This window comes from Geomonas subterranea, from assembly GCF_019063845.1.
Taxonomy (GTDB): Bacteria; Desulfobacterota; Desulfuromonadia; order Geobacterales; family Geobacteraceae; genus Geomonas; species Geomonas subterranea.
Window position 1 is genome coordinate 2840172 of record NZ_CP077683.1, and the last position, 57671, is coordinate 2897842.

51 protein-coding genes and 1 pseudogene (2 of these 52 cut by a window edge) are annotated in these 57671 nt (G+C 61.8%); 18 read left to right on the forward strand and 34 right to left on the reverse strand.

The features are described from left to right. From KP001_RS12340 to miaB, 6 genes are all read right to left on the reverse strand, one after another. Nucleotides 1–648, reverse strand: partial view of an HAD family hydrolase gene (locus KP001_RS12340; protein ID WP_217285939.1) — the 5' portion only. Its footprint begins 33 nt before the window's first position; the window shows 648 of its 681 coding nt (coding positions 1–648); it begins with the start codon at nucleotides 646–648; its stop codon lies beyond the left edge, outside the window. Nucleotides 649–814: 166 nt separating this feature from the next. Beyond that, complete coding sequence (gene guaA, locus KP001_RS12345; RefSeq protein ID WP_217285940.1) at nucleotides 815–2365, reverse strand: glutamine-hydrolyzing GMP synthase; 1551 nt, start codon at nucleotides 2363–2365, stop codon at nucleotides 815–817. A gap of 146 nt (nucleotides 2366–2511) precedes the next feature. Beyond that, the gene (gene guaB / locus KP001_RS12350) at nucleotides 2512–3981 is read right to left on the reverse strand and encodes an IMP dehydrogenase (RefSeq protein WP_217285941.1); all 1470 of its coding nucleotides are present in this window, start codon (nucleotides 3979–3981) and stop codon (nucleotides 2512–2514) included. 333 nt (nucleotides 3982–4314) lie between these two features. Beyond that, complete coding sequence (locus KP001_RS12355) at nucleotides 4315–5385, reverse strand: M42 family metallopeptidase (RefSeq protein ID WP_217285942.1); 1071 nt, start codon at nucleotides 5383–5385, stop codon at nucleotides 4315–4317. A gap of 190 nt (nucleotides 5386–5575) precedes the next feature. After that, nucleotides 5576–6079, reverse strand: a complete 504-nt coding sequence (locus KP001_RS12360; protein ID WP_239027769.1) for a bifunctional nuclease family protein — start codon at nucleotides 6077–6079, stop codon at nucleotides 5576–5578. A gap of 22 nt (nucleotides 6080–6101) precedes the next feature. Continuing rightward, nucleotides 6102–7427 carry a tRNA (N6-isopentenyl adenosine(37)-C2)-methylthiotransferase MiaB gene (gene miaB, locus KP001_RS12365; protein WP_217285944.1) on the reverse strand — a complete coding sequence of 442 codons (1326 nt, stop codon included), beginning with the start codon at nucleotides 7425–7427 and terminating at the stop codon, nucleotides 6102–6104. Between the two features lie 455 nt (nucleotides 7428–7882). Between miaB and KP001_RS12370 the strand changes: the two genes are divergently transcribed. The 4 genes from KP001_RS12370 (at nucleotide 7883) to KP001_RS12385 (ending at nucleotide 13327) form a co-directional block, all read left to right on the forward strand. Next, nucleotides 7883–9661 carry a DUF3373 family protein gene (locus KP001_RS12370; RefSeq protein ID WP_217285945.1) on the forward strand — a complete coding sequence of 593 codons (1779 nt, stop codon included), beginning with the start codon at nucleotides 7883–7885 and terminating at the stop codon, nucleotides 9659–9661. Between the two features lie 79 nt (nucleotides 9662–9740). After that, a complete protein-coding gene (locus tag KP001_RS12375; protein ID WP_217285946.1) occupies nucleotides 9741–10070 on the forward strand; it encodes a hypothetical protein in 330 nt (109 codons plus the stop codon). A 143-nt stretch (nucleotides 10071–10213) separates the two neighbouring features. Further along, nucleotides 10214–11671: a tetrathionate reductase family octaheme c-type cytochrome gene (locus KP001_RS12380; RefSeq protein ID WP_217285947.1), complete on the forward strand. Its 1458-nt coding sequence runs from the start codon at nucleotides 10214–10216 to the stop codon at nucleotides 11669–11671. A gap of 264 nt (nucleotides 11672–11935) precedes the next feature. Next, nucleotides 11936–13327 carry a cytochrome C gene (locus KP001_RS12385; protein ID WP_217285948.1) on the forward strand — a complete coding sequence of 464 codons (1392 nt, stop codon included), beginning with the start codon at nucleotides 11936–11938 and terminating at the stop codon, nucleotides 13325–13327. A 123-nt stretch (nucleotides 13328–13450) separates the two neighbouring features. Here the strand turns inward: KP001_RS12385 and KP001_RS12390 are convergent, their stop codons facing one another. Then, nucleotides 13451–14080 (reverse strand): class I SAM-dependent DNA methyltransferase, encoded by a 630-nt coding sequence (locus KP001_RS12390; protein WP_217285949.1) that lies wholly within the window; start codon nucleotides 14078–14080, stop codon nucleotides 13451–13453. Between the two features lie 381 nt (nucleotides 14081–14461). On the opposite strand from KP001_RS12390, the gene rpsT reads away from it, so the two are divergent. Next, the gene (gene rpsT, locus KP001_RS12395) at nucleotides 14462–14725 is read left to right on the forward strand and encodes a 30S ribosomal protein S20 (RefSeq protein WP_136523476.1); all 264 of its coding nucleotides are present in this window, start codon (nucleotides 14462–14464) and stop codon (nucleotides 14723–14725) included. Between the two features lie 227 nt (nucleotides 14726–14952). On the opposite strand, the gene holA is transcribed toward rpsT, so the two are convergent. The 17 genes from holA to der form a co-directional block, all read right to left on the reverse strand. Further along, nucleotides 14953–15948, reverse strand: a complete 996-nt coding sequence (gene holA, locus KP001_RS12400) for a DNA polymerase III subunit delta (RefSeq protein WP_217285950.1) — start codon at nucleotides 15946–15948, stop codon at nucleotides 14953–14955. 81 nt (nucleotides 15949–16029) lie between these two features. Continuing rightward, on the reverse strand, nucleotides 16030–16554 hold the full coding sequence (gene lptE / locus KP001_RS12405) for an LPS assembly lipoprotein LptE (protein ID WP_217285951.1): 525 nt from the start codon (nucleotides 16552–16554) through the stop codon (nucleotides 16030–16032). A gap of 14 nt (nucleotides 16555–16568) precedes the next feature. Continuing rightward, on the reverse strand, nucleotides 16569–19043 hold the full coding sequence (leuS, locus tag KP001_RS12410; protein ID WP_217285952.1) for a leucine--tRNA ligase: 2475 nt from the start codon (nucleotides 19041–19043) through the stop codon (nucleotides 16569–16571). Between the two features lie 274 nt (nucleotides 19044–19317). After that, nucleotides 19318–19695, reverse strand: a complete 378-nt coding sequence (locus KP001_RS12415; protein ID WP_216497222.1) for a response regulator — start codon at nucleotides 19693–19695, stop codon at nucleotides 19318–19320. Nucleotides 19696–19725: 30 nt separating this feature from the next. Then, nucleotides 19726–20544 carry a GAF domain-containing protein gene (locus KP001_RS12420; protein WP_217285953.1) on the reverse strand — a complete coding sequence of 273 codons (819 nt, stop codon included), beginning with the start codon at nucleotides 20542–20544 and terminating at the stop codon, nucleotides 19726–19728. A 27-nt stretch (nucleotides 20545–20571) separates the two neighbouring features. Next, nucleotides 20572–21639 (reverse strand): protein-glutamate methylesterase/protein-glutamine glutaminase, encoded by a 1068-nt coding sequence (locus tag KP001_RS12425; protein WP_217285954.1) that lies wholly within the window; start codon nucleotides 21637–21639, stop codon nucleotides 20572–20574. Further along, entirely contained in the window at nucleotides 21636–22505 is an 870-nt protein-coding gene (locus tag KP001_RS12430; RefSeq protein ID WP_217285955.1) for a CheR family methyltransferase, read from the reverse strand. Before KP001_RS12430 ends, KP001_RS12425 begins: the two co-directional genes overlap by 4 nt. Then, nucleotides 22505–24514, reverse strand: coding sequence for a HEAT repeat domain-containing protein (locus KP001_RS12435; RefSeq protein ID WP_367620612.1), 2010 nt, complete (start codon nucleotides 24512–24514; stop codon nucleotides 22505–22507). Before KP001_RS12435 ends, KP001_RS12430 begins: the two co-directional genes overlap by 1 nt. 10 nt (nucleotides 24515–24524) lie before the next feature. Beyond that, nucleotides 24525–25736 carry a response regulator gene (locus KP001_RS12440; protein ID WP_217285957.1) on the reverse strand — a complete coding sequence of 404 codons (1212 nt, stop codon included), beginning with the start codon at nucleotides 25734–25736 and terminating at the stop codon, nucleotides 24525–24527. After that, the gene (locus tag KP001_RS12445; protein WP_217285958.1) at nucleotides 25730–26239 is read right to left on the reverse strand and encodes a chemotaxis protein CheW; all 510 of its coding nucleotides are present in this window, start codon (nucleotides 26237–26239) and stop codon (nucleotides 25730–25732) included. The genes KP001_RS12440 and KP001_RS12445 overlap by 7 nt, the downstream gene beginning before the upstream one ends. Beyond that, nucleotides 26239–26637: a response regulator transcription factor gene (locus KP001_RS12450; RefSeq protein WP_217285959.1), complete on the reverse strand. Its 399-nt coding sequence runs from the start codon at nucleotides 26635–26637 to the stop codon at nucleotides 26239–26241. The genes KP001_RS12445 and KP001_RS12450 overlap by 1 nt, the downstream gene beginning before the upstream one ends. Before the next feature lie 24 nt (nucleotides 26638–26661). After that, entirely contained in the window at nucleotides 26662–27495 is an 834-nt protein-coding gene (locus tag KP001_RS12455; protein WP_217285960.1) for a chemotaxis protein CheW, read from the reverse strand. A 152-nt stretch (nucleotides 27496–27647) separates the two neighbouring features. Further along, the gene (locus KP001_RS12460) at nucleotides 27648–28448 is read right to left on the reverse strand and encodes an ExeA family protein (protein ID WP_217285961.1); all 801 of its coding nucleotides are present in this window, start codon (nucleotides 28446–28448) and stop codon (nucleotides 27648–27650) included. Continuing rightward, nucleotides 28448–30502: a chemotaxis protein CheA gene (locus KP001_RS12465; RefSeq protein ID WP_217285962.1), complete on the reverse strand. Its 2055-nt coding sequence runs from the start codon at nucleotides 30500–30502 to the stop codon at nucleotides 28448–28450. The genes KP001_RS12460 and KP001_RS12465 overlap by 1 nt, the downstream gene beginning before the upstream one ends. 140 nt (nucleotides 30503–30642) lie before the next feature. Beyond that, a complete protein-coding gene (locus KP001_RS12470; RefSeq protein WP_199389425.1) occupies nucleotides 30643–31011 on the reverse strand; it encodes a response regulator in 369 nt (122 codons plus the stop codon). 1 nt (nucleotide 31012) lies between these two features. Further along, complete coding sequence (locus KP001_RS12475; RefSeq protein WP_217285963.1) at nucleotides 31013–32764, reverse strand: response regulator; 1752 nt, start codon at nucleotides 32762–32764, stop codon at nucleotides 31013–31015. A gap of 81 nt (nucleotides 32765–32845) precedes the next feature. Continuing rightward, nucleotides 32846–34168 carry a ribosome biogenesis GTPase Der gene (gene der, locus KP001_RS12480; protein WP_217285964.1) on the reverse strand — a complete coding sequence of 441 codons (1323 nt, stop codon included), beginning with the start codon at nucleotides 34166–34168 and terminating at the stop codon, nucleotides 32846–32848. 305 nt (nucleotides 34169–34473) lie between these two features. Here der and KP001_RS12485 point away from each other — a divergent pair, with 305 nt between their 5' ends. From KP001_RS12485 to KP001_RS12495, 3 genes are all read left to right on the forward strand, one after another. Continuing rightward, nucleotides 34474–34737: a type II toxin-antitoxin system Phd/YefM family antitoxin gene (locus KP001_RS12485; RefSeq protein WP_302466933.1), complete on the forward strand. Its 264-nt coding sequence runs from the start codon at nucleotides 34474–34476 to the stop codon at nucleotides 34735–34737. Between the two features lies 1 nt (nucleotide 34738). Next, nucleotides 34739–35041 (forward strand): type II toxin-antitoxin system RelE/ParE family toxin, encoded by a 303-nt coding sequence (locus tag KP001_RS12490; RefSeq protein WP_217285966.1) that lies wholly within the window; start codon nucleotides 34739–34741, stop codon nucleotides 35039–35041. Between the two features lie 207 nt (nucleotides 35042–35248). Next, nucleotides 35249–36319: a pyridoxal-phosphate-dependent aminotransferase family protein gene (locus KP001_RS12495; protein WP_217285967.1), complete on the forward strand. Its 1071-nt coding sequence runs from the start codon at nucleotides 35249–35251 to the stop codon at nucleotides 36317–36319. A gap of 68 nt (nucleotides 36320–36387) precedes the next feature. On the opposite strand, the pseudogene KP001_RS12500 reads toward KP001_RS12495, so the two are convergent. Continuing rightward, nucleotides 36388–36521 (reverse strand): annotated as a pseudogene (locus KP001_RS12500) (rubredoxin); the annotation flags it as partial. A gap of 553 nt (nucleotides 36522–37074) precedes the next feature. Between KP001_RS12500 and KP001_RS12505 the strand changes: the two are divergent. The 6 genes from KP001_RS12505 (at nucleotide 37075) to KP001_RS12530 (ending at nucleotide 42695) form a co-directional block, all read left to right on the forward strand. After that, nucleotides 37075–38961, forward strand: a complete 1887-nt coding sequence (locus tag KP001_RS12505; protein ID WP_217285968.1) for a phosphoenolpyruvate carboxykinase (GTP) — start codon at nucleotides 37075–37077, stop codon at nucleotides 38959–38961. Between the two features lie 146 nt (nucleotides 38962–39107). Beyond that, a complete protein-coding gene (gene pckA, locus KP001_RS12510; RefSeq protein WP_217285969.1) occupies nucleotides 39108–40697 on the forward strand; it encodes a phosphoenolpyruvate carboxykinase (ATP) in 1590 nt (529 codons plus the stop codon). Between the two features lie 52 nt (nucleotides 40698–40749). Continuing rightward, the gene (locus KP001_RS12515; RefSeq protein ID WP_217285970.1) at nucleotides 40750–40941 is read left to right on the forward strand and encodes a hypothetical protein; all 192 of its coding nucleotides are present in this window, start codon (nucleotides 40750–40752) and stop codon (nucleotides 40939–40941) included. 186 nt (nucleotides 40942–41127) lie between these two features. Then, nucleotides 41128–41376: a type II toxin-antitoxin system CcdA family antitoxin gene (locus KP001_RS12520; RefSeq protein WP_217285971.1), complete on the forward strand. Its 249-nt coding sequence runs from the start codon at nucleotides 41128–41130 to the stop codon at nucleotides 41374–41376. Beyond that, nucleotides 41376–41690: a CcdB family protein gene (locus tag KP001_RS12525; RefSeq protein WP_217285972.1), complete on the forward strand. Its 315-nt coding sequence runs from the start codon at nucleotides 41376–41378 to the stop codon at nucleotides 41688–41690. Before KP001_RS12520 ends, KP001_RS12525 begins: the two co-directional genes overlap by 1 nt. A 27-nt stretch (nucleotides 41691–41717) precedes the next feature. After that, nucleotides 41718–42695, forward strand: a complete 978-nt coding sequence (locus KP001_RS12530; RefSeq protein WP_217285973.1) for a quinone oxidoreductase family protein — start codon at nucleotides 41718–41720, stop codon at nucleotides 42693–42695. Nucleotides 42696–43888: 1193 nt separating this feature from the next. Here the strand turns inward: KP001_RS12530 and hisG are convergent. The 5 genes from hisG to KP001_RS12555 all read right to left on the reverse strand — a co-directional run bounded on the left by hisG (nucleotide 43889) and on the right by KP001_RS12555 (nucleotide 48524). Continuing rightward, complete coding sequence (gene hisG, locus KP001_RS12535) at nucleotides 43889–44761, reverse strand: ATP phosphoribosyltransferase (RefSeq protein ID WP_217285974.1); 873 nt, start codon at nucleotides 44759–44761, stop codon at nucleotides 43889–43891. A 207-nt stretch (nucleotides 44762–44968) separates the two neighbouring features. Next, entirely contained in the window at nucleotides 44969–45346 is a 378-nt protein-coding gene (gene hisI, locus KP001_RS12540; RefSeq protein ID WP_216497245.1) for a phosphoribosyl-AMP cyclohydrolase, read from the reverse strand. Nucleotides 45347–45665: 319 nt separating this feature from the next. Further along, complete coding sequence (locus KP001_RS12545; RefSeq protein WP_217285975.1) at nucleotides 45666–46463, reverse strand: ABC transporter ATP-binding protein; 798 nt, start codon at nucleotides 46461–46463, stop codon at nucleotides 45666–45668. Next, the gene (locus KP001_RS12550) at nucleotides 46460–47359 is read right to left on the reverse strand and encodes an ABC transporter permease (RefSeq protein WP_217285976.1); all 900 of its coding nucleotides are present in this window, start codon (nucleotides 47357–47359) and stop codon (nucleotides 46460–46462) included. Before KP001_RS12550 ends, KP001_RS12545 begins: the two co-directional genes overlap by 4 nt. Before the next feature lie 169 nt (nucleotides 47360–47528). Then, nucleotides 47529–48524 carry an ABC transporter substrate-binding protein gene (locus KP001_RS12555; protein WP_217285977.1) on the reverse strand — a complete coding sequence of 332 codons (996 nt, stop codon included), beginning with the start codon at nucleotides 48522–48524 and terminating at the stop codon, nucleotides 47529–47531. A 469-nt stretch (nucleotides 48525–48993) separates the two neighbouring features. Here KP001_RS12555 and KP001_RS12560 point away from each other — a divergent pair, with 469 nt between their 5' ends. Then, the gene (locus tag KP001_RS12560; protein ID WP_404813575.1) at nucleotides 48994–50133 is read left to right on the forward strand and encodes a hypothetical protein; all 1140 of its coding nucleotides are present in this window, start codon (nucleotides 48994–48996) and stop codon (nucleotides 50131–50133) included. A 469-nt stretch (nucleotides 50134–50602) separates the two neighbouring features. Here KP001_RS12560 and KP001_RS12565 read toward each other — a convergent pair whose 3' ends face one another. The 4 genes from KP001_RS12565 to KP001_RS12580 form a co-directional block, all read right to left on the reverse strand. Next, a complete protein-coding gene (locus tag KP001_RS12565) occupies nucleotides 50603–51361 on the reverse strand; it encodes an NRDE family protein (RefSeq protein ID WP_217285978.1) in 759 nt (252 codons plus the stop codon). Nucleotides 51362–51377: 16 nt separating this feature from the next. Next, nucleotides 51378–52067: a PilZ domain-containing protein gene (locus tag KP001_RS12570; protein WP_217285979.1), complete on the reverse strand. Its 690-nt coding sequence runs from the start codon at nucleotides 52065–52067 to the stop codon at nucleotides 51378–51380. Between the two features lie 124 nt (nucleotides 52068–52191). Next, nucleotides 52192–52665 carry a GreA/GreB family elongation factor gene (locus KP001_RS12575; protein WP_217285980.1) on the reverse strand — a complete coding sequence of 158 codons (474 nt, stop codon included), beginning with the start codon at nucleotides 52663–52665 and terminating at the stop codon, nucleotides 52192–52194. Nucleotides 52666–52772: 107 nt separating this feature from the next. Continuing rightward, nucleotides 52773–53786 carry a PilZ-like domain-containing protein gene (locus KP001_RS12580; protein ID WP_217285981.1) on the reverse strand — a complete coding sequence of 338 codons (1014 nt, stop codon included), beginning with the start codon at nucleotides 53784–53786 and terminating at the stop codon, nucleotides 52773–52775. A 217-nt stretch (nucleotides 53787–54003) separates the two neighbouring features. On the opposite strand from KP001_RS12580, the gene KP001_RS12585 reads away from it, so the two are divergent. From KP001_RS12585 to KP001_RS12595, 3 genes are all read left to right on the forward strand, one after another. After that, on the forward strand, nucleotides 54004–54312 hold the full coding sequence (locus tag KP001_RS12585) for a cytochrome c3 family protein (RefSeq protein ID WP_217285982.1): 309 nt from the start codon (nucleotides 54004–54006) through the stop codon (nucleotides 54310–54312). Between the two features lie 156 nt (nucleotides 54313–54468). Beyond that, complete coding sequence (locus KP001_RS12590) at nucleotides 54469–56475, forward strand: molybdopterin oxidoreductase family protein (protein WP_217285983.1); 2007 nt, start codon at nucleotides 54469–54471, stop codon at nucleotides 56473–56475. A 368-nt stretch (nucleotides 56476–56843) separates the two neighbouring features. Then, nucleotides 56844–57671, forward strand: partial view of a chemotaxis protein CheV gene (locus tag KP001_RS12595; RefSeq protein WP_217285984.1) — the 5' portion only. It continues 114 nt past the right edge of the window; the window shows 828 of its 942 coding nt (coding positions 1–828); the start codon lies at nucleotides 56844–56846; the stop codon falls past the right edge of the window.

Consider the following 57671-nt stretch of genomic DNA (forward strand, 5'->3'; position numbering starts at 1 on the left):
TTGCGCAAACGGAAGATCAAGCAGGGAGGGGAAGTCGGGGACCCGGTAGTGGGCCTCTTCGAGCTCGCTTGCATCGCCGTAACCGTAGCTGCAGCCAACGGTCCAGACTCCCGCCCCGCCCCCGGCGGCGATGTCGTTCACGCTGTCGCCTACCATGACGCATTGCCCCGCGGCGACGCCGAACTCGCTCAGTACGGCGAGAACGGGCTCGGGGGAGGGTTTCCGGTACGGAAAGGAATCGGCTCCGAAGATGTCGGTAAAATGCCGCTCAAGCCCCAGCTTACCGAGCACCTCCCGGCACAGGGCGACGTTCTTGTTGGAAAGGACCACCATCGGGATCCCCAGACCGGAAAGCTCTATCAGGGTCTCGGGAACGCCGGGGTAGGGATGGGTCTTGTCGGCTATGTGGGCCAGGTTGTAGGCCAGGAACTCTTCCAGCGCCTGCTCGACCTCGGGGTCGCCCACGCCGGGGAGCGCGCGCTCCACCAGCGAGCGCGCCCCCTGCCCCACCAGCTTGCGCACGTCGCTTACGCCGATGCGCGGCAGCCCGTTGCGCTCACGGATCAGGTTGGTGGCGTCGGTCAGGTCGGGCAGGGAATCGATCAGTGTGCCGTCCAGGTCGAAGATGAGCAGGCGGATGGGATCCATTATCTCTCCACGGTTGAGGGGACACAGTATCGGGGACAGGCACCTGCGGAGCAACTCCCCTTGAGTGAGTCCCCTAGATACGAAAGAACCGCGGCAACCGGCTTGCGCGCCGGTCACCGCGGTGTTTTTTGCAATAAACGAACCTTCTAGAAATGAGGCGCGGGGATTACTCCCACTCGATGGTCGCGGGGGGCTTCTGGCTGATGTCGTACACCACGCGGTTGACACCCTTGACTTCGTTGATGATTCGCGAGGATATGCTCCCCAGGAGCTCGTAGGGAAGCTTGACCCAGTCGGCGGTCATGCCGTCCAGGGAGTTCACGGCGCGCAGGGCGACGGTCCACTCGTAGGTGCGGGCGTCACCCATGACGCCGACGGTTTTCACCGGGAGCAGCACGGCAAAGGACTGCCAGATGTCGCGATATAACCCAGCCTTGCGGATTTCCTCGATGACGATGGCGTCGGCCTCGCGCAGGATGTCGAGCTTTTCCACGGAGAGTTCGCCGATGCAGCGGATGGCGAGCCCCGGCCCCGGGAACGGCTGGCGATATACCACCTCGTCGGGCATGCCCAGTTCCTTGCCCAGTAGCCTGACCTCGTCCTTGAAGAGCTCGCGCACCGGCTCGAGGAGCTTCAGGTTCATCTTATCGGGGAGGCCGCCCACGTTGTGGTGGCTCTTGATGACGGCGGAGGGGCCCTTGGTGGAGACGGACTCGATCACGTCGGGGTAGAGGGTACCCTGCGCCAGGTAGTCGACCTGGCCCAGCTTCTTGGCCTCCTCCTCGAAGAGGTAGATGAACTCGTTGCCGATGATCTTGCGCTTCTGCTCGGGGTCCGAGACGCCGTCCAGCATCCCGAGGAAGCGGTCGGTGGCGTCGACGTAGTCGAGGTTGATCTTGAAGTGCTTGGTGAAGAGGTTCACCACTTTTTCAGCCTCCCCCTTGCGCAGCAGGCCGTTGTTCACGAAGACGCACTGGAGCTGGTCGCCGATGGCCTTGTGGATCAACACGGCGACGACGGAGGAGTCAACCCCGCCGGAGAGGGCGCAGAGCACCTTGCCGGTGCCGACTTTCCTGCGTATCTCCTCGATCTCGGTCTCGATGAAGTTGGCCATGGTCCAGGTCGGCTTGGAGCCGCAGACGTTGAACAGGAAGTTGCCGAGCATCTCGTCGCCGCGGGGGGTGTGCACCACTTCGGGATGGAACTGCACGCCGTAGAAGTTGCGCTTCTCGTCCTTCATGGCGGCCACCGGGCAGCCGGTGGTGTGGGCCATCAGCTTGAAGCCGGCCGGCATCTGCTCGATGCGGTCGCCGTGGGACATCCAGACTTCGGCGCCCCCCTCGAAGCCGGAGAAGATCTCGCTCTCGCCGTCGAGGACCAGGGTGGCGCGGCCGAACTCGCGCTTGTCGCAACGCTCCACGCGCCCGCCCAGCTGCTGGGTCATGAGCTGCATGCCGTAGCAGATGCCGAGGACCGGGATGCCGAGGTCGTAGATGCCGAGGTCGGAGTGCGGGGCGTCCTTGTCGTAGACGCTGGAGGGGCCGCCGGAGAGGATGATCCCTTTCGGGGCGAAGGCCTTGATCTTCTCGAGCGCCATGTTGTAGGGGTGGATCTCGCAGTACACGCTCTGCTCTCTCACCCGGCGCGCGATGAGCTGGGTCACCTGGGAGCCGAAGTCGAGGATCAGCACCTTTTCGGAGTGGATATCTACGGTCATTGTCTGGTTCCTTATCTATTGAAAGTCGAAAGGCTGTAACGCAAAGGCGCAAAGTCGCAAAGCCGCGGAGAGGAGCGAGAAGCCGGGAAGTACTCTTCCCTGGCGTCTCCGCGCCTCCGCGGCTTTGCGTTATAGGTGTGTTGCCGTTACTTCTCCACCCGGTAGTTCGGGGCTTCCTTGGTGATCATGACGTCGTGAACGTGGGATTCCTTCAGGCCCGCGCCGGTGATCCTGACGAAGCGCCCGTTTTGCTGCAGGTCGACGATGGTGCGGCTGCCGGTGTACCCCATGCCGGCCCTCAAGCCACCCATCAACTGGTGCACGTTGGCGGAGAGCGGTCCCCTGAGAGGCACCATCCCCTCGATCCCTTCCGGGACCAGCTTCACGTCGGCATCGACGTCGCTTTGGAAGTAGCGGTCCTTGCTCCCTTCTTTCATGGCGCCGATGGAGCCCATGCCGCGGTAGCTCTTGTAGGCGCGCCCCTGGTACAGGATGGTGTCGCCCGGGGATTCCTCGGTGCCGGCGAACAGGGAGCCGATCATGATGACGTCCGCGCCGGCCGCGACGGCCTTGGTGAGGTCGCCGGAGTACTTGATGCCGCCGTCGGCGATGAGCGGGATGTTGTGCTTCTTGGCGATCTTGGAGCACTCGGCGATGGCGGTGATCTGCGGGACGCCGATACCGGCGACCACGCGGGTGGTGCAGATGGAGCCCGGCCCGATGCCGACCTTGATGGCGTCGACGCCGGCCTTGATCAGGGCCTCGGCGGCAGCGGCGGTGGCGATGTTGCCGGCCACGAGCTCGAGGGCCGGGTAGGTTTTCTTGATGCGGGCGATGGCTTCCAGTACGCCCTGGGAGTGACCGTGGGCGGTGTCGATGACCACGACGTCCACGCCGGCTTTCATGAGTGCCTCGATGCGGTCATCGACGTCCGGGGTGGGGCCCACGGCCGCGCCGACCCTCAGGCGCCCTAGGGAGTCCTTGCAGGCGTTGGGGTACTTCTTGATCTTCTCGATGTCCTTGATGGTGATGAGCCCCTTGAGGTTCTTCTCCTCGTCCACCACCAGAAGCTTCTCGACCCTGGTGTGCTTCAGGTGTTCCTTGGCCTGCTCCAAGGTGGTCCCCACCGGCACGGTGACCAGGTTCCGCTTGGTCATGCGGTCGGAGATGGGGAGGTCGAGGTCGGTCTCGAAACGGAGGTCCCTGTTGGTCAGGATGCCGACCAGCTTCCCGTTGGCCTTGGTGATCGGCACCCCGGAGATGCGGTACTTGGCCATCATCTCCAGCGCTTCCCTGATGCGCTGGTTCGGGCGCATGGTGATCGGGTCGACGATCATCCCGGACTCGCTCTTCTTCACCTTGTCCACTTCCATGGCCTGCTCGGCGATGGTGAGGTTCTTGTGGATGAAGCCGATCCCCCCTTCACGCGCCATGCAGATAGCGGCCCTCGACTCGGTGACCGTGTCCATGGCGGCACTCACCAGCGGGATGTTCAACTGTATGTTGTTGGTCAGTCGGGTGCTCAGATCGGTATCGCGGGGAAGGATGAGTGAGTGGGCAGGGAGAAGCAGGACGTCGTCAAACGTGAGACCTTCGGGAAGGCTGCTTTCTAACATTAGGGAAACTCCTTTTGTTGTTTCGAGGCAGGTTTTAACCGGAAAACTTATTACAAGGGGAAGGGCAAGTCAACTAAAATTAGGCTAATGACAGAGATAAAACCGTAGCGGTTTCCCATCCTTAGCGTCTACACAACAGGGGCTCATGGGGCGCGCTTATTCGCTGTGCAAAAAGAAATCACCCTCACCCCTACCCCTCTCCCAGAGGGCGAGGGGATACTGCCCTCAGCCCTGCCGCTCTCCCGGGGGGCGAGGGGACACACGGCCTTCCCCCCTCCCGGCCTCCCCCTCCGGGGGGAGGGGCACCCAACTAGGGAGAGGAGCCCGCGCGGGTTACATCGGGATGAAGGCGTCCTTGCTTCCCATGCGGCCCAGGGAGGCGACGATCAGCTCGACGGCGTTGTCCAGGTCGGAAAGCGACATGGTCTCCACCGGGGTGTGCATGTAACGCAGCGGCAGCTTGACGAGGGCGGTGGCGACGCCGCCGCGGGAGATCTGCATGACGTTGGCATCGGTGCCGGTCGCGCGGGCGATGCCGGTGTACTGCACGGCGATGTTGTTGCTGCTTGCCGTGTCCGAGAGGAGATCGAACAGAACCGGGTTGATGTTGGCGCCGCGCGGCAGGATCGGCCCCTTGCCGAGCCCCACCTCGCCGTTGTGCTTCTTGTCCACGTCCGGCTGGTCGGTGGCGAAGTCCACTTCGACGCAGATGCCGACGTCGGGGTTGACCGAGTAGGAACTGGTAGTGCCGCCGCGCAGTCCCACTTCCTCCTGGACCGAGGAAACCCCGTAGAGGTCGACCGGGAGCCGGTCCGGGAGTTCGGAGACCCGCCTCAGCACCTCGGCCACCACGAAGCTGCCCGCCTTGTCGTCCAGGCCGCGCGAGCTGACCCGGTCGCCGAAGAGGCACTCGAGGTTGCTGGCAAAGGTGATGGGATCCCCCACGCGCACCCACTCCTGCGCCTCCTTCTTGCTGGCGGCGCCGATGTCGATGTACTGGGCGTCGAGCTTGATGACGGTGTCGCGTTCCTTGGGCTCGATCAAGTGGATGGGGCGTTTGCCGATGACGCCGTTCAGCCTGCCACGGGAGGTGTGAACGTGCACCCGCATACCGGGGGTAATGTGCGGGTCCACCCCGCCGATGGCGGAGAAGTGGAGGAAGCCGTTGTCGTCGAGGTAGCGCACCTGGAGACCGATCTCGTCGGAGTGTCCCACCACCATGACCCGTGGGCGGCTCTTCCCTTCCCCCTGGATCATCCCGAAGACGTTGCCCATGACGTCGGTGGCCACCTGGCAGAAGGGTTCTATATAGGAGCGGAATACCCGCTGGGCCGGCTGCTCGTACCCCGAGGGGCTGGGCGCGGCCAGAAGCTCTTGCAGAAATTCAAAGGATGCGTCGCGCATGTGAAACCTCGTAAGAACAGATTGAGATTGAAATCAAGATTAAGAAGGCGCTGAGCCTGCTCTCACACTACGCCCACCTGGGCTTTTTTTCAATTCCCGCCGCCGTGATGCGACACGGGACGCGGACGCTCCGCTGCAGCTCGAGCATTATCTAATCGTCTCAATCGTTATCCCGGATACAGGATTACCACTACATCGGGTACTTCCCCATGGCGGAGGGATCCATGTGGTCGAGGAAGTCGACGAAGCGGCGGGCGTTGTTCTCCTGGGCGAACCCCTCGTCGTTCATGTCCAGACTGGAGGCGCGGCTCAACACCTCGCCGTTCACCTGCACCGGCAGATGATACTTAAGCGACATGAGCATCGCCTCGGCCACGTGAACCTCGAGGCGGAGCTCCTCCCCTTCGCTGGGTTTGAGCCTGACGGACGCGGTGAAGACGCCGTCTTGCAGGCTCTCGACGTAAATCCCGGAGACGGTCATGTCCAGCCGTTCGATGAGGGCCGTGAAGACGTCCTTGCGGCTGTTGCGCGCGCTCATTTCGCGCCCGACGAACTGGGCCGCGAAGGAGACCGATTCAGAGGCGTTGATCCACACCGGGACGGCGTGCTTCTCCTCGGCGTCCTTCAGTATGACGACCGGCATCTGGGCGATGGCGTCAAGGGCGAAGCCGAATACCTTCATCTCTACATACATAGGTGCCTCGTCCCTCCCGTTCTCATACATGCAGGATCTCTCCCTTGAGCAGGGTCTGCAGCCCTTCCGTTATCCTCACGTCCACCAGGCGCCCGGCAAGGGCGGGGTCGCCGGCCATGACGGTGCCGCGATTGCCGCCGGTCCGGCCGAATAGCGAATCACCGGAAGTGCTGAGACCTTCCACCAGCACCCGCTGCACGCCCCCGACGAAACTCTCGTTCCTGGCCAGGGTGATCTTTTTCTGCGCGCCCTGCAAGCGCTCCAGGCGCGCCTGCTTCTCGGCCCGTTTCACCTCGTCCGGGAACTCGGCCGCACTTGTCCCTGGGCGGGCCGAGTAGATGAAGGAGAAGAGGTCGGCATACTGAACTTCCTCGACCAGCTCCATGGTCTGCTCGAAAGCGGCCTCGTCCTCGCCGGGAAAGCCGACGATCATGTCGCCGGTGAACTGAATTTCCGGGCAGGCGTCCCGGAGTGCGCGCACCTTGCCGAGGTAAGCGGCGCGGGTGTAGCCGCGGTTCATCTTCTTCAGCACGGCATCGCTCCCCGACTGGGCCGGGAGGTGGATGTGCGGCGCGAGCTTCGGAATATCCGCGAAGCAGGCGATGAGCCCGGGAGAGATGTCCTTGGGGTGCGAGGTGGTGAACCGCAGCCTCTCTATCCCCTCCACCTGGGCCACCATCCGCAAAAGCGCGGCGAAACCGGGCGCGCCCGCTTCCTTGAAACCGTAGGAATTCACGTTTTGCCCCAGCAGGGTGACTTCGGTGACGCCGGTGGCCGCGAGAGCGGCGACTTCCTCGACGACCTTTTCCGCGCTCCGGCTGATCTCCCGGCCGCGCACGTGCGGCACGATGCAGTAGGCGCAGAAGTTGTCGCACCCCTGCATGACGGTCACGAACCGGGAGACGCCCCCTTCGCTTTCGGCGTGCGGGAAGAGGTCGAAGCGCTTCTCGTCGTCAAGAAAGTCGGTGGCGACGCTCTGCTTACCCTGCTCGGCGCCGGACACCATCTTCTGCAATAGGTGCAGGTTATGGGTGCCGAAGACCAGGTTCACGAAGGGGGCCTTCTGCAGGAGCCGCTCCCCTTCCTGCTGCGCAACGCAGCCGCCGACGCCGATGATGAGCCCCGGCTTTTTCTTCTTCATGAACTTGAACTTCCCCAGGTGGCCGTAGACCCGCTGTTCGGCGGTCGCCCGGATGCTGCAGGTGTTCAAAAGGACCAGGTCCGCTTCCACCGGATCGGCGGTCTGCTGGTACCCTATCCCCTTCATCAGGGTAACTATCTTCTCGGAATCGCTGACATTCATCTGGCAGCCGAATGTTTCCAGGTAAAGCTTTTTCGCCTTAATCACGTTTATATCCTGATGGTTAAATGGATGAATAGTACGAAAATAGGGCGCCCCCAGTCAACACCTATTAGCTGCGTCGGGAAAGCGGCGGCTCGCGGGCCGCGCCGGGCATTAGCATCAATAAATCATTAACCTAGCGATATATGCAATAAGAAATATATTGACATGTGACGCGTCGAGGATCTATAAGGTTCATTAGCGTGAGGGGCTTGGGCCGCTTCACGTTTCTGCTCCGACACATCACATCCCTACAGGAATAAGTCTGTTAATGATCTGGCCATCCCGGATCGATTATAAAATTCCAAAATATTACATTTCCGCTCAATCTACCGGTGAATATGCCGATTAACACCACAACGCCCAGTGTTTAATGAGTTATACCCGACGCCCATGGCGTCATGGAATATCCTTCGACCACCTGTTGGTGTAAAACCAGCGAAACAAAAAAGGAGAAGTGAATGAAAAAACTGGAGAAGCTGTTGATCGGCGCAGCCGTTTGTGCCCTGGCTGCCCCTGGCATGGCTCAGGCCGACGACCAGGAGATGCAGAAGAAAATCGATGACCTGACCAAGAAGGTGCAGAAGCTCGAGGAGCAGCAGAAGGGCTCAGATCAGAAGAAGATCGAGGACCTGACCCGCAAGGTCGACAAGATCGAAGAGAAGTCGCTGGGCAAGTGGCTCACCATCGGCGGCGACTACCGCTTCAGGGTGGACAACCTGAATGGCCGCACCGTGGGTTTCACTAACCCGATGGGGCTGTTCAACTGGATGGGCAAAAATGCCTTTGTCGAGATCGATGGAACTCCCTTCGGCTTCGGCAACCCGACTCCGGTCGGGGCTATCCTCACCCAGGCCAACAACCAGATGCAGGGCATCAAGACCTACCAGCAGGCGGTCGCCCCCAACCCCATGGCTGGTGGCGCTCCCAACTATCAGGCATTTCTCGGCATGCTGCAGGGTGTAGCTGGAGCAGCCGCCGCGAGCGGCGCTACTCCGATGACCAACGTCAACGTACCGGCATACAAGCCTAACAACGACACCCTCTACACCAACCGCCTCGGCATCAACATGCACGCGAAAGCCACCAAGGACGTGACCGTCAACGTCCGCCTGCTCGCCTACAAGGTCTTCGGCGCCCAGGACGAGAATGCGGTCACCAACAACGGCGGCACTCCGTTCTTCGCAGACCGCGTCGGCACCTTCGACGGCACCCTGGGACACGTTCCCTCCAGCAGCCTGCTGAACGTGGACCGCGCCTATGCCACCTGGAGCAACATCGCCGACCAGCCGATCTGGTTCTCCGTCGGTCGCCGCCCCTCCACCGAGGGGGCTCCGAGCAACCTGCGCCTGAACAACGAGCGCCCCGGCAACGGCGGCACCCCGGCCCTCTTGGTCGATTACGCCTTTGACGGCATGACCATCGGATGGGCTCCGGACATCGAGGGGCTCCCCGGCGCCTACGCCAAGGTCTGCTACGGCCGCGGCTTCGAGGGCGGGTTCGAGAACCCCACCAACAACCTCAAAGACACCGACATGCTGGGCCTGGCGATCATCCCGATCGACACCGACCCGCTGCGCGTCTGGCTGCAGTACAACCGCGGCTTCAACATCTTCGACTTCCCCGCCATGAAGAACACCGCCTTCGGCAACACCTACCCGTCCACCGACCTCGGCGCCATCGACTGGTACGGCGCCGGTGCCATGAGCACCATCAAGAAGGTCGGCCCGGGCAACCTGAACTTCTTCGGCGACGTCGGCATGAGCGTCACCCACCCCAACGACAACGTTTCAGCACAGGCCGGCTTCCAGGGCCTGGGGACCGGCGGGTTCTTCGCCCCAGAAGCCCCCAACAGCAAGACCGGCTGGGCGGCCTACGTCGGTGCGCGCTACGACTACACCCCGACCAAGACCAAGGTCGGCGTGGAGTACAACCACGGCTCCAAGAACTGGATCACCTTCGCTCCGGCAGCTGACGACATGTGGACCACCAAGCTCGGTACCCGCGGCAACGTGTACGAGGGGTACCTGATCCAGGAACTCGACTCCAAGCCGGTCTCCTCCTTCCTCTCCAAGGCCTTCTTCAGGGTCGGTTTCCAGTGGTACGACTTCGACTACACCGGGAGCAACAACTGGGTAGGCGCTCCGGTGAAGATCTCCGAGGTGAACAACCGCATGATGATGCTGACCCCGGTGAAGTACGCACGTGACATCTACGCGACCTTCGAGGTGAAATTCTAGTAAAGCGGCAAGAGAGGCAGTACCACGTAACCGGGGTGGCGGCGCAGGCCGCCACCCCACCCCCAAAAGGAGAACGAAGATGAAAAAAGCAGTTTCGGTAATGGTCCTGGTAGCAGTCGCAGCACTCACCATCTTCTGCTTCGGCAGCATCGCCAGTGCGGGTGAAGAGATCAAGATGGTGGGCGTCATCACCAAGATCGAAATCGCCGGCAAGGACGCCAAAACCGCCACCGCCACCTTGAAGGACAACAAGACCGAGCAGCTCGTGGTGATCACCGTGGAAGACGACCTCACCCTGGACAAGTTCAAGGACCACAGGATCGTGGAAGGCGACGAGATCCGTTGCAAGTACGAGGTAATCGACGGCAAGAACGTAGCCAAACTGTTCAGGAAGACCGCCGGCTGCTAAGCCGGGGCCGTTCCTCGTAGGTGGCGCTGTAGTTATCACGATTGCAGCGCTTCTTTTTGCCTTTTAATATTGCATTTTTAGTATATATGAAGGGCTGGATATAGCTGTGACGGCGCGAGCCGATTTACTACGGAGGTTGTTGAATGAAAGGTATGCTGGGAATTTTGGCGGGGGTCGCGCTTTTGGCGATGGCCGCGCAGGGGATGGCGGCGGTCGACCACGCCGAGTTCGTCAAGGGGCCGTTCAAGAACGGCAGCGAGGTAACCAAGGTCTGTCTCGAGTGCCACGATCAGCAGGCGGGGGACTTCATGAAGACTACCCACTGGACCTGGGCCGGAACCCCCAACATGGTCAAGGGGATGGAGAAGAGCACCAAGAAGTACGGCAAGTCCAACATGATCAACTCCTTCTGCACCTCGATCCAGGGGGGGAAGGAAGGGGTGGTCCACGAGTCGTGCGGCAAGTGCCATGCAGGCTACGGCTGGACCCGCACCGACTTCGACTTCACCGACAAGACCAAGGTCGACTGCCTCATCTGCCATGCCCAGAAAGGGAACTACACCAGGGCGACGGTAGGGTGCGACATCGATAAGAAAAGCATCGACAAGAAGAGCATGGACCTCAACGTCGCCGCCCAGAGCGTCGGCCTGCCCACCCGCAAGAACTGCGGCTCCTGCCACTTCTACGGCGGCGGCGGCGACGCGGTCAAGAACGCGGGGCTCGACTCCACCCTGGAGAAGACCAAGAAGTCCCAGGACGTCCACATGGGGAGCAAGGAAAGCGGCGGGCAGGACATGAGCTGCCAGAGCTGCCACGTCACGAAAAACCACAAGATCGGTGGCGCGTCGAGCATGATGGCACACTACGATACCCGCGTGAACTGCGAGCAGTGCCACTCCGGCGCCAAGGCTCCGCACCAGAAGGCCAAAAACGGCGCGCTTATCAACAGGCACCTCGCCACCGTCGCCTGCCAGACCTGCCACATCCCGTTCTTCGCCAAGGGTCAGGCTACCAAGATGGCGTGGAAATGGTCCGATGTGGGGAAGAACATCACCGCCGAAGAGCAGTTCGACAAGGAGACCTACGCCAAGCACAAGGGGACCTTCGTCTGGGGCATGAACGTGAAGCCGGTGTACGCCTGGAACAACGGCATGGTCGAGCGTTACATGGTCGGCGACAAGGTAAAGGATCCTTCCAAGCCGGTTGTGATGATGCGCCCGGCAGGCGACATCAGGGACCAGAAAGCCAAGATCTACCCGTACAAGCTCTACAAGGGCGACCAGCCGATGGACGCCAAGTTCAAGAACCTGATCATCTTCCAGCAGTACAAATCGCTGTGGGTCGACTACGACTGGGATAAGGCGTGCCGCCTGGGTGCCGAAGGGGCCGGCCTCCCCTACAGCGGCAAGTACCAGTTCGTGAACACGGTTGCCTACATCGCGGCGCAGCACGAGGTGGCACCCAAGGAAGAGGCGCTGCAGTGCGGCGAGTGCCACATGGGGGGCAACCGCCTCGACTGGAAAGCGCTTGGCTACAAGGGGGACCCGATGCAAAACGGCGGCAGGTCCGCTAAGACCGCGCACAAGGTCGCTAAAAAGTAACACCGATGGCACCAGGAGAAGGGGCGGAGCATTCCGCCCCTTTTTCCGTCGAGAGACGAAAGCGAAGCGGTGCCGCTCTACGGTAACACCGGGCAGTGGCCCCTCCACATCGAGCTCGACGCGCGAATTGCCACAACGCGCGCCGGAAAATACCACTTCAGATACACTCGACATACATCGGCGAATCACTAAACTATTATCGTGGTCTGCCGATAACTACCTATGTGTGACCAACAGCTAGCTATGACAACAGGAGGGGCTTCAATGAGCAAGAAAAGCGTGACAGCGGCAGTGCTCGGTCTTGCCTTGGCAGCTACGACTGCCCTGGCGGCAGGCGTGCATCCCGGCAAGGAATCGATCGAGAAGAGCGGTTACAAGGGGCCTGAGACCTGCGAGGAGTGCCACCCGGGGAGCGCCAAGGGGTTCCTGGATACCGTGCACTGGAAGCACGCCTCCAAGGTGACCAACGTGGAGGGGATCGATCCCAAGCAAGAGTACGGGATGAAGAACCGCATCTACGTCATGTGCAACGGTAACGACATCGTGAACAACCTGAAGGAGATACCAAAGAGCCCGGTGACGGGCAAAAGCAAGTTCTCCGGTTGCAACACCTGCCACCCCGGCAACCACCTCTCCGACGTCGGCAGCACCGGCGCCGCGGCACAGGCAGCCGTCGACTGCCTGGTCTGCCACTCCACCGATTACGACTTCCGCCAGAGAAAGCCGTTCAAGAACGAGAAGGGTGAGGTGGTCATGGGACAGGACCGCAGCACCAAGGCCGCCCTCGCCATCGGCAAACCCACCGTCAAGAACTGCATGGTCTGTCACGAGGCGGCCGGCGGCGGCGTCATCGTGAAGCGCGGTTTCACCTTCACCAAGGACACCGACGCCCACGCCGCCAAGGGGATGGTCTGCGTCGACTGTCACAAGGCGAAGAACCACAAGATGCCGACCGGACACGACCCCAACAACTGGGCCAACGACGGCGTCTTCGTCTCGTGCGCAGATGCATCCTGCCACGGCGCCAAACCGCACAAGGACGCGGACCTGAACCGCCACTGCGCCAGGATCGCCTGCCAGACCTGCCACATCCCGCGCACCGGCGGTGCCTTCGCAAAGGACTTCACCGTGTGGGAGCAGACGCCCGACAAATTCTACGAGCCGACGACACTGAAGAAGGAAGCGAACGAGACGACGCCGGTTTACGCCTGGTACAACGGCACCGTGAAAAATGTCCCGCACTTCATCGGCCCCAAAGGTAGCAAGAAGGACGGCAAGAGCAAGATCACGCCCTTCAAGGTGTTCCAGGGGAAGGCTTACTACAACAAGCAGACCGGTGAGCTGCTGTCCATGGACTTCGCCCAGCCGATGTCCGATGGCGACACCCGCGCCGGCGTCCTCTCGGCCGCGAAGACCCTGGGGCTCAAGAACCCGGAGAAGATCGCCAAGGAGGCGGTCCCGGGGTGGCAGACGATCTATTTCGGCAGCAACCACCTGGTCACCAAGACCAAGGCGCTCTACTGCGCCAACTGCCACGCGCCCAACGGCGTGCTTAACTTCAAGGAACTGGGCTACACCGACAAGGACATCGCGAAGCTGACCTCTCCGGAACTTTTCATGGAGAAGCTGGCCAAAAAGCAGAAAGAAGAGTGGTAGCGGCGACAACCACGAGTAGACGATGCTGACACAATGAAGCCCCCCTCGCGATTGAGGGGGCTTTCTTTATGAGATTTCAGAATTCACTTCCCCGGAGTTCTCAGATGTATTGGCGGCGTACGTTTACTTGTGGCCAACGCAGAGGAGGACGGGATAGCGGCGGGAGCTCCCGTCCGCTGCGGACTTTTCGATGGAGGCTGCGGTAACGACGCCGAGACCGTCCAGACCGTTTCGCGCGAACTCGCCGGTGAGGAAATCACGGGAGAAGCCGTGGTGCAGAACCCCGGTCGGGTCGTCGTGGAAGCGGCCATCCTCGGTTTCCAGGTCGGCGAGGGCGAGCCAGCCGCCAGGCTTCAGCGCCTGGGCCAGGGAAGCAACCAAGGCCGGGACGTCCCGGACGTGATGCAGGGTCATGCTGCTCACGATGAGGTCGAAGCTCCTTTCCAGGTTCTGCTTTTCCAGGTCGAGCGGCATGGTGGCGACATTTTCGAGCCCTTGCGCCTCGATCTTCCGGTTTAGAACCTCCAGCATCCCCGGTGAGCTGTCGGCACCGGTGATGTGGCCGACGAAGGGCTGCAGTCCGAGGGTAACCAGGCCGCTGCCGCAACCGTAGTCCAGGGCGTACATCCCGGAGTTCAGGGGGATCGCTTTGCGCATCGCCTCGACGACATCCTGTGCCAGCTTCAGACGTCGCGGCTCCTGGTCCCATTGTCCGGCTACGGCATCGAAGTCCCGCTTGTTCTCTGTTGGCATGGTCTTCCTCCGGTGTGAGGGGCAACGCCCCTGGTGGTACCGCAGCATAATATTCAAAAAGTCGAATGTCAAGCAGGCAGCACGGGTCGGGACGGTTCACAACGTGCTCAAAGTGCTCAACGCGGACCTGGTGGCTTGGTCGACGGGGTGGAGGGTACGGATGGTGGGAGCGCTTGGCGGGAGAGACGCGATGGGGATAGGATTCTGATCGATTTTCGCTGGCTTTGCCGGCGAAACAATGGTATGGTGGCCTGTTCGCGCGGCGGGAACTATTTTTCGACTGCGGGCGGTTTTATGCTTGACTCTGCGCCGCCCGGGTGATATATAATTTCTCTTTCCAAAAACCTAAAGCTACATTTTTAAAATACCCGGAGGTGCAGTTTGGCAAATCATAAATCGGCAATGAAGAGGATCAAGCAGACCGTAAAAAGGACTGAGCGCAACAAGCACGAGCGTTCCACCCTGCGCACTTTCATCAAGCGCGTCCGCGAAGCGGTTGCCACCAAGGATCAGGACGCTGCAAAGGCCGCTCTGGCTGCTGCCATCCCGGTCATCGACGGTGCTGCAACCAAGGGGATCATCCACTCCTCCAACGCTTCCAGGAATGTTTCCCGCCTCACCAAACTGGTCAACACCCTGGCCTAGTCCGGTAGCGGTTCAATGAAAGCACGAAAGGGAATTCCCACCAAGGAATTCCCTTTTCTAGTTTGCAGGGAACAAGCCCCCTCCCTAACCCTCCCCCTCCAGGGGAGGGAACATAGACGGCTTCTCCTTTTCAGCCCACGCTCAGCCCACGCTCAAGCCATGCTTAAGCCACGCTCCAGCCATGCCAACCAGCTCCAGCCATGCTCAACAAGCGCAGGCCGAGGCCGCTATGGCTGGCGCCTGCAGGCATCCATCACGAAACGCTCGAGCAATGGCTCTTCCAGCCCGCCTGACTTGAAGGCGAGGTCCAGTTCCAACATCCGCTCGAAAATCCGTTGCAGTTCCACTACCGTGTAGTTCCGCGCCTGCGCCGTCACCTTGTTCAGGAAGTACGGGTTGATCCCGGACGCCTTCGCGAGCTCGGACTGGGGCACCTTCTTGTCCAGAAGCTCCCGCACCTGCCAGAGCTGGCGGAAGTGCCGCGCCACCGCTCCCAACATGCGCAGGGGGACCTCGCCGTCCTGCAGCAGCGCGGTCAGCATCTTCAAGGCGCGGGGGAGATCCTTGCTCCCCAGGGCATCGGTGAACTCGAAGACGCTCTCGACCTTGGTGTCGGAGACGATCGCCTTGACGTCGGCGACCGCGACCGTCTCCTTCTTGCCGCAGTAGATGCAAAGCTTCTCGATCTGAGAGACGAGCTCCTGCAGGTTGTTGCCGACCAGATAGCCCAGCAGCTCGGCCGCCGCGGGCTCGATCTTCTTGCCGGCGGCGCGCACCTCGTCGCGCACATAGGGCCCGAGCTGGTTCTCATAGGGTCGCTTGAACTCGACGGCTTCGCCGCGCTTTTTCAACTCGGCGTAGAACTTCTTGCGCCCGTCCACCTTCTCGGCCTGCAGGATGAGACAGGTACCGGGCGACGGGTCCTGAAGGTAAGGGAGCAGCACTTCCATGGCGTGAGCGGAAAGATCCCCCCCCTTCTTCACCAGCACGACACGGCGGTCGGCGAACATGGGGAGGGTCTGGGCGGCGCTGAAGACCTCCTCCCCCTTGCATTCGTTTCCGTAGAAGACGTCGAGGTTGAAGTCGCGGAACCCGGGATCCACGGCCCGGTCCAGCAGCTTCTTGACCGCGCGCTCCACGAGGTACGGCTCGTCCCCGAACAGAAGGTACAGCGATGCCAGTTCTCCCTTTTCCACCGCCTTGTTGAACTCTTCCGGTTTCATCACGTTCCTCACGTCAAAAAAACCGCCCACCAGCCTGTTGCTGGATGGGCGGCGTCGATGTTCGCTGTTGTTGCCGGGGCGCTAGAAGCGTTCGCCGAGCTTTTGCCAGATCCGCTCGGAAATGCGCCGGCTGATTTTCTCGATGGCCGCTTCCTCCGCATCCTGCTGCAGGGCGATGCTGGCGTTGACCGGGTAAACCTGCTGCTCGGTTACATCCCCCTTCCAGAGCACCCTCTGCGAGCGCGCGTCACGCAGGGTGGCCTGCACGGAAAGAATGGCGTTGTACTCCCTGATGACGTCGGCCGCGGTGTAGGAAACCGGCACGCTGTTGTAGGAGAGGACGGTACCGGAAAGTTCCAGTTCCGCCCGGTCCGCCGGAAGGACCTTGCCGCCGGTCCGGAAGGAGAACTCGTCGATCATCTCGCGGGCGAGGACCGCCTCCACGCCGGCGCGGTAGCTCTTGTTGGCGAAAAGAACCACGTTCACGCCGTTGGCTCCAGCCAAGGGACCGTGCTGGATGACCGGACTGTAGCTGCAGCCGCTCGCGAGAAGGGCCGCGAGCAGGGTGAGCCAGCGAAGCGTTGTAAAAACCCTGGTGGCTGTCATGGGACGCTTCCTCACTAGGCGACGACGATGCTGACCAGTTTGCCGGGGACGTAGACGACCTTCTTCACGCTCTTCCCCTCCAGGTACGGCACGATCTTGTCATCGGCCAGCGCGGCGGCGCGGACATCGTCCTCCTTGGCGTCGGGGGCAACGGTGAGCTTGCTTCTGAGCTTGCCGTTCACCTGGATCACGACGGTGATCTCCTCGTCGACCACGGCGTCGGCGTCATAGCCGGGCCAGCCCGCCTGTTCCAGGCCGACCTGGTGGCCGAGCTCGGACCAGAGCTCTTCGGCGAAATGCGGCACGAAGGGAGCCAACAGGCGCACCACCGACTCCACCGCCTCGCGCACCACGGCGACGTTCTCCGGGGCGTCCTTCCCGGTGAAACCCTGGATGGAGTTGACCAGCTCCATCACCGCCGCGATGGCGGTGTTGAAGTGGAAACGCTCCTCGACGTCCTCGGAGACCTTCTTGATTGTCTTGTGCACGGCGCGACGCAGCTTCTTCCCGTCCGCGGAGAGCTGGTCAACCTGGACGGCACCGGCGTTCTTGACGGCGGGGAGCACGTCGTACACCAGGCGCCAGACGCGGTTAAGGAAGCGGTAGCTCCCGTCCACCCCCTGGTCGCTCCAGTCGAGATCCTTCTCGGGCGGAGCGGCGAACAGGGAGAAGAGCCGCGCCGTGTCCGCGCCGTAGCGTTCGATGAGGGCGTTGGGGTCGACGACGTTCCCCTTGGACTTGGACATCTTGGCGCCGTCCTTGATGACCATCCCCTGGGTGAGGAGGTTGGAGAACGGCTCGTCCACGTTGCAGTAGCCGAGGTCCCTGAGCACCTTGGTGAAGAACCGGGCGTAGAGCAGGTGCAAAACGGCGTGCTCGATGCCTCCGATGTACTGGTCCACCGGCATCCAATGCTCGACCTGCTCGCGGTCCAGGGGACCCGAGGTGAACTTCGGCGAGCAGTAGCGCAGGAAGTACCAGGAGGACTGCACGAAGGTGTCCATGGTGTCGGTCTCGCGGCGCGCGGCCTCGCCGCACTGCGGGCAGGTGCAGGTGGTGAAGCTTCCCACGCGGGCCAGCGGATTGCCCCCCTCGCCGGTGAACTCGGCGTCCATCGGGAGCACGACCGGGAGCTCCGTTTCGGGAACGGGCACCACGCCGCAGAGATCGCAGTTGATCACCGGAATCGGGTTGCCCCAGTAACGCTGGCGGGAGATACCCCAGTCGCGCAGGCGGAAGTTGACGGTCTTCTTGCCGATCTTTTCCTTTTCCAGGTAGTCGGCGATGGCTTCCTTGGCGTCGGTGTTGCCCATGCCGTCGAAGCGGCCGGAGTTGACCATGGTCCCCTCGGCCGTGTAGGCCTCGGTCATGGTGGCGGGATCGAGCGTCTCGCCGGCGGGCTGGATCACCACCTTGAGCGGCAGATCGTATTTCCTGGCGAACTCGAAATCGCGCTGGTCGTGGGTCGGAACGGCCATGACGGCACCGGTGCCGTAGTCCATGAGGACGAAGTTGGCCAGGAAGATCGGCATCTTGACGTTGGTGACCGGGTTGACGCAGTAGGAGCCGGTGAAGACCCCTTCCTTTTCCTGGTCATCGGCGGAGCGCTTGATGCGGTCGGTCTTCTTCACCTTGTCGATGAAGCCCTCGACGGCGGCGCGCTGCCCGGCGGTGGCCAGGTCCAGCGCCATCGGGTGCTCGGCGGCCAGCGACATGAAGGTGGCGCCGAACAGGGTATCCTGCCGGGTGGTGAATACCTTGATGCTGGTGAGCCCGTTCTCGAGCGGGAAGTCGATTTCACAGCCGACCGAACGGCCGATCCAGTTGCGCTGCATGGTGAGCACGCGCTCCGGCCACCCGGTGAGCTTGTAGGTGTCGTCCAGCAGTTCCTGGGCATAGTTGGTGATGCGGAAGGACCACTGCTCCAGCTCCTTCTGCTGCACCAGGGAGTCGCAGCGCCAGCAGCAGCCATCCTCGACCTGCTCGTTGGCGAGCACGGTCTCACACTTGGGGCACCAGTTGACGGCGGAGGATTTCTTGTACGCGAGCCCCTTCTTGTACATCTCGAGGAAGATCTTCTGCTCCCACTTGTAGTAGTCGAGGTCGCAGGTGGCAAGCTCGCGCTCCCAGTCGTAGGAGAGACCCAGGCGCTTCAGCTGCCCGCGCATGTAATCGATGTTCTCGTAGGTCCACTTGGCGGGGTGGCTCTTGTGCTGGATGGCGGCATTTTCAGCGGGCATCCCGAAGGCATCCCATCCCATCGGGTGCAGCACGTTGTACCCCTGCATCCTTTTGAAGCGGGCGATGACGTCGCCGATGGAATAGTTCCTGACATGACCCATGTGGATCTTGCCGGAGGGATACGGGAACATCTCGAGAAGGTAGTACTTCTTGCGAGTTGCGTCTTCGGTTGCCTTGAAGCTGTTGTGCGTAGCCCAGAACTGCTGCCATTTGCCCTCGACTGCCGAGGGAACGTATTTCTCTTCCATTAAACCCCGCCTTCCAGCGCCCCGAAGGACGCGAAAATTTATAATGTCGCAACCCGATGGTTGCGGGTACTTGTTGTGAGACGGCCGCAGGATGGGCCGGTGGACCTGATGGAACGAAGTGGCTGCCGCACGCCACCCCCGGTGGGTGGCCACAACGGACCAAGGTTGCCCATCCCGGGCCTCCCCCCTCCCGGGAGAGGTGGAAACGCGGATAAGGGCACCTTCACGGCCGCCGCGTCCGCTCTGGAGCGGGCGCGGTACGCCGGGAGGGCGGTCAGACGATCCGGAGCAGGTTCTTGGCGACGTCCAGGATCTTCGTCGGCTGAATCGGCTTGGTGATGTAGTCGTTGGCTCCCAGCGCCAGGGCACGCTCCCTGTCTTCCTGCGCCCCTTCCGTGGTGATGACCACGATGGGGATCGCCTTGTAGTTCGCGTCGTTACGCACCAGGCTCACCAATTTCAGGCCGTCCATGATCGGCATGTTGATGTCGGTCAGGATCAGGTCGAACCGCTCGGAGGAAAGCTTCTTCAAGCCGTCGACGCCATCGTTGGCCTCGACTATCCGCACCCCCCTGATCCGCTTCAGCGCAAACGCGATGAGCTGCCTCATGGTGGGTGAATCTTCGACTATCAATACGTTGTAATCTGACATCTGTACTGTATCCCCCATCGCAACAGCTGATTATTTGGTCAAAAGGTCGATGAACCCCTGGATGGTCGAAAGCTTGCGCTCGGAATCGCTGTAAAGCCGCGAACTGAAGATGGCGGTGGCTGCATGACCGGCCAGCAAAGTGAAGAGCTCGTAGTCGACGGCGGCGAATTCCTTTTTCTGCATCAGGAGCTTGTAGATCGCCAGCACGCCGATGACGTGTTCCTTGATCTTGAGCGGGATGCAGACCATCGGGGCGCTGAAATCACGCTCGTAGTTGTCGAAGTCGCTGGCGAAATGATTCTCGCCGGACTCCGCCACGGTCCCTATGATCCCCTTGCCGAGACGGAAGGACGGGATCTCGCTCCGGTCAATCCCTTCGGTGGAGACGGCCTGCAGCTCGTCGCTCTTCTCGTCGAGCAGCATGATGGCGAACTCCTCGGCACCGATCAGGTTGATGATGATCTCGGTTATGATCTGGAGCACTTCCTTGAAGTCGAGCGTGGAGTGGAGCTGGTAGCTCGCTATGTAGAGATTGGCGAGGTTGTTGTTCTCGTCCTCAATCTCCAGGTAGCGTGCCGCGAAATCCTGGTTTTCCTCCTCGACGTGCCTGATGCGGTCCAGGATCTCCTGCTTCTCCTGCTCCAGATCGGCGATCCGTTCGCTGAGCCTTTTCACCTCCGCGACCGGTGTCGCATCCCCCGGCCCCTGGGATTTCTCCAGCTCCAGCAGCCGGAACCTGAGACGCTCGTTCTCCCTCAAAAGTTCCTGGGTGAACTCAGCCCCTTTCTTGAAAACCTGCAGGAACTCCTCGCCCCTGCTATGAACCAGTCGTTCATCGTCCTTTTGCATGCGCACCCCGAATTAACGTCTAGTTGATCAACCAAATCGCGGCAACAGGCCGCAACGAAGAACAATCTCACGCACCATGCCGTCCATGGGGACCACCCGGTCCACCACTCCCGTTGCGATCGCCTCGCGCGGCATGCCGAACACCACAGCGGATTCCTCGGACTCGGCCACCACCTGCGCCCCCACCTTCTTCGCCTCGCGTACCCCGAGGGCCCCGTCGTTCCCCATGCCGGTCAAGACCACGGCAAGCATCCGGTTGCGGTAGAGCTCCGCGCAGGACCGGAACATCACGTCCACCGACGGAATGTAACGGTCCTTGGGGCCGGGGGGGACGATGCGGGCCACCACCTTTTCGCCCAGCCTTGCGAACACGAGGTTGTGACCGCCGGGGGCGATGAGGGCACGCCCGGGAAGGACTTCGTCGCCGTCCTTCGCCTCGCGCACCTCGAAGCCGGTGCTGCGGTTCAGCCTCTCGGCGAAGGCGGTGGTGAACCCGGCGGGCATGTGCTGGGAAATCACCATGGCGAAAGGTGGCGCGTCCCTGAACGAGGCAAAAATGCGCTGCAGGGCCGGCGGCCCCCCTGTCGAGGAACCGATCGCCACTATATCTATGCTGCTCGACACCCCGGCGGGGGCCGCGGGGACCGCGACCTCGGCCGCTGGGGGAGCCGGCTCACTCCGCTTCTGCACCCGGGCCATGTTCAGCTTGAACACCGCCTGGACCTTCTGGTGCAGGTCCTGCTGGATCTTCAGGAGCTCATCGGAGATGACGCTGGTCGGTTTGGCGATGAAGTCGACGGCACCGAGCTCCAGCGCCTTGAACACCTTCTCGTCGCCGGAAGTGGAGCTGATCACGATCACCGGGACCGGCGTGGTCGCCATCAGGATGCGCAGCATGGTGAAGCCGTCCATGCGGGGCATCTCGAGATCGAGCGTCACCAGGTCGGGGGTGAGATCGATCACCCTGCGGATCCCCTCCTCGCCGTTGGTGGCGTACCCCACCACCTGGACCCCCGGGAGTTCTTCCAGCATCCTGGTTATGGCGCGCCGATTATAGGCCGAATCGTCTACGACTACTACCCGTATCTTTTTCACGTGGCCACTCCGCCGCCGGTCGTATCCGTTTTCTGGTAGACCATATCGTTTTTCAAGTGCTTCAGCGCGAACGCGGTAGACAGGTTCATCAGGGATTCCGAGTGCCCCAGAAGGAGGTAACCGCCGCCGCGCAGCGTGTTGTAGAACGACTCGATCACCCGCTTCTTGGAGGTCTGGTCGAAGTAGATGATCACGTTGCGGCAGAAGATCACATCCATCTTCCCCAAAAGCGCCAGCCGGTTGGCGTCGAACAGGTTCATCTGGCTGATGGTCACCAGTTCCCGCACCTCGTCGCAGATGCGATACCCCTCGTCGGTCTCGGTGAAGAACCGCTTCAGGTACCGCTCGTCGGTGGCGCGGAAGGATGCCTTGGTGTAGATCCCCTTGCGGGCGTGCTGCACCACGCGCTGGCTGATGTCGGAACCGACGATCTCCACCCGCCAGCCGTGGAGGCACCCCATCTCCAGGAGGAGCATGGCGATGGTGTAGGGCTCCTCGCCGGTGGAACACCCCGCGCTCCAGATGCGCAAGGTGCGCTCGCGCTGCTTGACCTTCATCACCTCCGGCACGATCTCGTCGGTGAAGGCGCGCAGCTGGAAGGCCTCGCGGAAGAAGTAGGTCTCGTTGGTGGTGAGGAGATCCATGATGTCGGCGATCTCCTGGTCCCTCCTGCGGTCGTACTTCAGGAACTGGTAGTACTCGCGGAACCCGGACAGGTTGTGATGGGCCACCCGCTGCCCGAGCCGGCGGTCCAGCAGGTACTTGCTGTCGTCGTCGAAGAAGAGGCCGCAGTGGTTGTAGATCAGGTCCCTGATCAGGCGGAATTCCTCTTCCGTCAGTTGCAATTCAGGTTCGAAATATGGCATCAGCGCAGCCTGTCGAGCAGTTCAACAATCTCGCCCTTGACCAGCGGGTCCGACTCCCGGGCCAACGCCTGATCCAATACCGCCAACGAGTCCGCCCCCTGCACCTGGGCGAGGGCGCGCACGAAGGAGCGCCGCACCATCCAGTGCGGGTGCTCCAAAAGCGCCGGACCGTGCTCGTCGATCCAGTCCCCACCGTGAGCCGCGAGGATGCCTATGGCGGCCTCTACCACTTCCTCGTCGCTGTGATAAAGCGCCTGCCGCACCGGAGCGAGCGCCTGCGCCCCGCCGAGTGCGGCGAGCGTCGACAGGGCGGCGATCAGCACCGGCCCCTGCGCCTGTTCCAGCAGTGCCATCACCCCCGGCAGCGCCTCGGCATTCCCCAGAGCGGTCAGCCCCTTGAGCGCCGCGGTCTGCACCCAGGGATCCTCATCGCCAAGGGCCAGGCACAGCGGCGCCAGCACCTCGTCCCCTCCCCTTTCGGCGAGGGCCTGCGCCGCAGCGGCGCGAACCTCCGGCTCCTCGTCGGACAAGGAGAGCGTCAGGGCGCCCAGTGCCTGCGGCAGGTCCACGCGCGCAAGCGACGCCACCGCGGCCCGGCGCACCGTGGCATCCTCGTCCTTCACCAGGCGGGCGAGCCGCTCTCCGTCGGCAAGGGCGCCGAGGATGATGGCGGCATCCCGCCTCTTGCGCGCGTCCCTGCTGCGCAAAAGCCCGGTGCAAACCGCGCTAACGCCTCCGGAATCCCTGGCGGCAAGACGCTGCAAGCCATCCACCGCTCCCTCGCGCACCTGCGCCTCCTCGTCGTCAAGAAGCCGCGCCACCCGTTCAGCGGCGCCTTCGGGCGCAAGCCGCCCGAGGGCGATGGCGGCGCAGCGCCTCACCTCGGGCCCGTCGTCCTCGAGGGCGGCGAAGAGGAGGTCGTCGCTGCCGGGACGCCCGGTCTCGGCGATGAGGTGCACGATGATGGCGCGCTCGGTGGCGATGGCGAAGGGGAAGTGCTCCAGAACAACCGGCATCACCGGCTCCCCGATGCGCAGCAGCGCCTCCAGGCATACCGCTCTCAGGCGCTCGGCGCGTGCCACGCGCACCAGGGGAAGTGCTGCGCGCTCGTCTCCCATGATGCCGCAAAGCTGGGCCAGGGCGGAGATCATCACCGGCTCCTCCCCGTGCAGCGAGTCGATGAGCTTCTTCGCGGTCGCGGTGCCGGCCAGTTCCCTGAGCGGCAGGTCCACCAGTTGTTCCTGTTCCGGCGGGCTCAAACGCCCCCTCAGGCGCATCAGCGCGATGGCGGCGGCCTCACGGGCGTTCTTCGCCTTGTCGTGCAGCCCCTCCAGCAGCAGCGGGAACGATTTCAGGTCCCCCAGGACGCCGAGGCAGTCGTAGGTGGCGCGCCGCAGCAGCCCCTCCTGCAAAAGCGGCTCGAGCTTCGCAAGCGGAACCGGGGCGCCGATGGAGGCCAGGGCGTCCAGCACGGTGAACTTCAGCCAGACCTCTCCTCCGTCCAGCACCTTCAAAAGGTGCGGCAGGGCACGCCCGTCGCCGATCTTGCCGAGATTCTCGGCCGCGGCGACGCGGACGTTCATGTCCTCGTCTCCCAGCGCCTCTACCAGCAGGGGAAGGCAGGTGGCGCAGCGGATGTTCCCCAGGATGTCGATGATGAACTTGCGCAGGTCATGGTCGGGGTCTTTCAGGTGAGCGCAGAGACGCTCCACCGCCGGCGCCCCGATCCGTTCCAGGGATTCCACGGCGGAGTTGCGCAACCCCGCGTTGTCGGCTGAACGCAGCAGCGCGATCAGGGCCTCGAGTTCGGCCGCCTGGAGCGGCTGCGCCTGCAGCACCACGCCGACCGCCTCCTTGCGCACCCGCCAACTGTCGTCGCCCATGGCACGAAACAGCAGCTCCATCACCTCGGGGAAGGGGCGGCGGCGCAGGGACATGACGGCGAAGCGGCGCTGCTCCTCGTCGTCGGCGGCAAGTCTCTCTGAAATTTCAAGCAGATCGTTGGACAGGGTCTTTCTCCTAAAGGCTAAGTTCGGACCGTTTCTTCGCGATTAATTCCTCGAACGCGTCTTTGAGGAACGTGGTCGTGTCACGCACCTGTTGGGACACCCTCTGCTGATACAGGTATTCGCCTTCGCGTATGTCGTCTGCCAGCAGTTCGTAGAAGTTCCCCTCGCGGACCCCCTGCTCCACCTTCGCCTGGTTGTACAGGACGATGTCCGAAACGATGATCCGGGCCAGCCGCCTGGCCTTCACCTGCTCCTCGGGGAGCTGCGCAGCCGCGGCCGCAGCCGGTGCAGCCGGTGCAGCCGGTGCAGCCGGTGCAGCCGGTGCAGCCGGTGCTGCCGGTGCTGCCGGTGCGGCGGGTGCGGCGGGCTCGGCGGGGGGTACCGGAGTGACGGGAGCTGGCACAGCCGCGACAGGGGCCTCGGCAACCTCGGCAGCCGCGATGACCGGAACCTCCTGGGCCTCAAAGACCGGAGCCTCGGGTGCTTCCGCGCGGACCGCGGGGGGCTCCATGGCGGGAACTTCGGGTGTCGCCGCGACCGGGGCCTCGGGTGCAGTGGTAACCGCGGGCTCGGGGGACGACGGCGCGGGTGCGTGGGCGGCAACCCCGGGCATGGAGGTCTCTTCGACCTCCACCTGCCTGATCTCGCTGCGGCTCTCCTCCTGCGCGGCCAGTTCGCCTTCCGTCGGGCGCACCACGGGGGGCATCCCACCGGAGGTGAGGCGGTAGATCATCGAAACCAGCGAGTCCGGAATGTGGTGCTTCTCGATGTAGTCGTCCGCTCCATAAAGCGAATTCGGGGAGCGCTTGTAGCGGGTCTTGTCATAGATCGAGGCGATCAGCACGATCTTCACCTTGGCGAGGGCCGGGTCCTGACGCACCCGCTCGCAAACCTCGAACCCGAACATGGTCGGCAGCGCCACGTCCAGCAGCAGCACATCGGGCGTCACCTTCTGCACCGTCTCGAGGGCCTCCTTGCCGTCGGTGCAGAGAAAGAGCTCGAAAGGCTCCGCCGCGAGCACCTTTTCCACCGCCTTGCAGAAGGCGGCGCTCTCGTTAGCGACCACCACCTTCACCTTCGCCTGCGGAGCGGCCTGGCGCTCGGTCTTGCGCACCAGCCGGAACACGGCCTTGCAGGCCGAGCAGCGCAGTTTCTTCGGCTCATCGGAGCTGCTAACGGTGACGTTGAATCGCTTCTTGCAGTTAGGACAGACTATCAGCATGCTGGGCTCTTTTTAGTTGTGGTAGTGGTCTCCCCCTGCGGGGCAAGGTAGCCCAACTGGGCCTTCTCCTGGAAGGTGAGCAGGGCGTCGATGTTGAGCAGCATCACCGGGACTTCACGCACCAGGCACAGCCCCACCATGTACTCCCCTCCCACGATCCGCACACCGCGCGGCGGCGCCTTCAAATCCCGCAGCGGAATGGTGATCATCTCGGTCACCTCGTCGACCATCAGGGCCAGAGGCTGGCCGGAGATGGAGAGGATCAGAAGGCGCGCGCTCTCCTGGTTCTCCGCGGCGGGGAGCCCGAAGCGCTTCCTCAGGTCCACCACCGGTATCACCGAACCGCGCAGGTTGATCACCCCCTCCACGAACGGGAGCGCCCGGGGGAGCGGGGCGAGCTTGGGAACCCTGATGATCTCCCTGATGCGCATGATGTCGACGGCGTAGAGCCCGTCATCCATGCGCAGACAGGCGACCTGAATTTCCTGCAACTCCTGCGTCATCAGACAGCGCCCCCCTTTGCGGCGGCCTCGTTGCCCAAAAGCCCCTCGATCACCTCGAGCACCTTGACCGACTTGAAAGGCTTGGTGATGTAGGCGTCCGCGCCGACCTGCCTGCCGTGCTCAAGGTCGCGGCTGCTCTTCTTGGCCGTCAGCATCACCACCGGGATGGCGCTGGTGGCGGGGTTCTCCTTGATGCTGCGGCAGACCTCGAAGCCGTCCATGTCGGGAAGCATGAGGTCCAGCACCACGAGATCCGGCGCATCCTGGGCGATCGCCTTCAGTGCGTCGTTGCCGCCGCGCACTCCGGTGACCTGGTACCCTTTCGAGGTGAAGAGGATGCTCTCCAGCTTCAGTAGACTCTCTTCATCCTCTACCACGAGGATCCTGTTCTTCTCCATGCTCATTCCCCCTGCGCCACGGCTCTACAAGAGACCGACATCCAAGACCTTCTCCATATCGAGCAGGATCAGCATCCTGTCGCTGACCCGCCCTATTCCCAGCACGAACTCGCGGTCGATCCCTTCGAGCACCACCGGCGGAGGCTCGATCCCCCCCTCGGCGATCCGGACCACCTGCACCACCTCGTCCACCAGCACACCCGCGTATCCCCCCTGGCGCTTGACCACCACGATGCGCTCCCGGTCGGAAACCGCCCCGTCGGCAAGCCCGAGCCGGGTCTTCATGTCGAAGACGGGGATGATGTTGCCGCGCAACGAGAGGATGCCGCGCACGAAGGAAGGAACCCTGGGGACCTCGGTCACCTCGCGCGGCTTGATGATCTCCTTGATGTCCATGATGCTGATGGCGTATTCCTCGCTCGCCACCCGGAAGCAGAGCAGCTCGACGCTCGCCGCGTCCACGACCTCCTGCTGCGAGGTCTCCGCCTCGAAGGAGGCGGAGTCGCGCCCCCTGAGGATGACGGCGACCGGGTCGAACTCCTCGGGATCATCCTGGTATTCGAAGGAGGCACCGAACTGCTCGGCCTGCCAGGCCGGCGCCTGGGCGCGCGGCAGCGGGTCGGGGTCCACGTCCCCGTTCATCACCGCACCGGGTATGTCGCCCCCGGGAGCGACCGGGTCGGACATGGCGGGTTCTGGCGCGGAGAACTGATCGGCGAGGGGCACAGCATCCGACTCCGGCATCGGCCAGGCCTCAGCATCGGGCGCCTGCACCTCCTGATCCGGTGCCGTTTCGCGCGCCGCCGCTGCCTGCGTCTCTCCCCGGGAAGCCTTCTTTCTGATCTCTGCAAGATTCATCGAAACCTCAAAACTGGTTCTGCGTTCTATGTTCCACGTTCCACGTCGTTCCCGGCTGGGCACCTGCGAGGCCAGCCCCCGCCCCGCGGTGACGGCAAGCACAGAGGCGGTCCTTTAACGCAGGACCTGGAGCGAAGAACCTGGAACGGGTTCTACGCGAGCAGTTCCGCCGCGGTCTCCTCGATTATCGAGGCGTCGATCAGGGCGGCGTCCTTGCCGTAGCCGATCAAAAGTGCGTTGGTGGCCACCGCGTTGATGCGGCGCGGCACCCCGCCGGAGAGCTCGTAGATCCTCTGCACGGCGTCCGGCGAGAAGAGACCGGGCTCGCCGCCGGCCGCCACGATCCTGAAATCGAGATACTCCAGGGTCTCCTCCAGCCCCAGGGGGGCCAGGTGGAAGTTGAGCGAGATGCGCTGCCGGAACGGCTCGTACACCGGGGAGGCGAGCATCTCGCGCAACTCCGGCTGCCCCATGATGATCACGCTCACCAGGTTGCGGTCGTCGAGCTGGAAGTTGGTCAAAAGGCGCAGCTCGTCGAAGAGCTCCCGGTCCGGGATCATCTGCGCCTCGTCGATAACCACCACCGGGACCCGCCCCTCTCCGTGCAGCCGGTACAGCGCCGTCGTTATCTCCTTCAGGAGCTGGTCCTTCTGCAGCGAGGGCTCGTTCACCTGCAGCCCGGAGGCGATCACCCGCAACAGCTCGTCGGCGGTCAGGCGCGGGTTGAATACGAACATGAAGTGGTAACTCTCCCCCATCCGGTCCATGAGGGCACGCGAGATGGTGGTCTTGCCGCACCCTATGTCGCCGGTCAAAAGGGCGATCTCGCTCTCCTCGACCGCGTACTCGAGCCGCGCCAGCGCCTCCTGGTGCCCCGAACTCATGTAGAGGAAGCGGGGATCAGGGGTCTTGCTGAAAGGCTTCTCGGTGAGACCGTAGAACTCCTTGTACATCAGGCACTCCCCCGGGTGGCCTCGGCGATCACGCTACCGACGTCCAGGACGAGGATGGTGCGCTGGTCGCCCAGGTCCGCGGCCCCGGAGATCCCGCGGAAACCGGCGAAGGTGTCGCCGATGGACTTGATGACGATGTCCTGCTGCCCAAGGAGGTCGTCCACGACGAGCCCGAGCCGCTTCTCGGCGACCCCCACGACGACCACGTAGCAGCTCTCCGGCGCCGCCGCCCCCTTCAGCTCGAACAGTTCGGAAAGGCGCAAAAGGGGCAGGGTCGACTCGCGCAGCTGGATCACTTCCTTGCGCTCCACCGTCTTGATCTCCTTCTGCTCCACGATGATGCTCTCGAGGACCGAGGTGATGGGAAGCGCGTAGGTGCGTCCCGCGGTCGAGATGATGAGTGCCTTGATGATGGCGAGCGTGATGGGGAGGGTGATGATGAAACGCGCCCCCTGCCCGGGGAAATTCTCCACGTCGATCAGGCCGGAAAGGGCGGCGATGTTGGTGCGCACCACGTCCATGCCCACGCCGCGCCCGGAGATCTCGCTCACGGTCTCGGTGGTGGAGAACCCGGGGCGGAAGATGAAATCGAGGGCCTCGCGGTCGCTCACGTCGTCGGGGGAGGCGATGATCCCCAGCTTGACCGCCTTCTGCTTCACGCGCGCGAGATCTATGCCGCCGCCGTCGTCGTCGATCTGGATGACGACGTGGTTCCCCTTCTGGTAGGAGGAGAGGGTGATGGTCCCCTTCTCGTCCTTGCCGGCGGCCAGACGCTTCTCCGGGGGCTCGATGCCGTGGTCGATGCAGTTTCTCACGATGTGCATGACCGGGTCCGAGATGTCCTCGATGATGAGCTTGTCCAGCTCCGTGTCCGCGCCGTAGAGCTTCAGCTCGACCTTCTTCCCCTGCTCCCGGGCGATCTTCCTGATGATCCGGGTCATCTTGTCGAAGAGCTGCCCGACCGGGATCATCCTGATCTCCATGACCCCCTTCTGCAGTTCCGAGAGCTTCTTCTCAAGCCCCTTGGCCGCCTTGTTCAGGTCCTGGGACGGAACGATCAGGCCGTCGCGCCGCATGCGCGCGGCGACGTCGGCGATCATGGAGTGGGAGAGCACCAGTTCCCCCACGATGTTCATCAACAGGTCGAGCTTGCCGATGTCGACGCGCACCGTGCGGCTCATGCTCTTGGCGCTGATGGAGCCGCCATCGCCCCCCATCGGGGCCTGGAACTCCCCCTCCGCGCCGGCGGGCTCTGCGACGGTCGCCGCCTCCGCGCCCCCCCCGGTCTTCCGCTCCTGGGCGGGCTCGCCGAAGGTGGTGATGCTCAGGTTCTCGCGGTCGATGATCGGGGTGAGTGCGCCAGCGGAAAGCTCGGAGCCGAACAGGATCTCGAAGTCGATCCCCGCGTCCAGCCCGCTGGAAGCGGAGGGAAGGGTGCTGATCACCTCGCCCGCCTGCTTCAGGGCGTCGGTCAGCTCCATGAGGTCGGAGTCGAAGCTCGCCAGGAGAAGCGACACCCGGATCGAGTGGATATGGCGCCCCTTCTTCACGTTTTCCAGCAGGCGGTGTTCCTCGTACTCGGTCATGGAGGAGAGGACCCGTTCGGGTATGTTCAGCCGGGCCAGCGGGGAATCCTGGTTCGCCTTGGGACCGCGGGTCAGGCAATCGTTGATGCGTTGCATGGCGCCGGAAAGGTCCGCCCCCTCGCCGCCGGTCTCACCGGCGCTGCGCACCAGCTGCGCCAGCAGCTCGGTCGACTCGAACAGGGTGCTCACCACCGCCTGGTCCAGCTCCACCTTCCCCAGCCTCAGGGCATCGAGCAGGTTCTCCAGGTGGTGTCCCAGTTCCGCGATGTCGGAGAGACCGAACATCCCGGCCAGCCCTTTGAGGGAGTGCGCCCCGCGGAACACGGAGTTGACGAGGTCCGGGTTGCATTCACCGCCGTCCGCGCAGTCACTCAACGAGACCAGGTCAAGACTCAACTGATCCAGGATCTCCTCGGCCTCGGCCAGGAAATCTTTCAACGCTTTCCCTATGCTATCCTCAACGCTCATAGACTCTCTTTTTTAAGAAGACGTTCTACGTTCTACGTTCAAAGTTCTACGTTTTAACTTCTCAAGTCCTATGTTCCGACTCCTGGTTCCCTACTTGTGGGTCAACGTAGAACGTAGAACACAGAACGTAGAACCGGTTCCTAGTCCCCCAGGTACTTGCAGACCAGTTCCTGCAGCTTCACCGGGTCGAAGGGTTTCACCAGGTACTCGTTCGCCCCCAGGGCGAGCCCCTTCTCAAGGTCCTTCTCCCCGCTCTCGGTGGAGACGATGAACAGCGGGATGGACTGGTAATTGGGGTTGTTGCGCACGTAGCTGATCAGCTCGAGTCCGTTGATGTCGGGCATGTTGATGTCGGTGATGATCAGGTCGACCTGTTCGCGCGGCAATAGACGCAACGCCTCGAAGCCGCTGGCGGCCTCGACGATGGTGTATTTTTCCAGTTCGTCTATGGTGGAAACCAGCATGGAACGCATGGTGTTGGAATCTTCGGCTATCAGTATCCTCTTCACGTCACATTTCTCCCCGTCCCTGCTCCTGCAGTCTGCGCTGCAACAGGGCTTTTTCCATGGCTATGCCGGCCTGGCACAGGAAAATTTCCAGCGAATCGGTGTCGCCGATCGGCTTATCCTCGGGGAGGTTGTCGCCGTAGAGGATCGCGACCACCTTCCCCTCGCTCACTATCGGTCCCACGAAATACTCGGCGGGACGTCCCCCCCCCAGCTGCTCCATGAAGTAATGGGTCCAGACCGAGGCGTCGGGCGCCTCCTTCACCGTGAAACGGTTCTCGAGCACCTGCGTGAACAGCGACGGCTCTCCCCTGGGAATGATGAGGTTGCGGACCCGCGAATCGGCACGGCCGTCCTTGTCCTGCAGCCCGAACTGCCCCAGTCCCTGGACGCTTTCCTTCTTGACCAGGAGCACCACCGCCCGGTTCATGAACTCCGCGGCGAACCGCAGTACCAGCAGGATGATCCCCCCGCCTAGCTGCGGGTTGTTCAGCTCCTCGAGCATGCCGCGCAGCTGCGAGATCCCGGTGCTCTGGTTCACGTGCGGCGCGGAGAGGGCGGGTTCCTCGCCCATCTCAAGCCTCAGCTCGTCGCCGATGTTGACGCTGGTAAGGCCCGCCTCATCGCCGATGGCCATACTCTCCAGCGCGGCCACGAGCTTCGGCGCGAAGAGATCGAGGGAGTCCTCGATCTCGCTTTTCAACGGCTTCATGAGCAGCCGGATGCCGAGCCCGCGCATCTTGCGCTGCGCCTCTTCGTTTTCGAAATCGGAGAGCCCCAGAAGCGGCAGCTCCGGGAAATTGTTGCGCACCAGTTCCATGAGTTCCAGGCCGCCCAGGATCCCGCTGCCGTCCATGCGCGGCATGATCAGGTCGACCAGAACTGCCGGGCGCACGCCGTCGCGGTAAAGGGAGTCGACGCGGATCAGCGCGTCCTCGCCGCGCTCCATGGCCTCCACCTGGTACCCGTGCTCCGAAAGCAGGGAAGTGAGCGCCACGAGCGTGATCGGGTCGTCGTCCACCAGCACGAGCGGCGTGCCCTGCCCGGAATTTACAGGCGCGGCCGGAGCCGGAGCCGGGGCGCGGGTCGGTGAGAGCACGCTTTCCGCCTGGGCGGAGGAGGATGGAACATCATACGTGTGGGGGGGGGTGGCCGGAGCGGCCGCGGACGGTTCCTGGAGGAGGTCGAAGGCGAAGTCGACAGATTCGTCCTGGTGCCCAGCCTCATCGCCCCCCTCGCCGCGGTGGCGCTGTTCGTCGATGATGCGGGAGCCTTCCATGGCCAGGTACTGCGGGTTCAACCCCTGCTTCAGCATGAACTGCACCGGGTCGAGCCGGGCGTTGTCGCCGTCGCCGATCTCCTGCAGCTCGAACTCGAAGGTCCCTTCGGCCCAGGCGAACAGCGAGTAGACCACGTTCTCGATCTGCTCGCGGACCACGGCCTCGATGGCGTCCGCACTCACCGCGAAGCGCTCCACCATGATCACGCCCAGAAGCTGGGAGTACCCCTCGTCGGCCTGTATGCTCAGCGCCCGCTTCAGGATCCCCAGGTCGATCACCCCCTGCTGGATCAGCACCTCGCCCAGGTTCTGCTGGAAGGTCGAGGATGTGGCGCGGATCACCTGCCCGTTGCGGAAGATCACCCGTGCCTCTCTCCCTCTGCTTTCCAGGGCGAGCACACCGGACCTCCTGCTGAGGCTCACGATCTGCAGGATCTCGCCTAAGCCGAGATCTTCCAAATTGCCGACTAGACTCATTGATGCCGCTCGCTGTTGGTAGAGGGTGGGCTAAAAATAGGCATCATACTAAACCATCGTATCGGTCAAGTAAAGAATGATTTAGGTATCTTTCTTGTCTCTGCCTCGGAAAATAAGCTTTAAAGGAGTCCCGCTGAAGCCGAAGGCCTCTCTAAAACGGTTCATGATGTACCGTTCATAGGAAAAATGAATCCCCTCGGGACGATTGGTGAAGACGACAAAGGAAGGAGGTTTCACCCCCACCTGCGTCGCGTAGTAGAATTTCACCCGCCTGCCGCCGTCCAGCGGGGCGTGGTTCTCATCCACGGCCTGGTTGAAGATGCGGTTCAACTCGCCGGTGCTCACCCTCTTGCAGAACTGCTCCATCACCTGGTCCACCTCGGCGACGATCCTGCCGGTGCGCTGGCCGCTCTGCGCGGAGACGAAGAGGATCGGGGCGAACGGGAGGTACTTGAAATTGCGGCGGATCTCCTCGGTGAACTTCCCCATGGTGGAGTTGTCCTTTGACACCGTATCCCACTTGTTCACCACGAAGATGCAGCCGCGCCCCGCCTCGTAGGCATAGCCGGCGATCTTAGTGTCCTGCTCGGTGACCCCATCCTCCGCGTTCAAAACGATGAGAACGACGTCGGCGCGGTCGATGGAGCGCAGCGCGTCCACCACCGAATACTTCTCGATCTTCTGGACCGTCTTCCCCTTCCTGCGGATCCCGGCGGTATCGATCAACAGGTAGGGCTTCTTGTTGACCGTGAAACGGGTGTCGATCGCGTCCCGGGTGGTGCCGGCGGTGGGATTGGCCACCACGCGCTCGTACCCCAAAAGGCGGTTCACCAGCGTGGACTTCCCCACGTTGGGGCGCCCGACGACGGCGATCTTGGTGATCTCCTCGTCCTCGTCCTTGTCCCTGTTGTAGGGAAGTGCTGCCAGCACCTCGTCCATCAGGTCGCCCACGCCGCGGTTGTGCTCGGCGGAGATGGTGTAGATCTGGTCCACCCCCAGAGAGTAGAAGTCTCCCGCGTCGGCCTCCTGCTTCTCGCCGTCCACCTTGTTGATGATGTAGAACACCGGCTTCTTGATGCGCCTGAGCATATCCACCACGTCGCGGTCGGCGGGGGTGAGCCCGCCGCGGGCGTCCATCACGAAGAGGATGAGATCCGCCTCCTCCATGGCGAAGCGGGACTGCTCGCGCATCTGCTGCAAGAGCTTGTCGGACGTTTCGGGCTCGAAACCGCCGGTGTCGACCAGGATGAAGGGGATGTCGAAACGGTTCACTTCGGCGTAGTTGCGGTCCCGGGTCACCCCGGGCATATCGTCGACCATCGCCTTACGGCGCCCGACCAGCCTGTTGAAAAGGGTGGACTTCCCGACGTTCGGGCGTCCGACGATGGCAATAATTGGTTTCATGATTTCCCAGCGGGAAAGGCGCCAATCCTAAATCTTTAAAAAGGCGGCACTTTCGGTTTTAATGTATTTGACAGCTAACCGGTATGTGTAACATTTTGCCCGGCAATACGCAACATATACAATATGTGCGGGATTTACCGGCGCAAAGCACCTGAAGTGGAGTCCGGATAGCCGATGTACGTCCCTCTCCTGGCCCCCCGAGCCGGCGCTCGAATACGGCACCTTGGACCAGGTAACTCTCCTTGAAAAGGGAGTTTCCAGGTGCTATTATCCGTCCTGTTGCAAATGGAGGAACAATGGCACGCGTGAAGTTATCAGAAGACATAGTCCCGTTAAGCGATCTGAAACTGAACCCGGGCCGGGTGATCAGCCAGACCGACAAGACTCACCGCCCAATCCTCCTGACCAGCAGGGGGCGCGGCGTCGCCGTGGTCCAATCCCTTGAGGATTATGAAGCGGTGACGGAAGAGCGTGCCTTTCTGCGCGGTATCGTGCAGGGGCTCATGGACCTCGAACAGGGGCAGGAACTGGATCTTGACGAGGTGAAAAAGCGACTCGGGCTGGTGTGACGTGCCCAGGACATTCTCCGTCTCATTCGCCGTCTCGGCAGTGCAGGACATGGAGGAAATCCGCAACTGGTATCAAGAGCAGCATGTGCCGGAGATCGGTGAAAAGCTGCTCCGCGAAGTCATGAAGTCGGTGGAACGGCTCGCCTCGTTTCCGAACAGCGGCCGCATCGTCCCGGAATTCGGCCTCACCTATCTCAGAGAAGTCATCCTTCCTCCTTTTCGCATCGTCTACCGCCTCGACAAGAAGACAATCCGCATCGTGAGGGTATGGCGCAGCGAGAGGTTGCTCACTGTTTCCCTGTGATGACAACCCGCCGGTTTCGGCGCCGCCTGACCCGCCCATTTTGTGTTACAAATGAGGACGTGAGAATTGACATCGACCGCGTAATCTGCTAGCTTGGCGATCCGCCTGCAGCAGGCTCGCGGACCGCTCGTACCGTGGCGCCGCGCCCTCCCCCACTTCCTTCCAAGCCGCACGCTGCCGGCGAAAAATGCTTGATACGGAGCGCACATGCATAAGAAGCTGTACATCCCCGGACCGATCGAGGTGAGCCCGGAGATCCTCGAGGCCATGGCCACGCCGATGATCGGCCACCGCATGCCGGAGTACGCGCGCCTGCACAAGGGCGTGACCGACAAGCTGAAGCAACTCATGTCCACCAGGGAAAGGGTGTTCCTCTCCACCTCCAGCGCCTTCGGCGCCATGGAGGGGGCGGTGCGGAACCTGGTCGGCAAGCGCTGCGCCAACTTCTGCAACGGCGCCTTCTCCGACAAGTGGCACAAGGTGACCCTCTCCTGCGGCAAGGAGGCCGACGCCTTCAAGGCCGAGTGGGGTCAGCCCATCACGCCCGAGATGGTGGACGCGGCCCTTGCCACCGGCAAGTACGACGCCATCACCCTGATCCACAACGAGACCTCCACCGGGACCATGAGCCCGCTCCCCGAGATCGGCGAGGTGCTCAAAAAATACCCGGACGTGGTCTCCATCGTGGACACCGTATCCTCCATGAGCGCGCTCGACCTCCCGATCGACGAGTTGGGGATCGACTGCTGCGTCTTCGGTGTTCAAAAGGCATTCGCGCTGCCGCCGGGCCTGGCCGTTTTCACCGCGAGCGAAAAGGCGCTCGAGCGAGCGAAGAGCGTCCCCGGCCGCGGCTACTACTTCGATTTCCTCGAGTTCCTGGCTGCCGACGAGAAGGACAACACCCCGTCCACCCCGTGCATCTCGCTCATTTACGCCATGGAGCGCCAGCTGGAGAGGATCTTCGCCGAGGGGCTCAAGCAGCGCTGGCAGCGCCACCAGGACATGGCGACGTTCATGCGCGCATGGGCCATCGAAAAGGGCTTCGGCATCCTCCCGGCGGAGCCGTACCGCTCGGTGACCCTTACCTGCGCCACCAACGACCGCGGCGTGGACCTGGCCCTCATCAAGAAACAGCTGGGTGAGCGCGGCATCGCGTTCGACGACGGTTACGGGAAACTGAAAGGGAAGACCTTCCGCGTCGCGCACATGGGCGACATGAACCTGGAAGATCTCAAACAGATAACAACCGAATTGGAGGGACTGCTGCAGGGTCTCTAAAGGCAAGGGGGGGAGCAGTTCAGCTCCCCCCCTTTTTACATGCCCTACTCCGGCTCGAATGCCTCCTTGCCGACCCCGCAGATGGGGCAGACCCAGTCGTCGGGCAAGTCGGCGAAGGGGGTTCCGGGGGCACCCCGTTCTCCGGGTCGCCGAGGTAGGGGTCGTAGACGTATTGACAGACGGTGCAGATGTAAGGCTCCATTGGATACCCCCTGTTTCTTTCGTGATGAGGCCGACCCTGGGGTCGACGGAGAGTCTCGATCGTCTAATGTTGAACGGGACTGAGTCGGCAGTGACAAAGGACGGCATCAAGTCCGGCAATAGTCTAACAGACTGAGACATCGTGTCAATTGGGCCTCTGTATACATTTACTCTTGCTTTTAAAAGGCGTTGTGTTATTTTATAATAATTAAAATCAAGGTTCAGAGAGGAGAGCGGACAGTCGTTCGATGACATCAGTTGGTGCATGTCTCTCATAGATAAAACGCCACGATCTCACAGAGCGAATCGTCAGTCAGGGCGAGGGCCTCACTTCCCAGCACCCCGCGTACGACGTTCATCAATCCAGGGCTCGGCACCATAAAACCCACATAACCGACGCTAACGAAACATCAACCGTAGGCCGGAACCGCGTCGAGCGGCCCGACAGGGGTCTCTCTCGTTCCGTTCCGGTCCACCGCCACCCGGCAGAGAGGACATCTATGGAAACCTGTGAGATTAGCAGTACCGAGGGTTTGGTCTCTTCTAAAAATGCGATGAAGCAATACCCAAAGGAGGGAATATCCATGAATTACGAAGTGAAGAACAAGCAGCTGCTGGCATGGGTGAAGGAAGTCGCCGAGATGTGCCAGCCCGACCAGATCCACTGGTGCGACGGGAGCGAAGAGGAGTACAACAGCCTTTGCGAACTGCTGGTCAAAGGCGGTACCTTCCGTAAGCTGAACCCGGAGAAGCGCCCGAACAGCTACCTGGCCCTGTCCGACCCCGGCGACGTGGCCCGCGTCGAGGACCGCACCTTCATCTGCTCCATCGCCAAGCAGGATGCCGGCCCGACCAACAACTGGGTGCACCCCAAGGAGATGAAGAAAACCCTGACCGGCCTCTTCACCGGCTGCATGAAGGGGCGCACCATGTACGTCATCCCCTTCTCCATGGGTCCCTTGGGTTCCAACATCGCCAAGATCGGCGTCGAGATCTCCGATTCCCCCTACGTCGCGGTCAACATGAAGATCATGACCCGCATGGGCAAGAAGGTCGTCGACATTCTCGGCGAGAACGGCGAGTTCGTCCCCTGCCTGCACTCGGTCGGCGCACCGCTCGCCGCCGGCCAGAAAGACGTCCCCTGGCCGTGCAACAAGGAGAAGTACATCGTCCACTTCCCGGAGGAGCGCTCCATCTGGTCCTTCGGCTCCGGCTACGGCGGCAACGCCCTTCTGGGCAAGAAGTGCCTGGCACTCAGGATCGCTTCCAAGATCGCCAAGGACGAGGGGTGGCTGGCTGAGCACATGCTGATCCTCGGCATCGAGACCCCGGAAGGTGAGAAGACCTACCTGGGCGCTGCCTTCCCGAGCGCCTGCGGCAAGACCAACCTCTCCATGCTGGTCCCGCCCGACCACTTCAAGCAGAGCGGCTACAAGATCTCCACCGTGGGCGACGACATCGCCTGGATCAAGCCCGGCCCCGACGGCCAGCTCTACGCCATCAACCCGGAAGCAGGCTTCTTCGGCGTGGCCCCGGGCACCTCGTTCAAGTCCAACCCGAACGCGATGCACTCCTGCTCCAAGAACACCATCTTCACCAACGTGGCGCTCACCCCGGACGGCGACGTCTGGTGGGAGGGGATGACCGACGAGCTCCCGGCAAAACTCACCGACTGGCAGGGTAACGAGTGGACCCCGGGCTGCGGCCGCAACGCCGCGCACCCGAACTCCCGCTTCACCTCCCCCGCTTCGCAGTGCCCGTCCATCGACCCGGCTTGGGAAGACCCGAAGGGCGTGCCCATGAAGGCGTTTGTGTTCGGCGGCCGCCGCAACAACGTGATCCCGCTGGTGTACCAGTCCTTCAACTGGAGCTACGGCGTCTACCTCGCCGCCACCATGGGGAGCGAGACCACCGCAGCCGCCGTGGGCGCCATCGGCAACGTCCGTCGCGACCCGTTCGCGATGCTTCCGTTCACCGGCTACCACGTCGCCGACTACTTCAACCACTGGCTGCAGGTCGGACGCACCACCCCGAACCCGCCGCGCATCTTCTCGGTCAACTGGTTCCGCAAAGACGCTAACGGCAAGTTCCTCTGGCCGGGCTTCGGCGAGAACATGCGCATTCTCAAGTGGATCGCCGACCGCGCCAACGGCCGCGGCGCCTCCGTGGAAAGCCCGCTGGGGTGGATGCCGCGCTACGAGGACATCGACTGGACCGGCCTGAACAACGTCTCCCGCGACCAGTACCAGGAGCTCATGTCCATCGACCGCGACGTCTGGAAGGAAGAGATCCTCTCCCACGAGGAGCTGTTCGTGAAGATGTACGACCGTCTCCCGAAAGAATTCCTCCACATCCGCGAGATGATCCTTTCCGGCCTGTGGCGTTCCCCGGAGCACTGGGAGCAGTACAACCCGGCCTCCGCGGAAGGGTTCAACGACTAACAAGTCGCTGAAGCACCAATGAAACAAGCAAGGGCCCCGGTCTTAATGGACCGGGGCCCTTTTGCTTTTCCGCGCCGGTTGCAAAGCTACCCGCCCCTGATATCTTTTAAGCTTGTCGCAGATCCAATGAGAACGGAGGGGGCGCAGTGAGATTAAACGATATCACCAGGGGTAACGGGCTCGAGCAGCATGGCATAACGAACGCGAATCTCATCTACTGGACCTCCCCCACCTCCGTCCTGTACGAACAGGTGGTGCGCCGCGGCGAGGGGCTCATCTCGCACCTGGGAGCGCTCGCGGTAAAGACCGGGCACTACACCGGGCGCGCCGCCAACGACAAGTTCATCGTCGACGAGCCGTCATCGAGCGCCCACATCAACTGGGGCAAGGTGAACCGCCCCTTTCCCCCCGAGAAGTTCGACGCGCTCTACAAGAAGATGTGCAATTACATGCAGGGACGGGATCTCTTCGTCCAGGACTGCTTCGCCGGTGCCAGCCCGGCCCATCGCATCCCGGTACGGGTCATAACCGAACGCGCCTGGCATTCCCTGTTCGCCCGCAACATGTTCCTGCGCGCGACGCCCGAGGAGCTTCTCTCCCACAAGACCGAATTCACCGTCATCGACCTCCCCGCCTTCCATGCCCAGCCCACCATCGACGGTACCAACTCGGAAGCCTTCATCATCATCAACTTCGCCAGGAAGATGGTGATCATAGGGGGCACCAGCTACGCCGGCGAGATCAAGAAATCGATCTTCACCGTGCTCAACTACCTGCTGCCGCAAAAGAACGTGATGTCGATGCATTGTTCGGCCAATACCGGACCCGACGGTGACGTTGCCATCTTCTTCGGACTCTCCGGCACGGGGAAGACCACGCTCTCCGCCGCCCCCAACCGCCTCCTGATCGGCGATGACGAGCACGGCTGGGACGAGGAGGGGGTTTTCAACTTCGAGGGGGGATGCTACGCCAAGGTGATCAACCTCTCCTGCGAAAGCGAGCCGGAGATCTACCAGTGCACCAGGAGATTCGGCACCATACTCGAGAACGTGGCCATCGACACCATCTCGCGCCGGATCGACCTCGACGACGCCTCGTTCACCGAGAACACCCGGGCCTCCTACCCGATCACCCACATCCCCAACATCATCCCCGCCGGCGCGGGGGGGCACCCGAGCAACGTGATCATGCTCACCTGCGACGCCTTCGGGGTATTGCCGCCCATCGCGCGACTGACCCCGGAGCAGGCCATGTACCACTTCCTGTCCGGATACACCGCCAAGGTGGCCGGGACCGAGGCGGGGGTGACCGAGCCCCAGGCAACCTTCTCCGCCTGTTTCGGGGCACCCTTCATGGCGCTCAGGCCGTCGCTGTACGCGGACCTTCTGGGCAAGAAGATCGCCTCCAACAAGGTCGACTGCTGGCTCGTGAACACCGGCTGGAGCGGCGGCGGCCCCGGTGTCGGGGGAAGGATGAAGATCGCCTACTCGCGCGCCCTGGTGAACGCCGCCCTGGACGGGTCCTTGAGCTCCGGAAGCTTCGTGAAGGATCCCGTCTTCGGCCTGGACATCCCCACCGAATGCCAGGGAGTGCCGGCGGAGATACTGAACGCGAGGAACGCCTGGAGCGACAAGGCCGCCTACGACGCGATGGCTCAAAAGCTCGTCGGGATGTTCCGCAAGAACTTCGAGCAGTTCAAGGAGACCGCGGCGCCGGAGATCGCCTCCGTTCTATAGTTGCAGGGCGAAGCGGCGTTGCTATCATTAATGCAGAACTCAGGAGGTTACCATGAAAAAGGTACATTCAGAGATATGTGACACGACGGAGAGGAAGGAGCAGCGGGTCCAGGTAAAGAACGTGAAGACCGGCGAGATCGGTCTGAGCTACGGCTGCACCATAGAGGGGGATACCGTGCAGGTGGAACTCCCCGACGGGAGCCTTGACAGCTGGCCCGAAGATGACTGCGAGATGATTTCATAACGTATTGTCACGGCGGCGGCAGGTAGAAACGCGGTACATTCGCCGACTCCGGCCGCCTCCGTGGCAGCAAGCATAAAGAGGAAAGAGAGGCCGTCCGAATGAAGGGCGGCCTTTCTTGTTGAAGCTTTAAAGGGGCCCGCGAATGAGTTATGATATGCGCATAGCAAATGCGCAGGAGGCATGCACATGCAAGTGAATCTCTTTGACCCAGACGCACCCAAAAAATCAACTAACCTCAGCATCAACAGCGATCTGCTGCGCCAGGCCAAAGAGCGGCGTATCAACCTCTCGCAGGCGCTGGAGGGTCGGCTTGCCGAGATGCTCAGGGAAGACTATTACCTGCATTGGAACGAGGAAAACAAAGACGCAATTGATGATTACAATCGCCGCGTAGATAACCAAGGAACCTTTAGTGACGGCCGGAGACGGTTCTGATGGCACAGTTTGACGTCTACGAGAACCCGGACCAAGATTCGAAGTCTTCGGTGCCTTTTCTCCTGGACGTCCAGGCAGATTTGCTCAACAAGCTGAACACTCGCGTTGTTGTTCCACTTGTTCCGGCCTCGGCATTCGCGCACCCGATCCCCCTCCTTAACCCACAGTTAGACGTAGAAGGGGCGACAGTTGTTATGTTAACAGCGGAGTTGGCAGGAATCCACATCAGGCTGCTTGGTGCAAAGGTTGGGAACCTGAAACATTCACGTGCTGAAATCATTACCGCACTTGATTTCCTATTCACCGGCTTTTGAGCCGGGTACTGGTCAAAGGAGATAACCATGTCTAAAGCAATCTGCTTTGAACAATTTGGCGGGCCGGAAGTGCTGAAGTGGATGGAGGTCGAGGTACCGGAGCCGGGACCGGGGGAGGTGCGCATCCGGCACAAGGCGGTCGGGGTGAACTTCGTCGATGTGTACCAGCGCAGCGGGCTCTACAAGATGCCGCTGCCGGCGATTGCCGGCAACGAAGGAGCCGGCGTGGTTGAGGCGATCGGCGATGGGGTGACGCTGTTCAAGCCAGGAGACCGCGTGGCCTACGCGGGTACTTCCGGCGGCGGTTACTGCGAGTCGCGCGTCATCAAGGCGGACCGGCTCAGCCTTCTCCCCGGCGCCGTCTCCTTCGAACAGGCCGCCGCGATGATGCTCAAGGGACTGACCGTACAGTACCTGGTCAGGAGGACCTATCGCGTGCAGGCCGGAGAAACGGTCGTGTTCCATGCCGCGGCCGGGGGCGTCGGTACCATCGCCTGCCAGTGGCTGCGTGCCTTGGGCGCCAAGGTGATAGGCACTGCCGGCACGGAAGAAAAGTGCGAATTGGCGCGGAAGCACGGCGCCGACTACTGCATCAACTACCGCACGGAAAATATCCTGGAGCGGGTGAAGGAGATCACCGGCGGTGAAGGCACTGCGGTGGTCTACGATTCCGTGGGCAAGGACACCTTCGAGACCTCGCTCAAGTGCCTGCGCCCCCGGGGTCTCATGGTGAGCTTCGGCAACGCTTCCGGCCCGGTCCCTCCCGTCGACCTGTTGCTCCTCTCGCAACTCGGTTCTCTGTATCTGACCCGCACCGGGCTCGCCACCTACATTGCCGAGCGCTCCGAACTCGAAGAAGCATCCGCGGAGCTGTTCGAGATGGTCACCTCCGGCAAGGTGAAGGTAGAGATCAACCGGACCTTCCCGCTAAAGGACGCGGCCCAGGCACATCGTGAGTTGGAGGCGCGCCAGACCACAGGCTCGACCATCCTTATCCCCGATTGAAAGGAAGGAACCCGTAACATGCCAGCAACCGATAATCCGACAGCACTGGACCAAGCCATGGCAAAGGTATGCGAACTTTGCCCCGTTTGCCTTCATGCCCGTTATCATCAGAAGGGCTTAGTCTACGATTTCGTGACCCGCATCGAAGAAGACGTCTGTCCTTTTTGCCGCGCCTATGAGCGGGTGCATGGGAAGAAGGCGCACGAACGAAGATAATCTCACGCACCCCCTGGTTACGCGCCGCCCGCTGCCCCGTTCCATCCTGACGGAAGTGCCTCCCGACATCAGCGTTTCGAAACTCCACAGCACTGACGATAAAAGACACCGAGGCGTTGCAATCTCTGCTGCACGGTTCGTAACCATCGCTTAGCGTTTGCAATCTACGCGGCACGCTTCACAAGCACCGCTCAGCGTTCGCAATCTCCGCGGCACGCTTCGCAAACGCCGCTCAGCGTTCGCAATCTCCGCGGCACGCTTCGCAAACGCCGCTCAGCGTTCGCAATCTCCGCGGCACGCTTCGCAAACGCCGCTCAGCGTTCGCAATCTCCGCGGCACGCTTCGCAAGCGCCGCTCAGCGTTCGCAATCTCCGCGGCACGTTCGCAAACGCCGCTCAGCGTTCGCAATCTCCGCGGCACGTTTGCAAACGCCGCTCAGCGTTCGCAATCTCCGCGGCACGTTTCACAAACGCCGCTCAGCGTTCGCAATCTTAGTGACACGTTTCACAAACGTCGCTCAATGTTCGTAATCTCTGCGGCGCGTTTGCAAACGCCGCTCAGCGTTTGCAATCTGCGAGCGACGGAGCGCTTCGTCGCACGGCAAATGCGTTCTCCGAGCAACGGAACGCTTCCGTCGCTACTGGGGGCGGTACCCTCCCGTCTCAAACCAACCGGCGTCTCCTCCATGCCGCACACCCGCGCCTTAGGAAATATGCTGTTTGAGATACGAGCTACAAGCCTGTTTCGTATACCCCGCCCCCCCCTGTCTAAAGAGCTGAAGAATTCCGACTTCCTCACGCCCGCCCACACGACAAGTTCACATGAGTAACCTGCGTACCCTCTGGCCAAATATACCGAGGCACTGGAGCCCAACGTACAAAAGCCCTCGGCAAGCGCCGAGGGCTTTTGTACTTAATGAACCGAATGCAGGATGTGACCTCCGCTTCTCACAAAGCAGATGAGCTAATCCTCGAGATTTAGATGATCTTGTTGAGCGAGTACTCGACGATGCCTTCGGCGCCGAGTTTGATGAGCTCGGGGACGATGCGGCGGACTTCCTGCTCGGGCATGATGCTCTCGATGGAAACCCAGTCGGAGTTGTAGTGGTTGGCGACGGTCGGGCTCTTGAGACTCGGGATGACGGCGGTGATCTCGGCGACCTTTTCCTTGGGCGCGTTCATCTTGAGGCCAACCATCCCTTCGGCGCGCAACGAGGATTGCAACAGGGTGGCGATCTGCTCGATCTTGGCGCGCTTCCAGGGATCTTCCCAGGCGGCCTTGTTCACGACCATGACAGGTACGGATTCCATCAGCTCGGTGACGATCCTCAGGCCGTTGGCCTTTATGGTGGAACCGGTCTCGGTGACTTCGACGATGGCGTCACACAGCCCCTCAACCACCTTCGCCTCGGTGGCTCCCCACGAAAACTCTACGGTTACAGGGATGTTCCTTTCGGCGAAGTAGCGCTTGGTGAAGCCGACCAGTTCGGTGGAGATGGTGGCTCCGTGCAGGTCCTCGGGGCCCTGGATCTTGGAGTTGCCGTTCACCACGAGCACCCAGCGGGCCGGACGGCGGGAGACCTTGGAGTAGACCATCTCGCAGACTTCGATGACATCGGACTCGTTCTCGCGGATCCAGTCGCGGCCGGCGATGCCGACATCGATGGTGCCGCGCTCGACGTACTTGCCCATCTCCTGCGGGCGGATCAGGGAGCACTTTATCTCATCGTCGTCGATACCGGGGAAGTAGCTGCGTGACGAAATCGATATCTGCCAGCCGGCTTTCTTGAACAGGTCGACGGTGGCGTTTTCAAGGCTTCCCTTCGGGATGCCGAGCTTCAACTTTTCCATGATTCCCCCCTGTAAAGACAATTAGATAGAGATAAAAGCAAAATCAAAAACAAAACCATTAGCCACGGAGAAAATCTGAGAACTTCGGAGAAAGGCAAAAGGCTTTTGGGTTAAACCTTAAAGCTTTGGGTTCTCTCAGATTTCCTCAGATTTTCTCCGCTTGTCCACCGTAGCTTCAGCGAAGGTGGGTGGCCAATGGTTTGTTTTTTATTTCTTATAAACGTCGTTGGGATCGAAGAGCGGGTTGGAGTGCTCCACCCAGGTGCCGTTCTCATACTTCACGTAGAAGCAGCTCCGGTTCCCGGTGTGGCAGGCGGCGGGACCGTTCTGCTTCACCTTGATCACCACGGTGTCGGCATCGCAGTCGGTCAACACCTCGATCACTTCCTGGGTGTTGCCGGACTCTTCGCCCTTCATCCAGTACTTGTTCCTGGTGCGGCTGAAGAACCAGGTCTTGCCGGTTTCCAGGGTCAGGTTCAGGGTCTTCTCGTCCATGAACGCGACCATCAGCACTTCCCCGCTTTCGTTGTCCTGGATAACAGCAGGGATCAGTCCACCCATCTTCTCGAAATCGATCTTTATCATGGTTTCTCTCAGTCCTTCTACTGCGGTTATTGATAAAAAAGTGTCTTTTAATACACCTCCAGCCCAAGTTGTGTCAATGATTATGTAGACGGCACAAAGGCGTGAAACCTAAAACCATTGGCCACGGAGAAAATCTGAGAACTTCTGAGAACGGCCCTTAGGACCCAAAGCTTTTGGTTTTAAACCTCAAGTTTTTTTTGCTTCTCTCAGATTTCCTCAGATTTTCTCCGTGGCCAATGGTTTTGTTTTTGGTTTTAAATAAAAGGCCCGGCGGATCGTTTCCGCCGGGCCTTCCGGGTGTCTCTTGTCTTCCCGCCGATCAGTCTTCGGCGAGGAGGGTCCTGTCGTTCTCGAAGGTCTTGTGGCGCAGTTCGTGGAACTTCTGGATCAGCTTCTCCACGGTGAGCGCCTTCTTCTCCTCACCCTCGATGTCGAAGATGATCTCGCCGCCGTCCATCATGAGCAGACGGTTGCCGAACTCGATGGCGTGGCTCATGTTGTGCGTGATCATCATACCGGTCAGCTTGTACTCGCTGATGAACTTGTTGGTCAACTCCAGCACGATCTCGGCGTTCTTCGGGTCGAGCGCCGCGGTGTGCTCGTCGAGAAGGATCAGGGCCGGCTTGGAGAGGACCATCATGAGCAGGGTGAGCGCCTGGCGCTGCCCGCCGGAGAACATGACCAGGTTCTCCTTCATACGGTGCTCAAGCCCCATCTTGAGCTGCACCAGCTCCTGCCTGAAGATCTCGCGAGTCTTGTTGTTAAGGCTGCGGCGCAACCACTTCATCCCCTTTTTATGGGTGATGGTCATGTTGTCTTCCAGGCTCATGTTGCCGGCGGTGCCGAGCAACGGGTTCTGGAAGATCCTGCCGATATACTTCGCCCTCTTGTATTCCGGATCCCGGGTCACGTTCTTGTCGTTGGCAAAGATCTGTCCCTCGCTCGGGAGGTACGTTCCGGCGATGGTGTTGAACAGGGTCGACTTGCCGGCGCCGTTGGAGCCGATGATGGTGATGAAGTCGCCTTCCTTCACCTTCAGGTTGATGTTCTTAAGGGCCTTGTTTTCGTTGACGGTCCCCTGGCCAAATACGATGGAAACGTTTTTAAGCTCTATCATTTCGCCACCTTGAACGGGACCTTCAGTTTCTTGGCCTGGGTCAGAATGAGAAGGATGATGATCAGCACCCCCTTGATGAGGTTCAGGTCACTCGGGGTCATGTGGATGACATAGCCGTAGAAACGTCCGACGTACATGACGGCGTAGAAGCAGACGGAGCCGGCAAGCGCGCAGAAGGTGAGGACACCGATGCGGTTGCTCTTAAGCATCAGGAACTCGCCGATCATGACGGAAGCGAGGCCCGAAACGATGATCCCCTGCCCGAGCCCCACGTCAGCGAAGCCCAGATACTGCGCGGCGAAGGCGCCGGAGACGGCGACCAGGCCGTTGGAGAGGCCGACGCCGATGGTCTTCAGGGTCTTAGGGTTCACCCCCTGGGAGATGACCATCTGCTCGTTGTTCCCCATGGCGCCCAGCGTCATGCCAAGGTCGGTGCGGAAGAAGAGATCGAGCAGCACCTTGACCACCAGAGCCACGACCAGGAAGAACACCAGGAGGATGTATTCATCGGGGATGACGCCGGTGAACTTCTCGGTGACCTGCTTCAGGATGGTCGGCTGATCCAGGATGGGGACGTTGGCGCGGTTGCCCAGGATGCGGATGTTGACCGAGTAGAGCATGGTCATGGTGAGGATACCGGCCAGGAGGTTCGGTACCCTCAAGTGGTTGTGGATAAGGGCGGTGACCACGCCGGCCAGCACACCGCCGGAAAAGGCGATGAGAAGCGCGAGCCAGCCGTTCATGCCGGAGAGGAGGCATTGCACCATGAGCGCGGCCCCCAAAGGGAAGGACCCGTCAACCGTCAGGTCCGGAAAATCAAGAATCCTGAACGAGATGAACACGCCCAGGACCATGATGCCATAGATCAATCCTTCAACAAAAATACCTTCGATCATAACACCCTTCTTAAAACCATAGTCAAAACCATTGGCCACGGAGAAAATCTGAGAACTTCTGAGAAAGGCGTTACAAGAAAAGCTTTTGACAGTAAAACCTTCAAAGGATTTTGGCTTCTCTTTGATTTGCTCAGATTTTCTCCGTGGCCAATGGTTTGCTTTTCCTTTGTTACTTCTTGGTTGTCTTGCCGTTCTGACGGACGGTCTTGGCGGCCTTGACGATGTCGGCCGGAACGGTCAGGCCGAGCTTTTTGGCTACATCGAGGTTGATCAGCAGATCGACGTCGCTAGCCTTGGTCATGAAACGGGTCGGGATCTGCTCCGGCTTCTTGCCTTTGAGGATCTCGATCACCATCTTGCCGGTGGCGCGGCCCATCTTGTAGTAGTCGAAGCCCCAGGCGGCGAGGACGTCGTAGGTCTCGGAGGAGCTCGGGTCTGCGGACATGACCGGGATCTTGGCCTTGGCGGCTACCTCGGCAACGGCGCTCATGGCGGAGACGACGGTGTTGTCGGTGGAGATGTAGATGGCGTCGACGCGGTTGGCGATGGTCTGGGCGGCCTGCTTCACCTCGGCGGATTTGGTGACGGTGGTCTCAACGAACTCGAGGTGCTTCTCTTTGCAGACCTGCTTCACCATCCCTGCCAGCACCACGGCGTTTTCCTCGGAGCTGGTGTAGATGTGGCCGATACGCTTGGTCTTCGGCTTGATCTTGAGCAGCATCTCGATCTGCTGCTTCACCGGGGTCATGTCGGAAACGCCGGTGACGTTCTTGCCACCCTTGGCGAGGGACGGAACCAGGCCCGCCTTGACCGGATCGGTGACGGCGGAGAAGACGATCGGGATCCCTTTCAGGGTGTTCACCAGCGCCTGGGCGGTCGGGGTGGCGACGCCGACGGCGAGGTTGACCTTCTCGCTCTGGAACTTGGTGGCGATGGACGCCGCGGTGTTGATGTCGCCGTTGGCGTTCTGCACGTCGAAGGTTGCGTTGATTTTGGAGTCTTTCAGTTCATCCTGAATCCCCTTCACAACCGCATCCAGCGCCGGGTGGGAAACGATCTTCGAGATGCCGATCGTCACCGGCTTGGCGGGAGCCGCCGCGAAAACGGTCGCCGCGGACAACAGGGACAAAGCGAGAGCCAACAGAATACTGATCTTCTTGCGCACAGACACCTCCGGTTACATTGAATTGAATTTCTGCTGCGATTACTGCCAGTAAAACCGTTATTTGTCGCCGCCGACCGGTGAAGAGGTCGGACCTATTTTCGACCGCCGAGCATACCACCGGCAACGAGCTATCGTCAACGCCATAGTGGCTATAAATAGAACAATTCTTTGAAGAAACGCAAAAAATGGGAGCGATACGTGTCAAACGGGGGCGCAAGGTAAATTTTTTCTCACAAAAACTGCCCACAGGTTGTTGACACCGCAAATGCAAAAAGGGTATAAGTACGGATGAGCTTGTCGGTTTTGTCACAGGTGTAAGGCAATAAAGCCCGCCACGATATCTCCCCAGTAGCCGCCAAAACCAGACTCCGCACCATCAGCAAATAAGCACGCCCGGCGCCGTCCGCACTGCCACGCCCGCATAGGCCAAGGCCGGTCCAGGCTGCACCACCATAAGGAGAACTTCAACGTGAAGCACCTGTACCCGAACCACCGCGCCCTCTTGCTGGTCGCCCTGCTGGCCTTGCCGCTGGCACTCATGGGATGCAAGGATAAAAAGGCCTCCGCCACCACGGCAAACTCCGCGACCACGCAGCAGGGACAGCCCTCGTCTGCGCACGCCGCCCCGGCTGCGACTGTTCCCGCGACCGCGACCCCGGCCGCTACCGCCGCCAAGTTCGACGGGCATTCCAGCGCCGGAAACAAGGGGAAGGGCGCCAAGGGGAAAGAGACCGCCGCACCCAAGACGGCCTACCGCGCCGGCGAGGACCCCGACTTCGCGGCCAAGAAGGGATGGCCCGTTAAATATCCGGCACCGCTGCCTGGTTCCATCCTGCCCCAGAAGAGGATCGTAGCCTACTACGGCAACCCCCTCTCCAAGAGGATGGGGGCTCTCGGCGAGTACCAGAAGGACGACATGTTGCAGCGCCTGAAAAGGGAAGCGGCGAAATGGCAGGCTGCCGACCCGTCCCACCCGGTACAGCCTGCGCTGCACCTGATCGCGGTCGTGGCCCAGGGGGAGCCGGGCAAGGCAGGGCTCTACCGCATGGTGATGCCCGACAAGATCATCAACGACGTCTACAGCTGGGCCAAGTCGATCAACGCCATCATGTTCATCGACATCCAGACCGGGCACGACAACATCAGAAACGTGCTGCCCCGCTTCGAGTGGATCCTCAAGAACCCGGACGTGCACCTCGGCATCGATCCGGAGTTCAACCTCATCAAGAGCGGCAAGAAACCGGGCACCAAGATCGGCACCTATGACGCCGCCGACATCAACTACGCCTCGAACTACCTGAAGGATCTGGTCAAGAAGTACAACCTTCCGCCGAAGGTGTTCATCGTGCACCGCTTCACCAGAAACGGCGTGACCAACTCCAGGAACATCCAGTTGCGCCCCGAGGTGCAGATCGTGATGAACATGGACGGCTGGGGCGCCCCCTGGCTCAAGCGCGATTCCTACAAGGACTACGTCGTGGCCGAGCCGGTAGAGTTCACCGGGTTCAAGCTCTTCTACCACAACGACACCAAGAAGGGGGACCCGCTGCTCACCCCGAAAGAGGTGCTGATGCTGAACCCGAAACCGCTGTACATCCAGTACCAGTAAGCGCGGACATCTCGGAGCGGGCAACGTCCGGGCGAATGATTATTCGCCCCTACAGGTCCCGTTCGGCTCAATAAAAGAAGGGGCGAACCGTCATGGTTCGCCCCTTTCCTTTTTCCAAACCTCCAAACAAAAGCACCCTCACCCCGTCCCTCACCCCGTCCCTCTCCCAGAGGGCGAGGGGGATCTGACTCCCCTCACCCCGTCCCTCTCCCGGAGGGCGAGGGGGATCTGACTCCCCTCACCCCGTCCCTCTCCCAGAGGGCGAGGGGGGATCTGACTCCCCTCACCCCGTCCCTCTCCCGGAGGGCGAGGGGGATCTGACTCCCCTCACCCCGTCCCTCTCCGGAGGGCGAGGGGACCTGCCTCAAGCGGACTCACCTTGTCCCTCTCTGACAGGCTGGGGGTACCAGCCTCTCACCACTTGAATTCGGCCCGCCTCTCAGTGGCAAAAGGCTAGCGGTACAGCCTCTCACCACTGGAATTCCGCCCGCCGCTCCGTGGCAACTCCCGCCTCGAAACTGCGCTCGATGAAGGTCGCCTTCCCCGCGTCATCAACCAGCAAAACGGTCGAACAGCGGGTGCCGTACTGCGCGCTCCTGATGAAGATGGGCGACAGCATCCGCTCCAGCTCGAGCCCAACGCCGGTATCCGGCAACTCCTGGTCGGCAGGGTGCGTCTCGTCGGCCAGGAGCACGAACAGCTCCTCCGGCGCGACGCTCCCCCGGGACAGGATGCGGGCAAGCCCGTTCCTGCCGCGACACACCTTGGGCCAGGGGGTGTCCAGCAGGTGGTTGCTGAGACCGTGGATCCCCGGCTCTATCGGGAGCACCCGGTCGCTCTTGTTGGAATAACAGAAGAGTCGCTCGCTCTCCCCGACCAGGAGGTTGTAGCCGCCGTAGGGGATGCCGGAATCCCGCAGCCGGGCCAGGTACTCCTCGGCGCCCGCCTCCTGCGCCAGAAAGCCGCTCACCAGTTGTCCGCGTGATGAGGGGCCGTGCCGGTGCAGGTCGCTTGGGTCGCGGTAGTTGGTGAGCGCGGCGATCCGGCCGGTCGCGGTCACACCGAGCCAGGTGCCGCCGTGCACCAGGTCGCGCCCGGCGAAGATGTGCGGGGCGTCTTCCCAGAAGTGGGCGGGCTGCGTCGGACGCTGGTAGTATTCATCGCGGTTGGCGGCAATGACGAGCCGGTATGCGGGGTGGGCCCGGTAGGCGAGTAGCAGCGTACACATAGGTTTCCTGGAAGGGCTATGACGGGTTGAGGACACGTTCGATCAGTTCCAGCTGCCGCGGCGCAAGCGACTGGAACCTGAGGCCGACGCCGGGGATGCAGCGGCTCGCCCCCCAGCGCTGCGACCAGCACACCGTGGCGGGAATCGGGGTCTGATCCGCGCACTCGAGAAAGCGGAGCCAGATGGTGTCACCGGTCGAGAATTCCTCCATGGTGTGCATGAAAACTCCGCCCATGCTCAGGTTGATGGTGAAGGATTTTCGAGTCCCGTCCGGCGCGAAAGCGGGATCGGTGCTGTAGCGGAGATTGAGGTTCACCACCTTGCGGGGATGCCGGCGCAGGGAGCGTGCAGGAAAGGTCCTGCAGCGCTTGTCGATGAAGAACTGCAGTGCCGCATCGGCATCGGGAGAGAAGCTCTGCTCCAGGGGGCTCAGCTTGATCTTCTTTCCCCTGGCATCCCACTTCACCCGCAGCACCGGGAACAGGTTGATGCTCTCATAGGCGATGATCTTCGCTTCCTTGCTGCAACGCACCAGGGTGAGGATATCGACCAGGAATCCGTTGTAGGTCCGCTCCTTGGCCATCTCCGCCATCTGCTCGAAGGAATGTGCCACCTCGCCATGGGCACCCGCCCTGGCCAGCGCCTCGAGATAGGCGTTTCCCGCATCAGTGTCATTGGCAACTATGAGTATTCTGGCATCGTGCATCCGGCGGTTTTTCCTTTTGCGTCAAAATGAAGGTCATCCGTGGCCCCCGACAGCTCGGGGGTTGGAATAGTTAAAACCCTGATGGGCGGAAATGCAACCTCTAATGTAACCTGGGTCGGAGAGGCTAGACCGGCCGTTTGGAGGTGACGGCGGTGATGGTGACGGTAAGATCTCCGGCCGGGCGCTTGATGGTGATCTCGTCATCCACCTTGCGCCCCATGAGGGCCCGCCCTACCGGGGAATCCACGCTGATCTTACCCTGGCTCACGTCGAATTCGTCGGGCCCCACCAGCTGGTAACAGCGCTCCTCCCCCTCCTCGTCCTCGTAGCTGACCCAGCAGCCGAAGCTGACCGAGGTCGGGTTCAAGGGGGGATAGACCACCTTGAGTACCTTCAGCCGGTCGCCCAGGTGCTTCAGCTCCCGGTCGATCTCCCGCAGCCTTTTCTTGGAGTAGATGTACTCGGCGTTCTCCGAGCGATCCCCCTCGGCGGCGGCGTCCGCCATGTTCTTCACCATGCGCGGCCGCTCCGTCTCCCAGAGGAAATCGTAGCGTTCCTGCAATCTCTTGCGCCCTTCGGCGCTGATCATGTTGGTCATAGGTCTACCTTTCTACCTTTCATCCCCTCCGCAACGGAAAGGGGGCGGTTTTTTGGGAGAGCGCATCATAGTGGAGTTTCCCGACCAAGGCAACAGGTTAGCAGCGGTCACGGATTCTTATCGAGGTGGCGGTACTTGCGGATGGATTGTTCGTAGGTCTTCTGGATTTCGTTTTCCGGGGGGGCCTGGCTGTACGTGATGAGGTAGCGGCCGAGGAGGAAGGCAAAGAACAGGAAAAGAAGAGTCCAGGCCGCACGGGTGGCGATCTGTTTCCTGGTGAGGGGGGCAGGAGGGGCTTCCTCCAGCTCGTCCACGTCGCGCTTGTCGGCGACCTTGCGCAGATGGGAGATCTGGACTGCGGAGATCTGCCTGAAGATCAGGTCGCGGTCCCGCTCGTCCAGCAGAAGAAACTCCATGCCCACGTCGTATCGGCTGGAGCCGTCGCGCTGCGGCAGGGGAGGCTTGATGTGGATCACCTGCCCCACGGCATGGACCAACCGCGGCGGGGTGAGCGGGAGGTACAGTTCCAGGTTGACCAGCTGATCCGGCCGGGCGGTGGTGGGCATACGGAGGCAGATCCCTCCGCCGCCGAGATTCAACTGGGCCCGGAGCAGATCCTGCCAGGCGATCGGCTTGGCCGGCTGGAAGCGGGCCATCTGGGCCGCGATGACGAAGTCGTCGTACCCCTGGAACTTCATCTGCTCGCGCTCCTTGCGCACCTCCCAGTCCTGTTCCACTTCCCTGCGGCTGGACTCGTCCACGATGTCGTAGCGGACCTTCAAGGCCATGTCGGCCCTGAAGAACTGGCGCCTCTCGCTCAGGGTGAACCTGCCGAAAAGCCGAATCAGGAGGACACGGCTGCCGAGCCTGTCGGTGACGATGCCGCTGCAGGTGTAGCTGTCCTTGCCGAGCCGGACGCTTACGTCGAGGATGAAGCCGACGTCGACCCGAACGTTGGCGGGGAGGACGTCGCGGGAGATCTGCACATGCAGTTCATCACCCCCGGACTCGCTGATGACGCCCCAGTCCCTGAACACGCCGCCACCGGAGAGCGGTATGCCGATCTGGATGCGCATTCCCGGCGCGAGAGCCTCGCGGTATTCGGTGTAATCGTCTTCCATGGCAGTTCCTGTCACAATTTTAATAAGAAAACGTGCCGTACATCACATTAAACTGCAGCCGGACGGAATTGCAAGCGGGAGAACCGCATGACAGGGAAGTCGGCCTCCCTCCCCGCGACATCCATTAACTTATCGAGGAGCGTGGCGCCCTCCTTGACATCGCCGGGAGCTGTGCTATCACAGTAAGGGCTTTTTTACTAATGAATAAGGAGTGACTATGAAACGTAGTGCGATTGCAGCGGCGGCTCTGGCGGTGATGATGATGGCGGCACAGGCGATGGCGGTTTCCGCCGGCAAGAGCGTGGAATGGCCCACCTCGATGGGGAAGGTGACCTTCAAGGGTGACGACCACGCCGGCAAGGGGCTCAAGTGCAACGAGTGCCACACCAAGATCTTCAAGATGAAGAAGGGTTCCACCACCATGAAGATGGCCGACATCAACGCCGGGAAGTACTGCGGCGAGTGCCACAACGGCAAGAAGGCCTTCAAGCCCGCCGGCAACTGCGCCAAGTGCCACAAGAAGTAGCGGCACCGCCTTTTCGGGCTGCGCTCCATCCCCGGGGCGCAGCCTCCCGCTTTACCCCCTTCCTTTTCTGTTGATCTAAGCCGGGAAAAAACATAAAAAGAAGCAGCCGTATCGACGGTCCCCCACACCTTTGCCACCAACACGAGGAGATCACAGATGAACGTCGTCACCAGGAGATCGGTCTGCCCCTTCGACTGCCCGGATACCTGCGGCATGCTGGTGCAGGTGGAAAACGGCAAGGCCGTCGGGGTGCAGGGTGACCCGCTCCATCCTTTCAGCCGCGGCACCCTCTGCCCCAAGATGCGCCGCTACGAGAAGAGCGTTCATTCGCCGCTGCGCCTCACCACTCCGCTTAAGAGAACCGGCGCCAAGGGAAGCGGCGGGTTCGTTCCCATCTCCTGGGACGAGGCCATCGCCACCATAGCGGAACGCTGGCGAGCCATCATCGCGACACACGGCGCCGAGGCGATCCTCCCCTATTCCTACGCCGGCACCATGGGGATCGTGCAGAGAAACGCCGGGCACCCCTTCTTCCACCGCATGGGCGCCTCCCGGCTTGACCGCACCATCTGTTCTCCCGCCAAGGGAGCGGGATGGGAGGCGGTCATGGGGAAGACGGCGACCCCTCCACCGGAATCGGCCGGCAAGAGCGATCTCCTGATCCTATGGGGGATCAACGCGGCCGCGACCAGCATCCATTTCATGAACCAGGTGCGCGAGGTGCGGCAACGCGGGGGGGAGATCTGGCTGATCGACACCTACGAGACCCCGACCGCCTCCGCCGCGGACCGGACCTTCCTGGTGCGCCCTGGAAGCGACGGGGCCCTCGCCCTGGGGATGATGCACGTAATTGCGCGCGACGGCCTGGCCGACCGCGACTTCATCGCGGCGCAGGTGCAGGGCTTCGATGAGCTGGCGGCCGGGGTGCTCCCGGAATTCACCCCCGGGCACTGCGCAGCCATCACCGGGCTCCCCCCCGCGACCATCGAGGAGATGGCGCGCGCCTACGCGGCCGCCAAGGCACCGTTCATCCGCCTGGGGAGCGGGCTGTCGCGCTACGGCAACGGCGCCATGACGGTGCGCTCGGTCTGCTGCCTTCCGGCCCTGGTCGGTGCCTACGGCAAAGAAGGGGGAGGGTGTTTCCCTGACACCGCCACCGGCGCCGCGTTCCCGATGGAGATCCTCACCAGGGAGGACCTGATGCCGGGAGCGGCGCGCCTTGTCAACATGAACCAGCTGGGGCACGCGCTGAATGAGCTCGACGCCCCGCGCGTGATGGGGCTCTACGTGTACCACTCGAACCCCGCCGCGGTAACCCCGGACCAGAACGCCGTGCTCACGGGGCTGTCCCGGGAGGACCTCTTCACCGTGGTGCACGAGCGTTTCATGACCGACACGGCCCGCTACGCCGACATCGTGCTCCCCGCCACCTCGTCGCTCGAGCACAGCGACATCTACCGTTCCTACGGCACCTACTGCATCCAGCGCGCCCGGGCGGTGGTCGACCCGGTGGGGGAGAGCAAGTGCAACTGGGAGGTCTTCTCCCTGCTGGCCAAGGCCATGGGGTTCGGGGAGGAGATCTTCACCCTGACGCCGGACCAGATGATCGACCGGCTCCTCGCCGTGCCCAAGCCGCTGCGGGCGGGAATCGACGAGGAGGCGCTCGCCGAGGGACGGCCGGTGACGCTCGCGGCAAGGGGGGGGGGATTCCTGACCCCTTCCGGGAAGATCGAGATCCTGAACGAGAGGCTGGAAGAGAAGCTGCCGCGCTACCTCCCCACCCACGAGGAACAGGGGAGGCTCCCCTTCCGGCTCATGACCGCGCCCACCCCCTACGCGTTGAACGCAACCTTCTACGAGCGCGAGGAGTTGCGGGAGAGCCAGGGGGGGATGCAACTCAAGATGAACCCGGAGGACGCCGCCGGCAAGGGACTTGACGACGGCGCGGAGGTGGTCGCCTGGAACGGGCTGGGGGAGGTGACCTTCCGGCTTCAGGTGACGCCCAAGGTGCCCCGGGGCGTGGTGGTCGCCGAGGGGGTATGGTGGCTCGCCTACGCGCCGGGGGAGCGCTCGGTGAACGCCCTCACCTCGCAGCGCCTGACCGACCAGGGGGGGGGGAGCACCTTCTACGACAACCGGGTCGACGTGCGGGCCGGCAACTGACACCCAACACCATTTGTTAACGCAAAGCCGCAAGGACGCAAAGAAAAGCAACTCGTACCTTTCCGTCTAAGGGATTTCTTCCCACCTTGGCGGTCTTTGCTTTTAGGACAATCAAAAGCTTTAACGCAGAGACGCGGAGCCGCAAAGCCGCAGAGAAAAGGTTATGTAGACTGTCTGGTTTTACCCGAAGCAATTGATTTCTTTGCGTCTTTGCGTCTTTGCGTTAAATAAAAGAGCTATGTCCAACCCGGAACCGCAGACGCGCAAAGGGAGGGTCCCGGCGTTTCCGCCTTACAGATTTTGCCTCATGATTTGTCGCCTGCTGCCGATGTAATGAGAAGCAACGGCACTAAACAATCGGGGGGCGTATGGAACCGAACAACAAGATTCTGCTGGAAAGCGGCACCAACGAACTGGAGATAGTCGAATTCAGAATCGACGAGGTGGATGGCAAGGGGAACGTCGTCCCCTGCTATTTCGGCGTCAACGTCGCGAAGGTGCGCGAGATCATCCGTCTCCCCGAGACGCGCAAGGTGGTGAACTCCCACCCCTGCGTGAGCGGCATGATCAAGCTGCGCGACCAGGTGATCACCCTCATCGACCTCTCCCGCTCGCTGAACAAGAACACCGATGGCATCCCGGCGGACCGGGTCATCGTGCTCGAATTCAACAGGATCGTGGTCGGTATCCAGGTTCATTCCGTCTCCCGCATCTACCGTATCTCCTGGGAAAATGTTGAGCCCCCGGTCAAGGCCATCCACGACGCCAACATCACCGGCGTGGTGAAGATGGAGGACCGCATCATCCTGATCCTCGACTTCGAGAAGATCATCGGGGAACTCTCCTCGACGATGGCGCTGGCCACGCCGGGCGAGGACCTGATGCAGGCCAACTCCGCCCTGAACCGCGGCGCCAGGACCATCCTGGTCGCAGACGACTCGGCCTTCATCAGGAGGACCATGTGCGGATCGCTCAGGGAGGCGGGGTACCAGGTGGTGGAAGCCGAGAACGGCGAGGAGGCATGGGAGCACGTGCAGGCGGTACGTCAGAAATGCGCGGGTAGCGGGCAGCCGCTGAAGGAGGTGCTGAGCTTGGTCATCACGGACATCGAAATGCCCCGCATGGACGGGCTGCACCTGACCTCCCTGATCAGGAAGGAGGCGGACCTGGACGGGCTCCCGGTGGTGATCTTCTCC

Bases quoted from the DNA above. Each gene is read 5' to 3' on its own strand.
- guaA (WP_217285940.1), bottom strand. From the start codon at position 2,365: ATGACCGTAGATATCCACTCCGAAAAGGTGCTGATCCTCGACTTCGGC.
- guaB (WP_217285941.1), bottom strand. From the start codon at position 3,981: ATGTTAGAAAGCAGCCTTCCCGAAGGTCTCACGTTTGACGACGTCCTG.
- KP001_RS12355 (WP_217285942.1), bottom strand. From the start codon at position 5,385: ATGCGCGACGCATCCTTTGAATTTCTGCAAGAGCTTCTGGCCGCGCCC.
- KP001_RS12360 (WP_239027769.1), bottom strand. From the start codon at position 6,079: ATGTATGTAGAGATGAAGGTATTCGGCTTCGCCCTTGACGCCATCGCC.
- KP001_RS12370 (WP_217285945.1), top strand. From the start codon at position 7,883: ATGAAAAAACTGGAGAAGCTGTTGATCGGCGCAGCCGTTTGTGCCCTG.
- KP001_RS12375 (WP_217285946.1), top strand. From the start codon at position 9,741: ATGAAAAAAGCAGTTTCGGTAATGGTCCTGGTAGCAGTCGCAGCACTC.
- KP001_RS12380 (WP_217285947.1), top strand. From the start codon at position 10,214: ATGAAAGGTATGCTGGGAATTTTGGCGGGGGTCGCGCTTTTGGCGATG.
- KP001_RS12385 (WP_217285948.1), top strand. From the start codon at position 11,936: ATGAGCAAGAAAAGCGTGACAGCGGCAGTGCTCGGTCTTGCCTTGGCA.
- KP001_RS12390 (WP_217285949.1), bottom strand. From the start codon at position 14,080: ATGCCAACAGAGAACAAGCGGGACTTCGATGCCGTAGCCGGACAATGG.
- holA (WP_217285950.1), bottom strand. From the start codon at position 15,948: ATGAAACCGGAAGAGTTCAACAAGGCGGTGGAAAAGGGAGAACTGGCA.
- lptE (WP_217285951.1), bottom strand. From the start codon at position 16,554: ATGACAGCCACCAGGGTTTTTACAACGCTTCGCTGGCTCACCCTGCTC.
- leuS (WP_217285952.1), bottom strand. From the start codon at position 19,043: ATGGAAGAGAAATACGTTCCCTCGGCAGTCGAGGGCAAATGGCAGCAG.
- KP001_RS12415 (WP_216497222.1), bottom strand. From the start codon at position 19,695: ATGTCAGATTACAACGTATTGATAGTCGAAGATTCACCCACCATGAGG.
- KP001_RS12420 (WP_217285953.1), bottom strand. From the start codon at position 20,544: ATGCAAAAGGACGATGAACGACTGGTTCATAGCAGGGGCGAGGAGTTC.
- KP001_RS12430 (WP_217285955.1), bottom strand. From the start codon at position 22,505: ATGCCATATTTCGAACCTGAATTGCAACTGACGGAAGAGGAATTCCGC.
- KP001_RS12440 (WP_217285957.1), bottom strand. From the start codon at position 25,736: ATGCTGATAGTCTGTCCTAACTGCAAGAAGCGATTCAACGTCACCGTT.
- KP001_RS12445 (WP_217285958.1), bottom strand. From the start codon at position 26,239: ATGACGCAGGAGTTGCAGGAAATTCAGGTCGCCTGTCTGCGCATGGAT.
- KP001_RS12450 (WP_217285959.1), bottom strand. From the start codon at position 26,637: ATGGAGAAGAACAGGATCCTCGTGGTAGAGGATGAAGAGAGTCTACTG.
- KP001_RS12455 (WP_217285960.1), bottom strand. From the start codon at position 27,495: ATGAATCTTGCAGAGATCAGAAAGAAGGCTTCCCGGGGAGAGACGCAG.
- KP001_RS12460 (WP_217285961.1), bottom strand. From the start codon at position 28,448: ATGTACAAGGAGTTCTACGGTCTCACCGAGAAGCCTTTCAGCAAGACC.
- KP001_RS12465 (WP_217285962.1), bottom strand. From the start codon at position 30,502: ATGAGCGTTGAGGATAGCATAGGGAAAGCGTTGAAAGATTTCCTGGCC.
- KP001_RS12475 (WP_217285963.1), bottom strand. From the start codon at position 32,764: ATGAGTCTAGTCGGCAATTTGGAAGATCTCGGCTTAGGCGAGATCCTG.
- der (WP_217285964.1), bottom strand. From the start codon at position 34,168: ATGAAACCAATTATTGCCATCGTCGGACGCCCGAACGTCGGGAAGTCC.
- KP001_RS12495 (WP_217285967.1), top strand. From the start codon at position 35,249: ATGCATAAGAAGCTGTACATCCCCGGACCGATCGAGGTGAGCCCGGAG.
- KP001_RS12505 (WP_217285968.1), top strand. From the start codon at position 37,075: ATGAAGCAATACCCAAAGGAGGGAATATCCATGAATTACGAAGTGAAG.
- KP001_RS12515 (WP_217285970.1), top strand. From the start codon at position 40,750: ATGAAAAAGGTACATTCAGAGATATGTGACACGACGGAGAGGAAGGAG.
- KP001_RS12520 (WP_217285971.1), top strand. From the start codon at position 41,128: ATGCAAGTGAATCTCTTTGACCCAGACGCACCCAAAAAATCAACTAAC.
- KP001_RS12525 (WP_217285972.1), top strand. From the start codon at position 41,376: ATGGCACAGTTTGACGTCTACGAGAACCCGGACCAAGATTCGAAGTCT.
- KP001_RS12530 (WP_217285973.1), top strand. From the start codon at position 41,718: ATGTCTAAAGCAATCTGCTTTGAACAATTTGGCGGGCCGGAAGTGCTG.
- hisG (WP_217285974.1), bottom strand. From the start codon at position 44,761: ATGGAAAAGTTGAAGCTCGGCATCCCGAAGGGAAGCCTTGAAAACGCC.
- hisI (WP_216497245.1), bottom strand. From the start codon at position 45,346: ATGATAAAGATCGATTTCGAGAAGATGGGTGGACTGATCCCTGCTGTT.
- KP001_RS12545 (WP_217285975.1), bottom strand. From the start codon at position 46,463: ATGATAGAGCTTAAAAACGTTTCCATCGTATTTGGCCAGGGGACCGTC.
- KP001_RS12550 (WP_217285976.1), bottom strand. From the start codon at position 47,359: ATGATCGAAGGTATTTTTGTTGAAGGATTGATCTATGGCATCATGGTC.
- KP001_RS12565 (WP_217285978.1), bottom strand. From the start codon at position 51,361: ATGTGTACGCTGCTACTCGCCTACCGGGCCCACCCCGCATACCGGCTC.
- KP001_RS12570 (WP_217285979.1), bottom strand. From the start codon at position 52,067: ATGCACGATGCCAGAATACTCATAGTTGCCAATGACACTGATGCGGGA.
- KP001_RS12575 (WP_217285980.1), bottom strand. From the start codon at position 52,665: ATGACCAACATGATCAGCGCCGAAGGGCGCAAGAGATTGCAGGAACGC.
- KP001_RS12580 (WP_217285981.1), bottom strand. From the start codon at position 53,786: ATGGAAGACGATTACACCGAATACCGCGAGGCTCTCGCGCCGGGAATG.
- KP001_RS12585 (WP_217285982.1), top strand. From the start codon at position 54,004: ATGAAACGTAGTGCGATTGCAGCGGCGGCTCTGGCGGTGATGATGATG.
- KP001_RS12590 (WP_217285983.1), top strand. From the start codon at position 54,469: ATGAACGTCGTCACCAGGAGATCGGTCTGCCCCTTCGACTGCCCGGAT.